Annotated in this window: 55 protein-coding genes and 2 tRNA genes; 12 read left to right on the plus strand and 45 right to left on the minus strand. The window is 36.9% G+C overall.

Going from position 1 to position 54,216, the window contains the following annotated elements; all coding sequences use genetic code 11:
- Nucleotides 1-158 precede the first annotated feature (158 nt).
- The 27 genes from cysS to K5Q12_RS06130 all read right to left on the minus strand — a co-directional run bounded on the left by cysS (nucleotide 159) and on the right by K5Q12_RS06130 (nucleotide 29,543).
- Nucleotides 159-1,568: a cysteine--tRNA ligase gene (gene cysS / locus K5Q12_RS06000; RefSeq protein WP_220742806.1), complete on the minus strand. Its 1,410-nt coding sequence runs from the start codon at nucleotides 1,566-1,568 to the stop codon at nucleotides 159-161.
- A gap of 127 nt (nucleotides 1,569-1,695) precedes the next feature.
- Nucleotides 1,696-2,913 (minus strand): phosphoglycerate kinase, encoded by a 1,218-nt coding sequence (locus tag K5Q12_RS06005; RefSeq protein WP_220742807.1) that lies wholly within the window; start codon nucleotides 2,911-2,913, stop codon nucleotides 1,696-1,698.
- 80 nt (nucleotides 2,914-2,993) lie between these two features.
- Nucleotides 2,994-3,827 carry a glycosyltransferase gene (locus tag K5Q12_RS06010; protein ID WP_220742808.1) on the minus strand — a complete coding sequence of 278 codons (834 nt, stop codon included), beginning with the start codon at nucleotides 3,825-3,827 and terminating at the stop codon, nucleotides 2,994-2,996.
- Nucleotides 3,824-5,254, minus strand: coding sequence for a glycosyltransferase (locus tag K5Q12_RS06015; protein WP_220742809.1), 1,431 nt, complete (start codon nucleotides 5,252-5,254; stop codon nucleotides 3,824-3,826). The genes K5Q12_RS06010 and K5Q12_RS06015 overlap by 4 nt, the downstream gene beginning before the upstream one ends.
- A 115-nt stretch (nucleotides 5,255-5,369) precedes the next feature.
- Entirely contained in the window at nucleotides 5,370-6,047 is a 678-nt protein-coding gene (locus tag K5Q12_RS06020) for a DUF4811 domain-containing protein (RefSeq protein WP_220742810.1), read from the minus strand.
- Nucleotide 6,048: 1 nt separating this feature from the next.
- Nucleotides 6,049-7,551, minus strand: coding sequence for an MDR family MFS transporter (locus tag K5Q12_RS06025; RefSeq protein ID WP_220742811.1), 1,503 nt, complete (start codon nucleotides 7,549-7,551; stop codon nucleotides 6,049-6,051).
- Nucleotides 7,552-7,684: 133 nt separating this feature from the next.
- Nucleotides 7,685-8,359 (minus strand): type I pantothenate kinase, encoded by a 675-nt coding sequence (locus K5Q12_RS06030; protein WP_220742812.1) that lies wholly within the window; start codon nucleotides 8,357-8,359, stop codon nucleotides 7,685-7,687.
- Nucleotides 8,356-10,722, minus strand: coding sequence for an RNA polymerase recycling motor HelD (gene helD / locus K5Q12_RS06035; RefSeq protein ID WP_220742813.1), 2,367 nt, complete (start codon nucleotides 10,720-10,722; stop codon nucleotides 8,356-8,358). The genes K5Q12_RS06030 and helD overlap by 4 nt, the downstream gene beginning before the upstream one ends.
- Nucleotides 10,723-10,854: 132 nt before the next feature.
- A tRNA-Glu gene (locus K5Q12_RS06040) sits at nucleotides 10,855-10,926 on the minus strand.
- 89 nt (nucleotides 10,927-11,015) lie between these two features.
- Nucleotides 11,016-12,257, minus strand: a complete 1,242-nt coding sequence (locus tag K5Q12_RS06045; RefSeq protein ID WP_220742814.1) for an NADH-dependent flavin oxidoreductase — start codon at nucleotides 12,255-12,257, stop codon at nucleotides 11,016-11,018.
- A gap of 57 nt (nucleotides 12,258-12,314) precedes the next feature.
- Nucleotides 12,315-12,920 (minus strand): LysM peptidoglycan-binding domain-containing protein, encoded by a 606-nt coding sequence (locus K5Q12_RS06050; protein ID WP_220742815.1) that lies wholly within the window; start codon nucleotides 12,918-12,920, stop codon nucleotides 12,315-12,317.
- A 155-nt stretch (nucleotides 12,921-13,075) separates the two neighbouring features.
- Complete coding sequence (locus K5Q12_RS06055) at nucleotides 13,076-14,581, minus strand: bifunctional metallophosphatase/5'-nucleotidase (protein ID WP_220742816.1); 1,506 nt, start codon at nucleotides 14,579-14,581, stop codon at nucleotides 13,076-13,078.
- A 39-nt stretch (nucleotides 14,582-14,620) separates the two neighbouring features.
- Nucleotides 14,621-15,430: a phosphonate ABC transporter, permease protein PhnE gene (gene phnE / locus K5Q12_RS06060; protein WP_220742817.1), complete on the minus strand. Its 810-nt coding sequence runs from the start codon at nucleotides 15,428-15,430 to the stop codon at nucleotides 14,621-14,623.
- 11 nt (nucleotides 15,431-15,441) lie between these two features.
- Complete coding sequence (phnE, locus tag K5Q12_RS06065; protein WP_220742818.1) at nucleotides 15,442-16,263, minus strand: phosphonate ABC transporter, permease protein PhnE; 822 nt, start codon at nucleotides 16,261-16,263, stop codon at nucleotides 15,442-15,444.
- Complete coding sequence (gene phnC / locus K5Q12_RS06070; RefSeq protein WP_220742819.1) at nucleotides 16,263-17,009, minus strand: phosphonate ABC transporter ATP-binding protein; 747 nt, start codon at nucleotides 17,007-17,009, stop codon at nucleotides 16,263-16,265. The genes phnE (K5Q12_RS06065) and phnC overlap by 1 nt, the downstream gene beginning before the upstream one ends.
- A gap of 120 nt (nucleotides 17,010-17,129) precedes the next feature.
- The gene (locus tag K5Q12_RS06075; RefSeq protein WP_220742820.1) at nucleotides 17,130-18,176 is read right to left on the minus strand and encodes a phosphate/phosphite/phosphonate ABC transporter substrate-binding protein; all 1,047 of its coding nucleotides are present in this window, start codon (nucleotides 18,174-18,176) and stop codon (nucleotides 17,130-17,132) included.
- Between the two features lie 306 nt (nucleotides 18,177-18,482).
- The gene (locus tag K5Q12_RS06080) at nucleotides 18,483-18,932 is read right to left on the minus strand and encodes a F0F1 ATP synthase subunit epsilon (RefSeq protein WP_220742821.1); all 450 of its coding nucleotides are present in this window, start codon (nucleotides 18,930-18,932) and stop codon (nucleotides 18,483-18,485) included.
- 14 nt (nucleotides 18,933-18,946) lie between these two features.
- On the minus strand, nucleotides 18,947-20,347 hold the full coding sequence (gene atpD / locus K5Q12_RS06085) for a F0F1 ATP synthase subunit beta (protein ID WP_220742822.1): 1,401 nt from the start codon (nucleotides 20,345-20,347) through the stop codon (nucleotides 18,947-18,949).
- A 117-nt stretch (nucleotides 20,348-20,464) separates the two neighbouring features.
- The gene (locus K5Q12_RS06090; protein WP_220742823.1) at nucleotides 20,465-21,373 is read right to left on the minus strand and encodes a F0F1 ATP synthase subunit gamma; all 909 of its coding nucleotides are present in this window, start codon (nucleotides 21,371-21,373) and stop codon (nucleotides 20,465-20,467) included.
- A gap of 15 nt (nucleotides 21,374-21,388) precedes the next feature.
- Nucleotides 21,389-22,903 carry a F0F1 ATP synthase subunit alpha gene (atpA, locus tag K5Q12_RS06095; protein WP_220742824.1) on the minus strand — a complete coding sequence of 505 codons (1,515 nt, stop codon included), beginning with the start codon at nucleotides 22,901-22,903 and terminating at the stop codon, nucleotides 21,389-21,391.
- A 12-nt stretch (nucleotides 22,904-22,915) separates the two neighbouring features.
- Nucleotides 22,916-23,458 (minus strand): ATP synthase F1 subunit delta, encoded by a 543-nt coding sequence (gene atpH, locus K5Q12_RS06100; protein WP_220742825.1) that lies wholly within the window; start codon nucleotides 23,456-23,458, stop codon nucleotides 22,916-22,918.
- Between the two features lie 11 nt (nucleotides 23,459-23,469).
- Nucleotides 23,470-23,979 (minus strand): F0F1 ATP synthase subunit B, encoded by a 510-nt coding sequence (atpF, locus tag K5Q12_RS06105; protein ID WP_220742826.1) that lies wholly within the window; start codon nucleotides 23,977-23,979, stop codon nucleotides 23,470-23,472.
- Nucleotides 23,980-24,005: 26 nt separating this feature from the next.
- A complete protein-coding gene (atpE, locus tag K5Q12_RS06110) occupies nucleotides 24,006-24,233 on the minus strand; it encodes a F0F1 ATP synthase subunit C (RefSeq protein ID WP_004902064.1) in 228 nt (75 codons plus the stop codon).
- A gap of 159 nt (nucleotides 24,234-24,392) precedes the next feature.
- Nucleotides 24,393-25,118: a F0F1 ATP synthase subunit A gene (atpB, locus tag K5Q12_RS06115; protein ID WP_220742827.1), complete on the minus strand. Its 726-nt coding sequence runs from the start codon at nucleotides 25,116-25,118 to the stop codon at nucleotides 24,393-24,395.
- Nucleotides 25,119-25,523: 405 nt separating this feature from the next.
- Nucleotides 25,524-26,801, minus strand: coding sequence for a uracil-xanthine permease family protein (locus K5Q12_RS06120; RefSeq protein WP_220742856.1), 1,278 nt, complete (start codon nucleotides 26,799-26,801; stop codon nucleotides 25,524-25,526).
- Nucleotides 26,802-27,314: 513 nt separating this feature from the next.
- Complete coding sequence (locus K5Q12_RS06125) at nucleotides 27,315-28,826, minus strand: peptide chain release factor 3 (RefSeq protein WP_220742828.1); 1,512 nt, start codon at nucleotides 28,824-28,826, stop codon at nucleotides 27,315-27,317.
- Nucleotides 28,827-28,916: 90 nt separating this feature from the next.
- A complete protein-coding gene (locus K5Q12_RS06130) occupies nucleotides 28,917-29,543 on the minus strand; it encodes a carbonic anhydrase family protein (RefSeq protein WP_220742857.1) in 627 nt (208 codons plus the stop codon).
- A gap of 134 nt (nucleotides 29,544-29,677) precedes the next feature.
- Between K5Q12_RS06130 and K5Q12_RS06135 the strand changes: the two genes are divergently transcribed.
- Complete coding sequence (locus tag K5Q12_RS06135) at nucleotides 29,678-30,331, plus strand: NAD(P)H-hydrate epimerase (protein WP_220742829.1); 654 nt, start codon at nucleotides 29,678-29,680, stop codon at nucleotides 30,329-30,331.
- 41 nt (nucleotides 30,332-30,372) lie between these two features.
- Here K5Q12_RS06135 and K5Q12_RS06140 read toward each other — a convergent pair whose 3' ends face one another.
- Complete coding sequence (locus K5Q12_RS06140) at nucleotides 30,373-31,221, minus strand: undecaprenyl-diphosphate phosphatase (protein ID WP_220742830.1); 849 nt, start codon at nucleotides 31,219-31,221, stop codon at nucleotides 30,373-30,375.
- 175 nt (nucleotides 31,222-31,396) lie between these two features.
- On the opposite strand from K5Q12_RS06140, the gene K5Q12_RS06145 reads away from it, so the two are divergent.
- Nucleotides 31,397-31,469, plus strand: a tRNA-Lys gene (locus K5Q12_RS06145).
- A gap of 83 nt (nucleotides 31,470-31,552) precedes the next feature.
- Here the strand turns inward: K5Q12_RS06145 and trhA are convergent.
- The 5 genes from trhA to K5Q12_RS06170 form a co-directional block, all read right to left on the minus strand.
- The gene (gene trhA, locus K5Q12_RS06150) at nucleotides 31,553-32,191 is read right to left on the minus strand and encodes a PAQR family membrane homeostasis protein TrhA (RefSeq protein WP_220742831.1); all 639 of its coding nucleotides are present in this window, start codon (nucleotides 32,189-32,191) and stop codon (nucleotides 31,553-31,555) included.
- An 80-nt stretch (nucleotides 32,192-32,271) separates the two neighbouring features.
- Entirely contained in the window at nucleotides 32,272-33,153 is an 882-nt protein-coding gene (locus tag K5Q12_RS06155; protein WP_220742832.1) for a DegV family protein, read from the minus strand.
- Between the two features lie 33 nt (nucleotides 33,154-33,186).
- The gene (locus K5Q12_RS06160; protein ID WP_220742833.1) at nucleotides 33,187-33,525 is read right to left on the minus strand and encodes a fluoride efflux transporter FluC; all 339 of its coding nucleotides are present in this window, start codon (nucleotides 33,523-33,525) and stop codon (nucleotides 33,187-33,189) included.
- Nucleotides 33,522-33,926: a fluoride efflux transporter FluC gene (locus K5Q12_RS06165; protein ID WP_220742834.1), complete on the minus strand. Its 405-nt coding sequence runs from the start codon at nucleotides 33,924-33,926 to the stop codon at nucleotides 33,522-33,524. The genes K5Q12_RS06160 and K5Q12_RS06165 overlap by 4 nt, the downstream gene beginning before the upstream one ends.
- Before the next feature lie 91 nt (nucleotides 33,927-34,017).
- Nucleotides 34,018-35,412, minus strand: a complete 1,395-nt coding sequence (locus K5Q12_RS06170) for a flavocytochrome c (RefSeq protein WP_220742835.1) — start codon at nucleotides 35,410-35,412, stop codon at nucleotides 34,018-34,020.
- 249 nt (nucleotides 35,413-35,661) lie between these two features.
- Here K5Q12_RS06170 and K5Q12_RS06175 point away from each other — a divergent pair, with 249 nt between their 5' ends.
- From K5Q12_RS06175 to K5Q12_RS06190, 4 genes are all read left to right on the plus strand, one after another.
- Nucleotides 35,662-36,072: a hypothetical protein gene (locus K5Q12_RS06175; protein ID WP_220742836.1), complete on the plus strand. Its 411-nt coding sequence runs from the start codon at nucleotides 35,662-35,664 to the stop codon at nucleotides 36,070-36,072.
- A gap of 327 nt (nucleotides 36,073-36,399) precedes the next feature.
- The gene (gene trpX, locus K5Q12_RS06180) at nucleotides 36,400-37,407 is read left to right on the plus strand and encodes a tryptophan ABC transporter substrate-binding protein (protein ID WP_220742837.1); all 1,008 of its coding nucleotides are present in this window, start codon (nucleotides 36,400-36,402) and stop codon (nucleotides 37,405-37,407) included.
- Entirely contained in the window at nucleotides 37,404-38,303 is a 900-nt protein-coding gene (locus tag K5Q12_RS06185) for an ABC transporter permease (protein WP_220742838.1), read from the plus strand. Before trpX ends, K5Q12_RS06185 begins: the two co-directional genes overlap by 4 nt.
- Nucleotides 38,296-39,051: an ABC transporter ATP-binding protein gene (locus K5Q12_RS06190; RefSeq protein WP_220742839.1), complete on the plus strand. Its 756-nt coding sequence runs from the start codon at nucleotides 38,296-38,298 to the stop codon at nucleotides 39,049-39,051. Before K5Q12_RS06185 ends, K5Q12_RS06190 begins: the two co-directional genes overlap by 8 nt.
- 31 nt (nucleotides 39,052-39,082) lie before the next feature.
- Here K5Q12_RS06190 and K5Q12_RS06195 read toward each other — a convergent pair whose 3' ends face one another.
- Nucleotides 39,083-40,420, minus strand: a complete 1,338-nt coding sequence (locus K5Q12_RS06195) for an amino acid permease (protein WP_220742840.1) — start codon at nucleotides 40,418-40,420, stop codon at nucleotides 39,083-39,085.
- A 212-nt stretch (nucleotides 40,421-40,632) separates the two neighbouring features.
- On the opposite strand from K5Q12_RS06195, the gene K5Q12_RS06200 reads away from it, so the two are divergent.
- The gene (locus K5Q12_RS06200) at nucleotides 40,633-41,550 is read left to right on the plus strand and encodes a lactate/malate family dehydrogenase (RefSeq protein WP_220742841.1); all 918 of its coding nucleotides are present in this window, start codon (nucleotides 40,633-40,635) and stop codon (nucleotides 41,548-41,550) included.
- 39 nt (nucleotides 41,551-41,589) lie between these two features.
- On the opposite strand, the gene K5Q12_RS06205 is transcribed toward K5Q12_RS06200, so the two are convergent.
- The 4 genes from K5Q12_RS06205 to K5Q12_RS06220 all read right to left on the minus strand — a co-directional run bounded on the left by K5Q12_RS06205 (nucleotide 41,590) and on the right by K5Q12_RS06220 (nucleotide 46,604).
- Nucleotides 41,590-42,813, minus strand: coding sequence for a NupC/NupG family nucleoside CNT transporter (locus tag K5Q12_RS06205; RefSeq protein ID WP_220742842.1), 1,224 nt, complete (start codon nucleotides 42,811-42,813; stop codon nucleotides 41,590-41,592).
- A 139-nt stretch (nucleotides 42,814-42,952) separates the two neighbouring features.
- A complete protein-coding gene (locus K5Q12_RS06210) occupies nucleotides 42,953-43,909 on the minus strand; it encodes an ABC transporter permease (RefSeq protein WP_220742843.1) in 957 nt (318 codons plus the stop codon).
- Between the two features lie 2 nt (nucleotides 43,910-43,911).
- Nucleotides 43,912-45,048, minus strand: coding sequence for an ABC transporter permease (locus K5Q12_RS06215; protein ID WP_220742844.1), 1,137 nt, complete (start codon nucleotides 45,046-45,048; stop codon nucleotides 43,912-43,914).
- Entirely contained in the window at nucleotides 45,048-46,604 is a 1,557-nt protein-coding gene (locus K5Q12_RS06220) for an ABC transporter ATP-binding protein (protein WP_220742845.1), read from the minus strand. The genes K5Q12_RS06215 and K5Q12_RS06220 overlap by 1 nt, the downstream gene beginning before the upstream one ends.
- 227 nt (nucleotides 46,605-46,831) lie before the next feature.
- Here K5Q12_RS06220 and K5Q12_RS06225 point away from each other — a divergent pair, with 227 nt between their 5' ends.
- Both K5Q12_RS06225 and K5Q12_RS06230 read left to right on the plus strand, forming a co-directional pair.
- Nucleotides 46,832-48,235, plus strand: coding sequence for a TrkH family potassium uptake protein (locus K5Q12_RS06225; protein WP_220742846.1), 1,404 nt, complete (start codon nucleotides 46,832-46,834; stop codon nucleotides 48,233-48,235).
- A gap of 19 nt (nucleotides 48,236-48,254) precedes the next feature.
- Nucleotides 48,255-48,920, plus strand: coding sequence for a potassium channel family protein (locus K5Q12_RS06230; protein WP_220742847.1), 666 nt, complete (start codon nucleotides 48,255-48,257; stop codon nucleotides 48,918-48,920).
- A gap of 129 nt (nucleotides 48,921-49,049) precedes the next feature.
- Here K5Q12_RS06230 and K5Q12_RS06235 read toward each other — a convergent pair whose 3' ends face one another.
- The 7 genes from K5Q12_RS06235 to K5Q12_RS06265 all read right to left on the minus strand — a co-directional run bounded on the left by K5Q12_RS06235 (nucleotide 49,050) and on the right by K5Q12_RS06265 (nucleotide 52,798).
- On the minus strand, nucleotides 49,050-49,316 hold the full coding sequence (locus tag K5Q12_RS06235) for an alpha/beta hydrolase (protein ID WP_220742848.1): 267 nt from the start codon (nucleotides 49,314-49,316) through the stop codon (nucleotides 49,050-49,052).
- On the minus strand, nucleotides 49,288-49,413 hold the full coding sequence (locus K5Q12_RS07275; protein ID WP_373306138.1) for a hypothetical protein: 126 nt from the start codon (nucleotides 49,411-49,413) through the stop codon (nucleotides 49,288-49,290). The genes K5Q12_RS06235 and K5Q12_RS07275 overlap by 29 nt, the downstream gene beginning before the upstream one ends.
- A gap of 71 nt (nucleotides 49,414-49,484) precedes the next feature.
- On the minus strand, nucleotides 49,485-49,787 hold the full coding sequence (locus tag K5Q12_RS06245) for a hypothetical protein (protein ID WP_220742849.1): 303 nt from the start codon (nucleotides 49,785-49,787) through the stop codon (nucleotides 49,485-49,487).
- Nucleotides 49,788-49,803: 16 nt separating this feature from the next.
- On the minus strand, nucleotides 49,804-50,175 hold the full coding sequence (locus tag K5Q12_RS06250) for an OsmC family protein (protein WP_246570514.1): 372 nt from the start codon (nucleotides 50,173-50,175) through the stop codon (nucleotides 49,804-49,806).
- 94 nt (nucleotides 50,176-50,269) lie between these two features.
- A complete protein-coding gene (locus tag K5Q12_RS06255; RefSeq protein WP_220742850.1) occupies nucleotides 50,270-50,803 on the minus strand; it encodes a PadR family transcriptional regulator in 534 nt (177 codons plus the stop codon).
- A 33-nt stretch (nucleotides 50,804-50,836) separates the two neighbouring features.
- Nucleotides 50,837-52,387 carry a DHA2 family efflux MFS transporter permease subunit gene (locus tag K5Q12_RS06260; protein ID WP_220742851.1) on the minus strand — a complete coding sequence of 517 codons (1,551 nt, stop codon included), beginning with the start codon at nucleotides 52,385-52,387 and terminating at the stop codon, nucleotides 50,837-50,839.
- Between the two features lie 108 nt (nucleotides 52,388-52,495).
- The gene (locus K5Q12_RS06265; protein WP_220742852.1) at nucleotides 52,496-52,798 is read right to left on the minus strand and encodes a kinase; all 303 of its coding nucleotides are present in this window, start codon (nucleotides 52,796-52,798) and stop codon (nucleotides 52,496-52,498) included.
- Nucleotides 52,799-52,898: 100 nt separating this feature from the next.
- Between K5Q12_RS06265 and K5Q12_RS06270 the strand changes: the two genes are divergently transcribed.
- From K5Q12_RS06270 to K5Q12_RS06280, 3 genes are all read left to right on the plus strand, one after another.
- Entirely contained in the window at nucleotides 52,899-53,285 is a 387-nt protein-coding gene (locus K5Q12_RS06270; RefSeq protein ID WP_220742853.1) for a GTP-binding protein, read from the plus strand.
- A gap of 1 nt (nucleotide 53,286) precedes the next feature.
- Entirely contained in the window at nucleotides 53,287-53,793 is a 507-nt protein-coding gene (locus K5Q12_RS06275; RefSeq protein WP_220742854.1) for a YbhB/YbcL family Raf kinase inhibitor-like protein, read from the plus strand.
- A gap of 129 nt (nucleotides 53,794-53,922) precedes the next feature.
- On the plus strand, nucleotides 53,923-54,156 hold the full coding sequence (locus K5Q12_RS06280) for a hypothetical protein (RefSeq protein WP_220742855.1): 234 nt from the start codon (nucleotides 53,923-53,925) through the stop codon (nucleotides 54,154-54,156).
- Nucleotides 54,157-54,216: the final 60 nt, after the last annotated feature.

Consider the following 54,216-nt stretch of genomic DNA (forward strand, 5'->3'; position numbering starts at 1 on the left):
GCAACTTTCTTCCCCTCAGTCAACACCTCTTCTTTACTTTTTTTACTTTCCTTTTACTTCCTTCTTTCTTTCCCTCTCACGTTCGCTTTTTATTCGCTATATATCCATATTCCTTTTTATCGTTCGCTTTTTAAAAAAGCAGCCTCTCGGCTGCTTGATTACTTATTATGCCAACGTTGGCCTTGTGGACTATCTTCAACAATAATTCCTAACTGATTCAACTCATTTCTTATATGATCAGCTAACTCAAAGTCATGATTTTTGCGAGCTTCTACTCTATCACTTAATAACTGTGTCTGCTGTGCAGTGAGTACCTGCTCTTCCAATAATTCTTTTACACCAAATATTGACATCAGCTTTGCCAGTTTATCTGCCAGTTTTTGCGCTGATTTTTTTGCAATATCATTATGATCAACATAATCATTGGCCAAACTAACCAACCCAAAAATGGCTGCTAAAGCATTTTGGGTATTAAAATCATCATCCATTGCAATCTCAAAATCTTGAACATATTTTTTCACTTGTAATTCTAACTTTTCATCAGTAAATTCTTTACCAGAATTCAAACTAAAATAAAGATTCCTATAGGCTGTTCGTATTCTATCAAGTTCGACTTGCGCTTGTTTTAGTGTATCGTCGTTATAGTTAATAGGATGTCGATATTGTGTTGTTGCCAGTAAGTACCTTATCGCCATTGGATCTGGATAAATGGTCAACAAATCATGTATTGTTGTGAAATTTCCTAACGATTTTGACATCTTGATATTGTTCACATTAACAAAACCATTATGCATCCAATAATTAACAAACTTTGCCCCTGTTCGCGCTTCGGATTGAGCAATTTCATTGGTATGATGTGGAAATGCTAAGTCAATTCCACCCCCATGAATATCAATGGTGTCTGCTAGATATTTTTGAGCCATAACAGAGCATTCAATATGCCATCCAGGTCTTCCCATCCCCCATGGTGACTGCCAGGAAATTTCTGTTGTATTCCGACTAGCTTTCCAAACAGCAAAATCAATAGGATCTTCTTTCCGTTTAAGCTCTACATCATCCAGTCGTCCTGCAGCATTTTTTTCCATTTCAGATAAATCTTGATGCGCTAAAATACCATAACCTTCAAACTTTTTAGCTCGAAAATATACATCCCCATCAGATTCATAAGCATACCCTTTATCTATGAGATCAGAAACAAATGTAATAATATCTGGAATCACCTCGGTCGCTCGCGATCTAATGGTTGCAGGTTTAATATTTAAAGGCAATGTATCGTCATTAAATGCTGTTGCATACTTATTTGCAATTTCGATTTCAGATACCCCTTCATCCTGAGCACGTTTGATGATTTTATCATCAACATCAGTGAAATTAGAAACATAACGTACATTGTACCCTTTATATTCAAGGTATCGTCTAACAACATCAAAAGCAACTGCTGATCTAGCATTACCGATGTGGATGTAATTGTACACGGTAGGACCACAGACATACATATTTATTTCTCCGGCCGTTATTGATTGAAAAACTTCTTTTTGGCGCGTCAAAGTGTTATAAATACGAATCATAACAAATTCCTCTTATATTCTTCTATCGTTAATTTTATTATACAGATTTCGACAAAAAGATGCTTTAGCATTAAAATTTCATTGAAAAATAAAAAAGCACTTCAAGAGAGAAGTACTTTTTACAGTATTACTTTTCAGAGATAGCAGCAATACCAGGCAATTCCTTACCTTCTAAGTATTCTAGCGAAGCACCCCCACCCGTTGAGATGTGCGATAGCTTGTCGGCAACACCTAATTGTTGTACAGCAGCGGTTGAATCCCCACCACCAACAATTGTTGTGCCACCATTTTCAGTAACAGTTACTAATTCTTCACCAATAGCCAAAGTCCCCTTAGCAAAGTTAGGCATTTCAAACACACCCATTGGACCATTCCAAACAACAGTCTTTGCATCGGCTAATGTGTCTTGTAGCAACTGAACTGACTTAGGTCCAATATCAAGACCCATATAACCATCAGGAATACCAGCTTCAGCATCAACAACTTCAGTTTTAGCATCATTTGAGAAAGCATCAGCTGCGATTGAATCGATTGGCAAAACTAGCTTATCACCAGCTTCAGCCATCAATTCTTTAGCCAGTTCAACTTTATCAGCTTCAAACAATGAGTTCCCAATCTTGTTACCTTTAGCTGCATCAAAAGTATACGCCATACCACCACCAACGATAACTTTATCAGCTTTGGCTAGTAGTGACTTAACAATTTCAATCTTATCAGAAACTTTAGCCCCACCAATGATAGCAACGAAAGGACGCACTGGATTAGCCACAGCATCACCCAAGAATTTGATTTCCTTTTCCATCAAGAATCCAGCGGCAGCCTTAGAAACATTAGCTGAAATACCTACGTTTGAAGCATGGGCACGATGTGCTGTCCCAAATGCATCGTTAATAAACAAATCATCACCCAATGAGGCCCAATACTTACCTAATTCAGGATTATTCTTTGATTCATTTTTAACTTCTTCGCCGTTTACAACATCTTCAAAACGAGTGTTTTCAACCATCAACACTTCACCATCTTGCAAAGCATTAACGGCAGCTTCTAATTCAGCACCTCGTGTTTGTGGTACAAACTTAACTTCTTTACCCAACAACTCACCTAAGCGTGTCGCAACTGGTGCCAATGATAATTCTTTCTTATCATCTTCTGACTTGATACGACCCAAGTGTGAGAATAAAATTGCACGTCCGTTATTTTCAAGAACATACTTGATAGTTGGCAAAGCTGCCACAATACGGTTATCGTTACCGATAACACCTGCCTTGATAGGCACGTTGAAGTCAACGCGCATCAATACTTTCTTACCTGAAAGTTCCAAATCTGAAACAGTCAATTTAGCCATGATAGCCTCCATTTTTTTAGTATTACATGTCCATTATAAAACAAAATTAGCTACTTGTGTGATGATATGTGAACTATTAATCAAATCATTGTTATATGATGTGTTTTATGATTTAAGCCACTCATTTCTAACAAATCATAATCTTTTGTTGTTACCCGAATTTCAACAAAGTATTTTTTAGATTGAGATAATAGCTGTTTAATGATTGGTTTAATCTCTCCATGCTCGTCAGTAATTCCATCAACAAAGGTAATGATAGTATTGTTGGGTAGCAACGTTAAAAGATTATTAATTCTTGTCAAATTAAACATATTATTAGTTACACGATGTAATACATCAGCTACATAGTGCTCAAAGGATTCATATTTATCATTGAATGCATAAACAAAATCACGTTGACTTTCATTGTAAAAGTCAGTTACCTTACGATCACCATACCCAAAATAATACTCAGTAACAAATAGCTTGTTATCATTAAAGTATTGCACAGCAAATAAATGACCATCACGTTGATAAATCGATTTATAGTCAATATCACCGCTACTAGTCAACCAAGTCACTGATTGAACAATTCTCGGAGAACCATTAAAACAACGAATTTTTGCAATTACGCGTCCAAAACTCACTACATATTTCGATCCATCTTTATCCATTATAAATTTGGCGTTGTTAGGCACAGGAAGATCAGTCCAAAAAATGCCTAAGTGCACTTTTAATTCACATAAATACTGTTGCGAATAAACATCGAATACTTTATTTAAAGGTAACCCTAATTTTTCCGCTAAAAAACTAGCATCTTCATGTGGTGTTGTCACCCAAAGTTCTTCACTTTGCCCAGACTTTACACGTGCGATTTGCCACGCAACATCGTATAACTGAGCATCAACTAATGACTTAATAATTTCTATTGTCATATTAAACCACCGATTAATTCTTGCCACTTATCAGCAATATATTTTTCTTCCAATGTTAATGGTATTTTTTGGTTTCCAATGGCCAATGTATCGTAACAATTATATATATGCATCATGGCCTGTGTTAATTGCGAAATATTTTCAGAATCGTTCATAGTAATCGGCACTAAAATCCCATTTTGACCCGAATCGATTAATGTTTGTGCCCCGTACTTATTGGCATAACTGATAATTGGCAGTCCATTTTCTATAGCTTCAACATAAGTCAAGCCAAACCCCTCCGAATATGATGCTGCGACAAAAGCGTGGTATTTTTGTAATACATTAGATATTTGACTATTGTGTCCTTTTAATGCCACGATATCATTAAGATTTCTATCAGCAATGACATTCTTAAGATTTATGAACTCATCACCGGTTCCATAAATGTCTAAAGTTGCTAGATAACCTGATTCTCTTAACTTATCAATAGCAAAAATAATATGCTTGATATTTTTTTCTTTATGCAAACGTGATGCTGTGACAAATTTCATGACACCGCCATCAAAATGTTGTATCGGCGCTATTTTCTTTATCCCCCCCACAGGAATGACAATAATTTTTTGATTCAACGTCTCTTCATTCATGGCTAGCTGGTGAATTATATCATGCTTCTGTAATGCGGTTGAAACGACAATACAATCAATGTCTTCCACATGATTGAAAAGATACTGATAATGATTGTTCCATACATTATAGGTCCCTAATTGACCCACAAAATGTTCAGCATGAATGATAATAATGATTTTAAAATCATAGCTAGACTTTAACGACAAAAGCACTTCTTCATTTTCGTCACCTCGATCAATAAAGTATTGATTATTTTGAAAGTGATGTTCTAATTCTTGATAAAAAAAGCGCAACAGTTCTTCAAATGTGGCAAAATAATAATTTTTCCCACGGAAATTATCTAAATGAATATCTACCATTTTTTGACCTAATGGTGTGTTTTTATTTTGCCATTGCATACATCTCTTTGCACTAGTTAATATAACTCGGCTTGTATGACTAATTTTCTGATTCCCCTGCGTATCATATGACTCGTGTTTGTATACCCTTGCAGAGTAATTACCGCTGGTTTGTTGCATAATCACTCTGGTTGTACCGTTAGTGTCCAACAGTTTTTGTTCATTAAATGTACTCACCACAAGATTGCCTTTTTCTAAGTATTCATCCGGATCGTCACTTAAAAAATAGTTATACAAGCCAATCACTTCTTTCTCAGCAATTTTCCATTTTGACATATATTGATGCATGTTAGGTAGAAAAGCGGTGAAAACATATTTAAAAGACAAATTGCGCTGCTTAAAATATCGTGCTCGGTTAAATTGCGCATGTTCTACACCGCTATTACTATTCCCTAACGCTTTGTTAATAAAAAAATGCATCCTAAACTCCTACCATATTTTGAATACTTGAAGAACTGATTTATTTTTATCATCATAGCATAAAAGCGACAACACTTTAAAAATACGTGTTGTCGCTTTTATTAACCAAATATTATTATTGAATGTTTAATATTTTTTTAACTTGTTGAACCTGCAGTGTTGCCGCCTTGTCAGGATCAGTTTTCGCTAAAGCTGCTAATTGTTGTTGCTGTACTGCAACAACAGCTTTTTCGTCATCATTTTTTGGTGCTAATTTACTTGGTAACGATTTGGCTTGCTTAGTTGTCATAGCTACCCAGGTATCAGGCACTTGATATATCACATGTTTACTTTTTAGTTCACGATTATTATCTGCAATACCAAAGATTAGACGATACAAATCTGATTTGTAAACATAACGTGTTGTTTCTACCACACGATAAGCTTTGTTTCCCGAAATATTTTCACGCTCTGATGTTGTATTTAGATCCGGCTTGGAAATCGTTACATTTTTATCAGTATTGACTTGCTTATAGATATACGCATTTTCTTTACCTGATGTACCTACAGTTTGATAAAGTAATAAACCAAAACTTTGTTGTTCTGATCCAGCTGAAAAAATCTGTGTCTTTTGTGTTGTTGTTTCTGTTTCCATTCCATAATGATCATGCATGTTAGCTACAATAGCAACAACACTGGCAATCAAACTCGCAAACATCAACACCGTAACCAAATATCTTAAAGGAGAGGATTTAATCATCATATTACCGAAAAAAGCAAATGCAGCAAATAATGCCATAATTAGAATAATCATATTATGCTTCCTCCTTATTAGACAAGGTAATCTTACCACTATGCAATGTAAATGCCACAACAAGTGCTACAAGAGAAAATCCTGCAGCCAGTATGAATGAGGCATGAAAACCATTTAACGTTGCATCTAATGCCTTTTTACCAAATTCTAGTGGGTCCTGTCCTCTAAGTGCCGACTTTGGCATATTATCTTTAGTCACAGACTGCATTACAGAAGCAAGTACAGCTGTTCCCAAAGAAGAAGCAATTTGTCTCATAGTGTTGTTGGCCGCAGTTCCTTGCGCAGCAGTTTTAGGAGACAAGGCACCCATAGCCGATGCTGTTAAGGGCATCATTGTCATTGCAATCCCAAACATACGCAAAGTGTATAACGATGTAATATAAAATGTTGGTGTCGTAGCTGTTAAGTAAAATAACGGCACCGTACCAATCATCAACACAGCAAAACCAGTAATAGCTAATCGTTTAGCGCCATGTTTATCATAAAAGGCACCTGCAATTGGTGATACGATTCCCATCATTAAAGCACCAGGTAGTAAAGTTAATCCCGAATCCAACGGTGTTAATCCACGAATATTTTGCATATAGATTGGCAAAACCATTTCAACACCAATCATAGACATCATAGCTAATGATACTAATATAGTTGTAATTGTAAATTGTTTTGACTTAAATACAGACATATCCAGAAAAGGATTTTCCATTTTAGATTGATGCCACATGAACTCGATAACAATCAAGAATCCAATGACTAACGGGATAATAACTTTCGAACTGCCCCAGCCATTTGAAGCAACCATGGCAAAACCATATAATACTAAACCAAATCCAAATGTTGATTCAATCAAAGACCGAATGTTTAACGTTACTTTTTGGGTTGGCAGCACATCATGAAAAATAAATATTGAAGCAATCATAATAATAATCACAACAGGTAACACAACACCAAATATTGAACGCCACGAATTTTGTAAAGTGAATCCTAGAATGGTGTGATCTTTTTCTAAAATCCATCCTGACATTGTAGGGCCAATAGCTGGTGCCATACCTATAACTAACCCACCTAACCCCATCGCTTTTCCACGAGATTTAGCATCGAATAACGAGAGTGATACTACCTGCATCAATGGCATCAACACGCCAACTGCCATCGCCTGTAGCACACGTGCCACCATTAATAACCAAAATGCACTTGTAGGTGTCATAAACGCTACTAAAGTCCCGACTGTAAACAGTGCCATTGCCGACAAATATAGAGTTTTTGTAGGAATTCTAGTTGTTAAAAATGCGGAAACAGGCACCATAATTCCATTAGCCATTAAGAAGATAGTGGTTAACCATTGAACTGTGGAAGCATTAACATCAAATGCCTTCATTAAGGAAGGTAACGCTGTCCCCAAAGCTGTCTGCATTAACATTACAGAAAAGACACCGACCAGTAAAACCATCATCATCGCCATGCGATTGATTGGCTTACCATGGGTGTCACGTATTTCATCACTCATGTTTTTTATCCCTCTTTAATTTTTATATTTAAAATAATAATACTTAAACATAGTCGTATATTTTGTTGTTTGACCATGCTCATTATCTTACCTCTAACCAAAAATGTTGTCAACAAAGTTGACAACATTTTTATTAAACATATTCAATTTTTTCAACTTGATGATTCTCATTTAAATAAACAATAGCATCAGCATTACTTTTTGACGGTGAAATGTACTTATCTAAGTTAACCTGGTTTGTATTTTCCCAAACCGCCATAACTAGTTTAGTAAACTCCTTAACTGGCATGTGAGCGTATTGATGACGCCACGAATTAGGATCATGTTTAGCTTTTTCTGTCAATTCTAATGTCCTAGTCAAGTACCATCGCTTAATGTTTTCAATTGTTGCATCGAGATAAATTTTAAAATCAATAATCGATAATTGCAGCGCAACAACACCTTCAATAATTAGAATATCTGGTTTATTTACTATCCGTGTCACATTATGATCAATGTCTGCAATTTTTTGATCATAATGCGGTATCCGAACTAACTGATTTCCAGATTTGAATTGTGCAATCAGTTTAGTTAAAGCATCTAAATCATAGGTTTCAGGAAATCCTTTTCTATCAAATAGTTGATGCTCTTGTAAGAACTGATTGGAAAATAAAAAATCATCTGTACTAACCACAGCAACATTGATTTTCAGTTTTTCTGCGAGCTCGTTAGCAAATGTACTTTTACCTACAGCTACTGATCCTGCAATAGCAACAGTCATAAACTCACCATGATATCTAGACTCTATTGCTTTTACTAAACCATTCATTCATTCACCCTATATAACGAGTTTGGTACATCATCAATCAAATTCGATAAACTATTTTCAGCTAGTAATGTCAAACTATGCATTGCACGACTTGCCACAGTATAAAGTAATCGTCTGTCTGACTCATCGCCATAATATTGATTATCTGCGTGCCAAATAATCACAGCGTCAAATTCCAACCCTTTGGCTAAATATGAAGGGACGATAATTGCCCCTTGTGCTAGACGTTGATTTTCAGATTGAATCAGTGTCACAGCGGTTCCTTTTAAAGCTTCTGATAAGTATTGTGCTTCTGATCGCGTTTTGGTAATAATGGCAGTGGTCTCTTGTTGTCTCTTATGAATGTCCAACTGGCGACGAAGTTGATTCAACATGGCCTCTTGATTATCAAGGATATAGATCTCAGGTTTTTGACCATCTCTATTGAACGCATCAATTGTTTGACCATCTTTTAAGATAAACTTTGTAAAATCAGTGATTTGCTGAGTTGATCGATACGTTTGCGTTAATTTAACATGGTCTACTTTATCTTTATCAAATAATGATGCGAAATCACGTTCTAAATTATTCGCGTTATCTTTTGTAAAAATAGCCTGATTAAGATCCCCCAACACTGTAAACTTAGCTTTTGGGAAACTAAACTTCAGAAAAGCTAGCTGAAAAGGAGTATAATCTTGAATTTCGTCAATAAATAAGAAACGAATATCACGTTCCCCTGTCTTCCCTGAAATTAAATCGTATAAATACAAATAGAGTGTTGTATCAGCCAAAGACAGCTGTTTATTCTTTAATGAAAGTATGACATCTTCAACATGTTGATGCCAATCATTGATTGCTATATCAAACAATGATAAATCGAAGTAAAGGTGGGCTTGTCTCAAAAAATCCACAAACTGTGCACTAATGTTTAAAAAACTGTTTCGTCTAATTTGCCGAGCTATAGGTCGCAAGGCTCGTGTCACAATTTGCCGTGATAAGAATTGACGCTCTGCTTTTTCGCTACCAAATTCTTTTGCTTTTGGTCCTTCACCTAACTGAGCTTGTCTAGTACGCGATGCAGCATCGTTTTCTTGGTCATCCCCAATACGGACCTTCCCCGCTCCAACTAGTTCGTCATACTCCTGTTTGGATAAGTTCTCTATTTCCAATTCAACCCAGTCTTTACGCATTTCAGTTCCAATACGAGAACTCAAAACACGCATCAAAGTATCTCGTGTTGCATCCAACCGCTGACTCAATTTATAGTTCTCATTATACTGATAGTAAATATCGGTTATACGCTCTTTTGTAATGAGCGGTTCTCCGCGAAATTTCAACGATCGTATTTTAATGTCAGACCTGTTCAAGTGATTTGCATAATTAGTTACAGCATTGAACATGGCTAAACTACCTTTTGCCATGTTTATTTTTGAATCTGTCTGATTATGTTCAAATCTTTCCTGTAACGTTTCCACACTAATCTTAGGCAATCTACGTGAGGCATATTGATAAAATGTCATTTGCACCATGTTTTGCTCACCTAACTCTGGCAACACCTGATTAATATAATCGTTAAATAATTGGTTAGGACTAAATAATACAACTTGTCCCGAAGTTAATTTGCCTCGATAACGATATAACAAATAGGCGACACGTTGTAGCACTGCTGCTGTCTTCCCTGACCCTGCCGCTCCTTGTACAAATAACAAATCTGCCGAAGTATTTCGTATGATTTTATTTTGTTCTTTTTGAATAGTTGTCACAATTGACTTCATTTTAGTTGATGATTCACCAGATAGAGCATTCATCAACATGGCATCACCAATGGCTTCCTCTGTGTCAAAAAGCGTGACAATGATACCGTCTTCAATCTGAAACTGCCGCTTTAGGGTGACATGTGCACTTTGTGGTCCATCAGGTGTTAAATAGGTCACATCTCCAATGCCGCCATCATAATAAATTGAAGCAACAGGTGCTCGCCAATCATAAACTAAAAATTTATTTTCATCATCACTAAAAGAACCTAATCCTATATATATTGCCTCTGCTTCACCACTATCAGTGACTGATTCACTGAAGTCAATGCGAGCAAAATATGGTTTTTTTATTTGATTGTTAAGTGTCACGTAACGACGTTCTGCACGTGTCTTAGAGTTCTCTCGTTCTGATAGCATTTGCTGTTGCTGGCGAATAGAAGCAGCTGTTTCAACAATGCCCGAGTAGGTATCCGTTTTTAAACGCACATCCCCCCAACTTTGAGATACACTATCGATATTTTTGTTGGTACGTTTAATCTCGTCTTCAGTCGTTTTTAGTGACTTTTTCATAGCCTTTAGCGTTTTATCAAGATATTGCGTTTCTTCAACTTTAATTTGATTATTCAAAATGCATCTCACTCTCTTAAAATTAAGTGTTTTAATTATACGCTTAATTCGCCTATAATACAAAAAAACAGCCTTACTTTTATAAGGCTGTTTTTGAATATAAAAAGCCGCAACCGAAGTTGCGACTTGATATAGCTCGTGAGAGAATCGAACTCTCGATTCCGCCGTGAAAGGGCAGCGTCTTAGCCACTTGACCAACGAGCCATGGTCAGTGATGTCTGATCTGTATCAGACAACTATATTAGTATATCAACTATTGGTATTATCGTCAACACTTTTTCAAATTAATTTTATTAATTATCTTTTTTTCGTTTTAAAGTCATTAATTTTTTAGGATCGATCTGCTTAGGTTCTGAAATCAATTGGTGCTTATAATACAACCAAGGATGTTTATCGTCGAACTCTGCATCAGTAGTTACTGGGAATCCATTTCTAAAACGTGTTAATAGCCAATCCTTAAGTGGTTTGGGAATACACAACAATTCAAAATCAGCTGGTGCCATAGCATATCGAATACTTTTTTCATCATCATCGATAACTTTTTGAACCCAATTAGGATCAATAATAAGTTGTCTACCTAATGCGGCAAAAGTTGCCCCATAATCCAATATCGACTCTACTTGGTCTGGTTTTTTCAACAATCCAGCTACCATTATGGGATAGTTTTCAGGTAAAACTTTTTTATACTTTTCAATTATGGCAGTTTTATCTTGTTTGTTACGAAAAGAAGATTGAAAGGCATCTTTTAGAGATAAGTGAATATAATCTACTGGTAATTTACTTAACTTTTTTGCAAAATTAAGTGAATCTTCTAAGCTAATGCCCGGTGTTATAGACTCCTCTGGAGATTGTCGATAGCCCAATAAAAATGGTTTACCAGCATACTTCTCAATGATCTGTGCTATTTTAGCTGTTAACGCCAAACCAAAGCGCGCACGCTTGTCGTTAGTTCCTCCCCAAACATCTTCTCTCTGATTACTATCAGGCGAGAAGAATTGTTGAACTAAATATTGGTTTGCACCATGAATTTCAACTCCATCAAAACCCGCTAATATCGCACGCTTGGTTGCACGAGCAAAATCATCAATTAGGTCAGCAACTTCTTGATGTGTCAAATCACGTGGAACCTCATGGTCTCCCTTTGGGTATGGCACAGCTGATGCCGAAACTGGTTGTTGTCCTCTCAAAATTTCTGATGTTGTTTCCCTACCAGCAGCATATAGTTGAAGTATTGATTTGGCACCGCCTGACTGAATAGCCGATGATAACCGTCGTAAACTATCAATCTTATCATCTTCCGCAGCAGAAATAGCCCCTTCCCACCCTCGAGCTAGTTTGTTAACATAAGCAGCTTCGGTAATGACCATACCGACACCTTTGCTTCTTAATACATAGTAACGCAGCTCATCTTCTGTTACACTACCGTCTTCAAAAGAAGCGCGCAATGTTGTAGGTGCCATTACTACTCTATTTTTCACTTTAAAATTTTTACGTTCAAAATAATAGTCTTCTAAAAAATCATAATTTATCTGCATAAATTCATTATACAAAAAAAGAACCTGTTTAACAGGCTCTTTTTCATGATTATTGAATTAATACCAACCAGTAGCTTGTGAATGAGCCCACGCATTTTCTGCAGTACCATAACGAGCAGAGATGTATGACTTCATGGCATTCAATTGATCATTATAGTCTGATGAGTTTCCACCATACATTGCACGTGCTTCTGGTGATAATTGACCAATACCATAATATTGTCCGTTTGTTGCACTTGTGTTTCCACCAGATTCACGAGCAATCAATGCATCTAATGCTGAAGATGATGATACTTGTGGTGATACAGTTTGTTGCACAGGTGCTGCAGTATATTGTTGCACCGGAGCTTGTGCTTGTACTTGTGTGGCAGCAACTGGTGCTTGTGCCGCAACAGATGGTGTATCTTGTGCTACTTTATCAGCTAAACTCAAATGTTGTCCTACAACAATCAAGTTAACATCTGAGATGTTGTTATTTGCTGCAATCTTTTCAACTGAAGTGTTAAATTCTACTGATAGCTTATTTAGAGTATCACCTGACTTAACAACATAGTCTGTTGGTAAGTTTTGTGTATTTGTATCTGCACTTGCATTTGATGCTCCGAATGCCATTGCTCCGGCAACACCAGCAGCAATTGTGATTGATTTTGTGAAACTAAACATGTATGTTTTACCTCTTTTAATTTGAACAATTTACGTTCTGTTTTATGTCTTACGTTATGTGAATTATTCTATGCGCAAAATATAATAGGTAAACATCGTAAGCGTTTCAGTTATGTTACGTAGTATTATTTAATATACTTATTACACGTTTTTGTTTAGTAAATAACCTTTAACTGTAGTTCTGGCGTTTTTGGTAACTGATTTTGTGTTTTAAAATAGTTAATCAACATATCTTGAACAGTTTGATCACCACTATATATAGTATCTGCCTCAGCATATGCTTGATAATCTCCGCCACCTACAGCACGATAACTATTCATAGCCACTGAAAAACTGTCTGTATCCTCTATCTTATTTCCTTTATACAACAAGTTCGTAATACGATTACCAACCGGTCGTGTAACATCAATCGTATAAGACAACCCATAAACTAAATCATAGTTATAGTGCTCTACTTTAGGTACTAACCATTCGTCATTAATCATTAACTCACCTTTAGATAGTTTAAAATATTCAGCAGTATGCTCTAAACTTTCTTTTAACTGTTTGCCAAATATCTTTTTTATGACCAAAGTATTATCAAAAGGATAGTTTTGTAAGATGTGTCGTAGCGTTAATTTTTGTGGAAAAGTCGAGTCATTATTATTTAAACTAACTAACGCTAAATCTGCTTTCGAAGCCTCTAATTCGACATGGGCAATTAACTGAAGAATATCATTGCCATATTGGGCTAAATGCAGTGGTGATTGAATTGGGACTGCATTGATTAAATGTGCAATTGGTTGATCTAACCATTTATGAACTTTATTCTCTAATGGTGATAACACTTCTAAAATCTTTTTGTGAGAAACACTACCAGCTTGCTTTGTTGTTGCACTTATCTCCCATTGACCGTTATTTTTTTTACCAATGATTTCTGCAAACATTTTTCCTTGATTAGGCATTTGCAACGTGAGCACATTATTAATTACCTGTGGCATGACATTCCCATGTTGATGTCCGGTCAATAGAATGTCTAAATCTAGCGTTTCTGTTAATTCATAGGCAATATTTTCTTTTGTTGTACTCAATAATTCTCCTGTATTTAAATCTCTCTCATAACCACCATGGTATACACCTACTACTATATCCACAGACTCTCGCAATTTGTCAACCACAGTTTTGGCTTTTTTTAGTGGCGACTCAATCTTCACACCACTAAGATGCTCAGGATTTTCCCAAACATTAATATAATCAGTTACTAATCCGATAATTCCTAATTTAGTGCCATTGGGTAGTTCTTTAATTTGAGCGGGGTAACGTGATACACCATTTAAATCAGTAACATTTTCAGCAACAACTACTGCATCTAAATTATGTAAGTGTTTTTCTAATTCTTGGTAACCATAATTAAAATCATGGTTACCAAGTGTCACAAAATCATATCCAGCTATATTCATTGCGGTTGCAACAGCATCTAAGTCATCATGTTGTTGTAAATATTGCAACATAGGTGACCCCTGAAACATATCACCCCCATCAATTACAATTGTATTTTCATCTTTATGATAGTTCGCTGCTACATTTGCTAAACCAAGTGATTGACTATCAGAACTAATGTAGTCGGTTGGCATCAAATAACCATGAACATCAGAAGTATAGTATATTTTAAAATCAGTCATTTTCTCTCCTAAAAAAGGACGACAAAGTCGCCCTTAAATCTAACCACGTAAAATTTTATGTCTTAATTTATCAGACAAAATTTCCACTACAAAAACTAATACGAATAACCCAATCAAAATTGCGCCAACCTGATGCCAATGATAAGCACTCAAAGCAAAAATCATTGGTGCCCCAATACCGCCAGCGCCAACCAAACCTAATATTGTCGCTTCACGCAGATTCATATCAAAACGATAAACTAAAATTGAAATGAAATCAGGTCCTAATTGTGGCAATACGCCATAGCGTATTTTTTGGAATAAGGTCGATCCAAAAGCATCAAGTGATTCTAAAATACCTTCATCCAAATCCTCTATCGTTTCAATAAACAGTTTAGAAATCATTCCTATTGAAACAATTGCCAATGTCATCACGCCAGCAAAAGGTCCAGGTCCCGTAACGCGAATAAACATTAATCCATAAACCAGTGATGGCACCGTTCTAATCGCCATGATTATAAAACGTGTCACAACAACTACTGGCTTAGGTACAATATTAGTAGCGGATATGAATGATAAAGGTACGGCAATAATTGCACCAACAAGTGTTCCTAAGAAGGCAATTGCGATAGTCTGTAATATCAAATACATGACTCCGCTATCTCCCAACCCAAATAGCAGACTTGTGTCAGGAGTAAATATACCTGTTAAAATGTTCCGACCAATTTCAAAACCCTTTGACGTCATATGTGCACCACCAAGTGCTGGGGTTGATGAAAATAGCAGAATAAGTAAAATAATGACAGTAATACCATACTGCAAGCCACGATGTGGTTCTTTGCTGAGAACAGCCTCTAATTTCTTATTCACGTGTTCTCTCCTTAACTTAAGTACTTACGCAACTGTTGACTAACTGTTTCTATAATAATAACAGCAATAAAAATTGCTAATAAAATCATGCCTACACTTTGGAACTCACGCCAACCAATTTTTTCATTCAAAATCATACCAATACCACCGGCTCCCACGTACCCTAAAATGGCAGCATATCTAACATTTCCCTCAAAAGCAAATAATGATGTTGAGAGGTATGTTGGTAAAATTTGTGGCAAAATAGTCGTCACAAACGCACGTGAGGGATTAGCCCCAGTTGCCACTAATGCTTCATAGGCACCCATATTGACAGTTTCAATGTATTCAAATAGTTGCTTGCCTACAAACGAAAAACTGAACAAGAAAATAGCAATTGTCCCAGCAAAAGTACCTAAGCCAAAAATATAGGTTGCAATCAAAGCTGATACTAGCGTTGGAATTGTACGAACAACTGTCAAAATAAATCGAATAGTTAAATTAATGACACGATTATTAGTCACATTATTAGCTGCCAAAATTGCAAATGGCAATGCCACTAATGCACCAAAGAAAGATCCTATAAATGACATTTGTATCGTCATTAACAACGGTTGCCAAATTTTTGGGAAATAAGACCAGTTAGGTGGAAACATACTGCCAAATAATTTCCAGAAACCGGTAAAATTAGTGAATAAGGTTACAACACTAAAACCTGTCACCCAAACAGAAATGGTAATAGCAATCAGAAATAACATAATAATTAAAGGTAAGCGTGTAAACTTTTGGCTCACTTTTTTACCATTGGTTAAAGTATAACTTTCAGCCTCAAATAATTTATCATACCAACTCATTACTTAGCCTCTTCTTTACTATAAATCAAATCTAAAATATCACTAGTAATTTCTGATGCAGGACCATCATATACAACTGCCCCTGCGCGGATTCCAATAATACGCTTTGAATATTCTAAAGCTAAGTCAACGTGGTGAATGTTAATTAACACCGTTTGACCCAATTCTTCATTAATTCTTTTGAAATCATCCATCACTTCATGCGCAGTGACAGGATCCAGAGCTGCAACTGGCTCATCAGCTAACAAGACGCTAGGGTTTTGTGTTAACGTACGTGCTAACGAAACACGTTGCTGTTGCCCGCCTGATAGCTGATCCGTACGGACAAATGCTTTATCTAACATAGAAACACGATCCAATGCTTCTAAAGCGCGAACTTTTTCTTCCTTTGAAAACAAACCAAATAGTACTCGAACAAATGGCATGTCAGGAACTAAAGAACTCATGACGTTTTTAATTACTGAGATTCTAGGGACTAAATTATAAGACTGGAAAATCATACCAACTTTTCGACGATAATGACGTAATTCTTGCCCTTTTAGCTTTGAAATTTCAATACCATCAACAGTTAATTTACCCTCAGTAATATCATTTAAACGATTAATTGTGCGAATAAATGTTGACTTACCCGCCCCAGACATACCAATAATACCGATGAATTCACCATCTTGAATTTCAAGGTTAATATCTTTTAAACCTTTTACACCGTTTGGATAAGTTTTTGAAACGTGTTCAAATTTAATCATGATTGCCATCCTAATTTTATATGTATTGGCCTAATGGCCTTAACGCAAGAAAAGCGGCGCTTGTATGCGCTGCTTTTCTGGTATATTTAGTAAATTATCTGTCACATTGTACGTAACAAATTATTTTTGAGAATTCTTTAACACTTTTTGTGCAGCACGTTCACCATCATAATTAGATGATTTTGCGGTTTCATATCCCTCATGAGAATATATGGCAATAACTTGCTTACCTTCTTTTGTTTTTGCCAAATTGATAAATGCTTTTGAAAGTGCTTTTTCAAATTCCGGTGTCATCACCTTTGACTTCTTTGAAACTGAAATTGTATCATTGTAGATTTCTTGTGATACACCAATAACATTTGTTTCTTCCCAGATTGATTTAGGTTGTTGGTAATCTGTTGTCCAAAGTGTTGTAAAGTCGCGACGAGCATCCCCATACGTTGGCATGATGTCGATTTGACCAGAAGCTAGGCGAGCCATTCCTGATCCATATGAATCAACCGTAACGGTATTTTTTAAATCGGCTACGGTTTTCTTATAGTTTTTATTCAACCATAATGATGGATAAATATAACCTGCTGATGACGTTGTCGATGACAATCCCCATTTCGCTGAATTCAAATCATCCCAAGTCAACTTTTGTCCTGAATTAACCTTCTTAGCTAATTCTTGTCCTTTTGCTGATGGTCCTGCAATAAAGATTGAACGATACTTTGATGATTGTTGACTTGTTTGCTCTGTTGGCTTACCATCATTCCACTTAGCAGCATCTGAGAAGTTCTTGTTAAGACCAGCACGTGTGGCTGTCAACAAAGGCTTAACACCATCTTCGTACATCACATATGTTCCACCAGGAATAAACCCAATGTCTGCAGTACCAGATGTCAATGCTTCACCAGCAGCTTCATAACTAGTTCCTACTTTAATATCAACGTTGTCAACCGTGTAACCTTCTTTTTTCAGCTGATCTTTTAATAGCCCTTTCAAAGGAGCGGTTGCAGTGACAATTTTATCAGGTTGCTTCGATGGTACAAAATATACTTTTAAGTCTTTGATAGTCTTGTCTGAAGTTGATTTTGAACCACTATGCGTCAATCCAAAATATGCTGCAATAGCTATAATAACAACAATAACGATACCCGCGAGTGTTTTCGCATTCTTGCTCATGGTACTTTTCTCCTGTGTGCCAACTGGCATTTAATCTACAACAATGATACACTATCTATTCTAGAAGCATTGAGTAAAATTTGTTCTGCATGTCTGTAAAGATAATGTATTTTTCCCAATTACTAATATATCAAAAAAAAGAGCACCCTCACTAATACAAAAATTATAAACTACTCATTTTAAAAAGAAACGTCCGGCACTTTACGAACAATACCACATAAATTAATAGATAAAACGAACATTAAAACATTCAAGACTACTTTTAAATGCTCAAAAAAAACCGAATGTATAGCATTCGGTTTTTTATTATTTTCCTTGACGGATTGCAGCAACATGAATTCTATTCACTGCTCTCATCAGAGCAACGCGTGCGCGTTTGAGTTCATCATCATTATTATCATTTTGAGCATGAGCAATGCGTGCTTCTGCGCGTTCTTTCGCACTTTCTGCACGTGTTACATCAATATTACCAGATGTTTCTGCACTATCAGCAACAATGGTCAATAAATCATTAGAAAACTCAGCAATACCGCCGTTAACAGCCAAAATTTCATGTTGGCCATCTTTTTTTACTAGTAATTCATTAATTGTTAAAGCAGCCAAGACTGGGACATGATTGCGCATAATACCAATTTGTCCGCCTTGTGTATTAACAACGGCTAACTCAATATTCGATGCATTATAAATTTCACCCACAGGCGTTACAATTTGTATAGTAATGCCTGTTGTGTTTGTTGTAGATGTTTCATCTGCCATTAGTCAATACCCCCTTATTGGGCCATTGTTTTGGCTTTTTCAACAACTTGTTCAATCGCACCTACATTTCGGAAAGCATCTTCTGGCAAATCATCATACTTACCATCAAGGATTTCCTTAAATGAACGTACAGTTTCAGCAACCGGTACATATTCACCGTTAATACCAGTAAATGTTTCGGCAACAGAGAATGGTTGTGACAAGAAGAATTGAATACGACGTGCACGGTTAACAGTCGTCTTTTCTTCGTCTGAAAGTTCATCCATTCCCAAAATTGAGATGATATCTTGCAATTCACGATAACGTTGCAATGTACGTTGTACTTCTGTGGCCACTTCATAATGTTCTTGACCAACAACTTGTGGGTCTAGAGCAGAAGAAGTTGATGCTAGTGGATCAACAGCTGGATAGATACCTTGTTGTGTCAAAGCACGTTCCAGGTTAGTAGTAGCATCCAAATGAGCAAACGTTGTTGCTGGCGCAGGGTCAGTATAATCATCGGCTGGCACATAAACCGCCTGAATTGATGTAACAGAACCCTTTTTGGTTGATGTAATACGTTCTTGTAATTGTCCCATTTCAGTTGCCAAAGTTGGCTGATAACCAACGGCAGATGGAATACGACCCAACAACGCAGAAACTTCTGAACCAGCTTGTGTGAAACGGAAAATGTTATCAATAAACAATAACACATCTTTTCCTTCGTTATCACGGAAGTTTTCAGCCATTGTCAAACCTGTTAGCGCAACACGCATACGTGCGCCAGGGGGTTCGTTCATTTGTCCGTAAACCATGGCAGTTTGTTTCAAAACGCCTGATTCTTCCATTTCATGGTACATGTCATTACCTTCACGGGTACGTTCACCAACACCTGTGAAAACTGAAATACCATTATGTCCTTGTGCAATATTGTGAATTAATTCTTGAATAAGAACCGTTTTTCCAACACCGGCACCACCAAACAAACCAATCTTTCCACCTCTGACATAAGGGGCTAACAAATCAATAACTTTGATACCTGTTTCCAATATCTCTGTTGAATTAGCAAGTTCATCATACTGAGGTGCTTCACGATGAATAGAACTCCGTGGTATATCGGCAGTAATTTCGCCATTGTTATCCACGGGTTCTCCCAAAACGTTGAAAACACGACCCAGTGTCGCCTCACCGACAGGCACTTCGATTGGTGCACCTGTATCAACGACTGACATATTGCGTTGAAGTCCGTCGGTAGAATCCATAGCAATTGTACGTACAACACCGTCACCTAATGCAAGTGACACTTCAACTGTCAATGTTTGACCGTTGCCTTTATCGATTTTAAGTGCGTTGTTGATATCAGGTACTGTCGCACCTGCTTCAAACGCAACATCGACGACCGGACCAATCACTTGTACGACTTTTCCAGTACTCATTGTCGTTTTCCTTTCAATTTAAAGCGTACAAAAACGTATACTCGTTAGGGTACACATTATTGTCTGTAATCATTGCTTAACAGCAATTTTATTTGTTATATGATAGTTGGCTACTAATTATCCTAACGCAGCCATACCACCTGTAATTTCTGTAATTTCCGTCGTAATTGCAGCTTGACGTGCACGGTTGAACTGTAATTCCAAACGTCCAATAAGATCTTTGGCATTATCAGTCGCAGCTTTCATCGCTGTCGATGAAGCTGCATGTTCAGCTGTTTTCGCATCAAGCACTGCTTCATACACTAAACTTTGCGCAAACTGAGGCAACACAACATTTAATACAGCTGTTGTGTCTGGTTCTATTTCATAAGCACTTTGCACGTTTAATTCGGCCTTTTGAGCCTCAGTACCACCCATATGTTCCAATGTATCACCTGTCAAAGGTAGCAATTGAACATCACGATATTCACTCGTTAGACGATTAACAAAGTGATTGTATACAACATGAAGTGCATCAAACACTTCAGATTCATACAAACTTGTTACCGTTTGCACAACTGAACGTATTTCGTTAAATGATGGTACATCTGAAACACCACGGTGTTCCAAAATAACTTCAAATCCGCGCTTTTTATAGAAATCAGCCCCATTGCCACCTACTGCCAAAATAACAGTATTTGTAGGATTCAAATTCAAACGTTCCAGTAATACGTTAGTTTGCTTAATAACGTTTGCGTTATATGAACCAACTAAACCACGATCTGATGTCACAACTAAGATTCCTGTCTTACGAATATCTCGTTGTGCAATCAAAGGAATATGTTTGGCGTCAGCATTATCAAATAAATGCGCAGAAACGAGATGTTCAACAACTGCTTCAAGACGAGCAGCATACGCTTGATAGCCTACACTATATTTTTGAATCTGACTTAATTTAGCCGTTGATACCATTTGCATGGCACTGGTAATTTGACGCGTCTTTTTAGTGGATGATATACGACGCTGAATATCTTGCAAAGAAGCCATTTCAGCGTCCTCCTATTATTCAGCTTCTGAACCAGCAAATCCGGCCTTAAAGGCTTCGATTGCTGAGTTCATAGCAGATTCTTCAGGCAAATTCTTTGTTTCAACAATTGTGTTAAACAAATCCGCTGCGTTAGCATCAACATAAGCAATTAGTTCGTCTTGGAAACGTTGAATATCTTCAATTGCAATGTCATCAATATAACCATGTGTTAATGCGTATAGCACAACAACTTGATGTTGAACTGGCATTGGCTGATGAAGTGGTTGCTTCAAAATTTCAACTGTACGACGTCCTCTAGCTAATTTTGCTTGAGTAGCCGCATCTAAGTCTGAGCCAAATTGCGCGAAACTTTCTAATTCACGGAACGATGCCAAGTCTAAACGTAATGTTCCAGCAACCTTTTTCATTGCTTTAATTTGGGCATCACCACCAACACGTGAAACAGAAGTTCCAGCATCAATGGCTGGTCGAACGCCAGCATAGAATTGATCAGCATCTAAGAAGACTTGCCCATCTGTTATTGAAATAACGTTCGTTGGGATATACGCTGAAACGTCTCCTGCTTGTGTTTCGATAAATGGCAAGGCAGTCATTGACCCACCGCCCAATTCATCACTCAACTTAGCAGCTCGTTCTAGCAAACGTGAATGTAGATAGAAAACATCACCAGGGTATGCTTCACGTCCTGGTGGACGACGAAGAATCAATGACAGCTCACGATAAGCTGTAGCTTGTTTTGACAAATCATCATACACAATCAACACGTGTTGACCGTTGTACATAAATTCTTCACCCATTGCCGCTCCGACATAAGGTGCCAAATACAACATTGGCGCTGGTTCCGAAGGTCCAGCATTAACAACGATTGTGTAATCCATTGCGCCCATTTGACGTAATGTTTCAACTTGAGTACGGACCGTTGAATCCTTTTGACCAATAGCAACATAGATAACAATCATGTTTTGATCTTTTTGATTCAAAATTGTATCAATGGCCAAAGACGTCTTTCCAGTCTTACGATCACCAATAATTAATTCACGCTGTCCACGTCCAATTGGAACAAGCGCATCGATTGCCTTAATACCTGTTTGTAACGGTTCGAAAACTGATTTACGTTGCATAACACCAGGTGCTTTAACTTCGACAGGACGGAACTTATTCGTTTGAATATCTCCCAAACCATCGATTGGTTGTCCCAATGCATTTACTACACGTCCAATTAATTGTTCGCCGACTGGCACTTCCATAATGCGGCCGGTACGCTTTACTGTATCACCTTCACGAATGTCATCAAAACCACCCAAAATGATGATTCCAACTTCGCTTGATTCGAGGTTTTGGGCCATACCGAATGTGCCGTTAGCAAATTCGAGTAGTTCACCAGCCATAGCATTTGCTAAACCGGTTGCACGAGCCACACCATCACCAATATAAGTGACAGTTCCCACTTCTTCTACAGTTAGCGCTGTGTCGAACTTTTCGAGCTGTTGCTTGATTAAAGCAGAAATTTCTTCAGCTTGAATAGCCATTATTTTCCCTCACTAACCTAATAATTGTGCCTTCATTTTGGCAATTTTCGTTTGTAAACTTCCATCAATTAAAGTAGATTGTGACTTTAGAATCACACCACCAATAATTTTTTCATCTACAACATTAGTTAAATTAACATGCTTTGCACCAGTTTTATCAGCAAAAAGCTGTGCTAATCTTCCTAAACGTGTCTCATCTAAAGATACTGCAGTTGTTGCAATAACATCAACAATACCATTGACCTCATTATATTGATTATCAAATGCTTCAACAATTTTAACTAAAATATTCAAGCGGTTATTGTGTATCAATAACTTGACCAAATTCTGAACAGATTCAGTTGCATCAGCCGTTAATGTGTTTATTAGCGCATGACGTATATTCTGGTCAATATCATTTGAGGTAGCAAACATAACAAAACTAGGATTTTCTTTAAAAACTATTTTTAAAGCTTCTAAATCTGACTTCGTTTCTTCTATATTATCTTGCTCATGAGATAGTTCAAAAATTGCTTTGGCGTATTGGTCAGCGATATCTTTAAGATTTTTTGCCATCCCAATACTCCTTATTTAGTTTCTAAATCTGAAATGTAAGCATCAATTAATGCTTGTTGATCATTTAACGATAATTCCTTTTGCATCAACTTTGAAGCAATCGCTACTGATAGCGCTGCAACGTCGTCTTTTGCATGAGTAATTGCGTCTTCCTTGAGCTTTTGAGCATCAGCTTGTGCTTGTTGGTTGATTGTTGTTGCACGTTCAGATGCAGCAGTAACCAACGCATCACTTTGCTTTTGTGCACTCGCTTTTGCATCAGCAACAACTTTAGTTGCTTGTTGACGCGTATCAGCAAGTTCACTTTGCCTCTGTGCAGCTAATTTTTCTGCCTCTTGACGTGCATTTTCTGCACCATCAATGTCATCAGAAATCTTTTCTGCACGTTCATCAAGAACTTTTGTCAATGGCCCATAAGCCACTTTCTTCAAAATAACCATCAACACGAGGAATGAAATGATAATAAACAGCATATTACCTAGAGGTAATTTATTTGCTGCTAAGGTTGTTAAACCAAACATGATTTTCCTCCACTATCTATTTATGATTACTTGCCCATCAACATAAAGGCGAAGACAATTGACAAAATTGGCATAACTTCGACTAACGCGACACCCAAGAACATACGTGACAACAAACGGCTTTCTAGTTCGGGTTGGCGACTCATTCCCGCCAAGAATTGTGAAATCAAGACACCGTTTCCAATACCACCACCAACAGCGGCTCCAGCGGCTGCAAGACCCGCTGCGATTACACCCAAATTGTGCAAATCCATGAGATTACTCCTTATTATTTAGTGTCAAATAGCATTGTATTTGACATACTTGAATTTTGATTGGATGAAACGCTCCCGCGTTTTAGCAAAATGACTTGTGTCATAAATGGCGGTTTTATTTTCCACTTTTGGCACAAATCTCATTTACTAAGTCACTCCTTATTCATTGCCCGATAACTGAGCAATAAATACACCTGTCAGAATTACGAATACGTAAGCCTGAATACCACCGATGAAGAGTGAAAAGCCTTGCCAGACCATTTCAATCGGCAATGCTAGCACTGTCCAGAAACCATTTAAATGTCCTGGCCATGCTAAACTATTAGCCACGAGTGTCAGTAACATTTCACCAGCGAAGATGTTACCAAACAAACGCAGTGATAACGTTAAGAAGTTAGCTAACTGCTCAATGATATTAAGCGGTAACATCCAAGAATATGGTGTAAATAACATATTTTTAAGGTATCCCTTAAAGCCAAGTTGTTGTACACCCATTCCATGTGCAACCATCAAAGACATGATAGCCAACGTCATCGTCACGATTGGGTTAGCTGTTGGTGACTTAATATAAGTCACACCATCAGCACCCTGCAATTGAAGCAACAAGCCCATTTCGTTTGATACAACGATGAAGAAAAACAACGTAAATGCATACAAACCAAATTGTCGTGCTTGCTTCTTTGGCAATTGTCCACCCACTATGCCGTTTGTAAAATCAAGTAAATATTCAATAACATTTTGTCGTTTACCTGGTCGTAAAGTTGGCTTACGCGTGAGAACAATCGATACAATCACAACGATTGCCATAGCCAGCAACGTTGAAAGTATCGTGCCCCAATCAAATGTGAGACCTAGAAACTCAAACGGTGCCGTAGGGTCATCCATGCGCCTTCTCCTTTCTCATATAAATTTGGCGAAATGGTCGTAAACGGCTATTCGTCATAACATATAAACCTATAATACGCTTTTCAAAATGAAATACAACTGTTTTGTATCACTTTTTCACAAAGAAATGACCATACGTTTTGTTAAACGTTGGTAAAATGCTTTTTAGCACCTAATTATTAAAAATTACAATTCAAAAATTCAACATAAATACAGTAAAAATCCTTTACAATCGGCATATTTTAAAATATTTAATGTTATGAACTGCTATTTCATTAAGTGTTAAAATCTAATTTTATGTTCTGTCCAATTGTTCACAGTATTCAGTTTTTTAGATAAATTCATATCAGGAAGTAGACATCTTGTGATTTTAAAAACAAAAAACGCACGACATCTATCGTGCGTTCACTGTGCATCACTTGCAGCCACTTTCGGCAAAACAAGATTCAGAATAATACCTAATACTGTCGCAATCGCAACGCCGGAAAAATCTACTTGACTACTTAATTGTAAATGAAAATTTCCAATACCGATAACCAAAACTGGCGCAGCAATCATAAGATTACGTTTCTTACTATAATCTACTTTATTATCAACAATCACTTGTAACCCAGCTGCAGCGATCACACCATACAACATAAAACCAACACCACCAGTGACAGCCCCAGGAATCGTAGCAATTAGCGCCGATAATTTGCCAACAAAGCTGAAAATGATAGCAAAAAATGCGGCACCTCCAATAACCCAAACAGAGTATACTCGACTGAGTTGCATGACCCCAATATTTTCCCCGTATGATGTTACAGCTGGCCCTCCAATCAATCCTGCAACAACAGAAGCTGTTCCATCACCAGTTAATGTTCTCTTTAAACCCGGATTAATGAAAAAATCATGTCCAGTTATTTTTGACAAGACCATAAGATGACCTAAGTGTTCCGACAAAGTCACAAGAGCTAATGGTGCCATACTTAATACAGCTGCTGGATAAAACTTAAACCCCTCTTTTCCTATGAATGTTTCATAGTTTGGCATTTGCAACCAATGCGCAGAAGATACAGGTGATAAATCAACTAGACCAAAAACCAACGCCACAACATATCCAAAAATGATCCCTAATAATACAGGTAATAACCCTAGAAATCCCTTCAGAAACATATTAAATGCAATTGTAGCTAAAAGCGTGATCAAAGCAACAACGAAAATTTTCCAATCATATTTACCATTTATTGTTGTCGCTGATGTGGCTGCTGCACCTGCCAAACTCAAACCAATAACCATAATGATTGGTCCAACAACTTCTGGTGGGAAAATACGATCTAACCATCCAGTACCAACAAAAGAGACAATCAATGCCACAACTAAATAAACTAACCCAACAGAAATAATACCTTGCGCAACAGCAGGATAACCCACTGTTTTCATCAATGATGCCATTGGAATAATGAAAGCAAAACTAGATCCCATGTAGGCAGGCACTTTACCTCGTGTAATTAATAAATGTAATAAAGTCCCTATACCGGAGGTAAACAAAGCAACCCCTGGATTTAACCCAACAAGCAACGGTACTAATACTGTTGCCCCAAACATTGAGAACAAGTGCTGTAAAGATAATCCCAGCCACGTCAAAAATGGTGGCTTATCATATAAATCATAAATTGCTTGATTGTTTGTCTTGGATGCCATCGTCTTGTTGCGTAAAACAAAGTTCACGCTCCCTCCTATTTTCCTTCTCTGATATTCTTAAAATCAACGTCTTAATTATAAACTAAAAAACCTGACATAAACGAAAAGTATGTCAGGTTTTTTAATCTATGGAATTTTAAATTGCGCTGCAAACGCCTCATTGACTCGAACATATTTACTATTGTCTTATGCCTTGCCAAATACTTGTCTTTACGACTAACCAGATGTTAATGATGCCCAAGCAGCTCTACTTGCCTGCTCTTACGTAAACTCATGTGTAAATCAAGTATTCTTATGACACTGATTAACTGCGAAAATCAATTGCGAATGTTATCCTTATTCTGAATCTGAATCTGAATTAAATACGTTAATCAGTATCTATAAGACAGTAGCCCATGATATGTCGATATCATTCATATTATTTTGCGTCATTCATGGCCTCCTCTTATTTGTTAAGCCAATTATAGCATGATTTGTAAACGCTTACAACACTATATAAAAAAATGTAATCGCCTACATTTTTTCTTCTAAGATAACGTCTGGATACTTATCATGGAACCAGTTCATTGCAAACTTGTTTTCAAACAGAAATACTGGCTGATCATAGCGATCCTTGACTAATAGATTACGACTTGAAGCCATTTTTTCATCAAGCTGATTTGGCGCTATCCAACGAGCAACTTTTGATCCAATAGATTCAAATTGTATTTCAACGTTGTACTCATTTTCCATTCTAAATTGGAAAACTTCAAATTGCAGCTGACCAACCGCACCAATAATATAATCACTGCCTTGCCAAGATTTATACAACTGGATGGTTCCTTCCTGTACCAGTTGTTCAATCCCTTTATGGTATGATTTTTGTTTCATAACGTCTTTAGCAATCACACGATTGAACAATTCTGGTGTAAAAGTTGGTAAATCTGGGAACTGAATTGTCTTTTTCCCTGAAAAAATTGTATCCCCAATTTGAAAATTACCAGTATCATAGACACCAATAATGTCTCCGGGTACAGCTGTTTGGACATTTTCGCGCTCTTCAGCCATAAATTGAGTAACATTAGACAATTTCAATTTTTTACTATTCCGCTGTAAAGTAACGTCCATGCCACGATTAAATTCACCAGAAACAATTCTCACGAACGCTATTCTATCACGATGTCGTGGATCCATATTCGCTTGGATTTTAAACACAAATCCTGAGAACTGGTTGCTTTCAGGTTCTTGGGGATCACCCAATACTGTCACCACTGGCTCTGGTGCGGGTGCGTACGTTAAATATTCACGTAAGAATTCAGTGACACCAAAATTCACTAACGCTGATCCAAAAAATACAGGTGTTAGTTTACCATGAGCAATGGCCTCTTGATCAAATTCATTGCCAGCATCGCGTAATAATTCAATTTCATCCATTGCTTCTTCAACAATCTCAGGATGCGCCGTAGCATTTTTGAATTGGACCATATTATCACGTTGCAAATCATAAATTCCTTGCAATATTTGTCCTGAGCCAACTGGCCAGTTCATAGGATATGCTTGAATCCCCAAAATAGACTCTAATTCATCTACCAAATCTAATGCATGTCTAGCATCTCGGTCAATCTTATTAAAGAACGTGAATACTGGTATACCTCGTTGCGCCACAATTTCGAACAACTTCTTAGTCTGTGGCTCAATCCCTTTAGCAGCATCAACTACCATTACAACTGAATCAACAGCCATCAATGTTCGATAGGTGTCTTCAGAAAAGTCTTCGTGTCCTGGTGTGTCCAGTATGTTAATACGCTTACCATCGTAGTCAAACTGTAGCACAGAAGAAGTTACTGAAATACCTCGTTGCTGTTCAATTGCCATCCAGTCTGAAGAAGCTAATTTGTTAGAGCCACGCCCTTTGACAGTCCCTGCTTCACGAATGACACCACCATGAAGTAATAATTGTTCAGTGAGTGTTGTTTTACCAGCATCCGGATGTGAAATAATAGCAAATGTTCGACGATTTTTTAATTGTTCTTGAAAGTTTTCCATAAAGATTAGTTTACCCGATATAACGGTAATCTACAATATAAAAAAGCTAACCTCAATATGATTAGCTTTTTTTATGATGCGACTAGTGAGTTATTTTTCACCTATTACATCAACTACACGATCCGCAATATCTTGTACTTCTCGATAATTGTTAGGATATTTTTTATGTAATAACGCAAGTTCTGTCATACTTATATGAATTGGTTCTTGTAAGACAATCCATGTCACGTTTTGACCCAAGGGAGGAGTTGTTAAAGATCCTACATAGCGATAATAAGATCTGTTATCTGGTAACAACTCATTTAAACGTTCTGTGGGTATAGACCCTTCGTAGAGATCTTCTATTGTGCTATGATTATTTGCTAATGTTGATACATCTGCAAAAGCTGCAACAACTAATACTCGATCTTCTTTCAGGAATACAAAATGTGACTCAGCATCATGCCTGTGTCCATCAATTAAATGTTCAGCGCCTTCGTGAAAATGAATTCGTTCTAATTGCCAAATTTCGTCATTTATCACTAGCGTTCCATTAGCTAAAAACTGTTCTCCAACCACTCTATCATCATAAGTCGTCGTTCCCTTAAAAGTAATTGATAAGTCGTTATTGCTGTCAATATGCACCACGTATTGTTGCTTGATATCAATTGGTGATTGTAATGGCGTTTCTCCATCCTCATGCCATGATTCTTGCTGACTGTAATCTAAATGTTGCATCATCATACCTCGTAAGATTTCTTTCTATTTTATCAAAAAATGAGTAAAGTATACCCACAGAAAAAATAAGCAACCGCTAAGTTACTTATACTGTATAATTAAGGGTAAAGATTGAGAAAGAAAAGTGGTCTGTCATGCAACTTGTAACTGCTGCTGAAATGCAAAAAATTGATAATTATACAATTGAAACTATTGGCATATCTCAGAATGTTTTGATTGAGCGTGCTGCCCTGTCCGTTATTGATGTTATTGGTGCTGGACATTATAATCTAGAACATATTTTAGTATTAGCTGGACTGGGAAACAATGGTGCAGACGGCACTGCCATAGCTCGTCTCTTATATACTCAAGGTTTTAACGTTTCATTACAATTTGTTGGGAACTTATCAAAAGCAAAAGATAGTGTCCAAAAACAGCTAAACATTATTGAAAATTACGGTCTGGTTCGCGCAGAAAAAAGTGATTTTAATGAAGCGACCCTCATTATAGATGCTATTTTTGGTGTGGGATTAAATAATACTTTGCCAGAGGGACTTCAAAAAATGATTAAAGCAGCCAATCACATTGAAAAGACTGTTATAGCAGTTGATGTACCAACTGGTATTGATGCAACAACCGGCGAAGTGCGAGGCGCTGCCCTAAAAGCACATACAACCGTAACATTTGGCTACAACAAGGTAGGCTTAACACAGGGAACTGGTAGCCATCTTGCTGGTACTGTTATTGTGAAAGATATTGGTTTGTGCTTACCACCTGATATCATTTTTTCCAATGAATCGACAAAATAAAAAAGCTATTGCCAATATAGGAATAGCTTTTTTATTTTGGCTTACATGTTAATGAGTCCTGTTACACCTAAAATTAAGAAAATAATACCTACAGCAATACGATACCAGCCAAAAGGCTTGAAATCATTGTTTTGTATATATCTCATCATCACTTTAATGGCAAACAATGCAACAACCCATGAAACAACAAAACCAATAAGCATTACAACTAGCTGTGCACCAGTGAAAGATCCACCCTTTGCCAAGAAAGATCCGACTTTAAGAATTGTAACACCAAACATAACAGGAATAGATAAGAAGAAAGAAAACTCAGCTGCCACAAAACGTGAAGCACCCAAAATAATAGCACCTAATATAGTCGCACCTGAACGTGATGTACCTGGAACAAGTGACAGAAGTTGAAAGAAACCAATATACAATGCCATTTGAAATGTAATCTTGTTAACATCCGTCACACGTGGCGCAATATTTTTCTGACGATTTTCAATTACAATAAACACAATACCATAAATAATTAATGTTGCGGAAACTACCCAAGGATTTAGCAAGTGTGCATCCATAAAATCATTCAGTAGAAAACCAAAGATAACAGCTGGTAAAACACCGACAATGACTTTAATCCACAAACGCCATGTTTGAAATTGTTCACGTGATGTCTTTCTTGATGAAAATGGATTTAATTTATGGAAGTAAAGTTGTATCACGGCAAAAATTGCGCCTAATTGAATAGCATAATCAAATACAGCCGTGAAACTTTTTGTCCAGACGCTGCCACTCGGAATATTCATTAACGCTTCTGCTAAAATAATGTGCCCTGTTGATGATACTGGCAAAAATTCTGTTATTCCTTCGACAATACCAATAATAATGGACTTTATAAAATCAAACATATGCCTTATGTCGTGTTCAAAACACGTTCCCTTCTAGTTAAACTTTCTTTATTCTATACTATATTGTATGGGTTTACTACAGAACATCTATTTCGTATAAATTATTTTAAAGTATTGCTTTTAAATAATCTACATGATACTATATTATATGTTGTTTCAATACAAATACTACTATGGACAGTTAGCTCAGTTGGTAGAGCAACGGACTCTTAATCCGTGGGTCCAGGGTTCGAGCCCCTGACTGTCCACTTTCACTAATCGTTAACTTATCAAATAAGTTAACGATTTTTTGCATATAAAAAAACTCGAACACAATAAATGTTCAAGTTTTTTATAAACTAATATAAATACTAGCAAACATAAGGCCTGCTCCGCCTAAAACAAACACATGCCAATAAACATGACCCATCGGTATTTTGGGTATTAAGTAAAAAACGGTTCCCGCTGAATACGTAAGGCCTCCTGCCAAGAGTAGCCAGAAAGCTGTATGAGACAAGACACCCCATAAGACGGGCATCGCCAAAATAATCAACCATCCCATAACAAGATAAATTGTCACAGCAACCCATGGCCATCGACCCACAAAAAATAGATCGTAAACAAAGCCTGCAATTGTCATAGCCAATATGGCTCCCCATATTGCCCAACCAATCCATCCTTTTAATAATAACCACGTATAAGGCGTGTAGCTGCCTAGAATTACCAAATAAATACCAGCGTGGTCAAAAAATTGAAAAATTTTGGCAGCTGGTGTGAAAATCAGCGAATGAAACAGCGTTGAAGCAAGAAGAAAGAAACCTACTGTACCAACATAGATTGCAATCGCTGTCACTTCAAAGGCTGTCACTGGCTGACGTAGAATATGAATAATCAAGGCAATACTAGCTAGTACAGCTAAAAAAAATCCCAGACCATGAGTCACAGCATTTAATATTTCGTAAACAATATGATAACGTTTTGATCGTTGCATTTGGTTTGTCTCCGTGTTTAGATGGTATACCCATTATACCATTTTGACAACAAGCTCAATTACTTGAAATGACAGCTATTTTATACCAACGTCTCCCAATCTCGTGACCATAAAAGTCCCATGGCACCATCACCAGTGTGTACGCCAATATAAGCACCAATTTTACCGCGTTCAAAAATCACCGTTGGATATTCCGCTTGTAAATCTTTAAGCCATTTGTCACCCAACTTGGCATTATTACCATCAATCACAAAGGCACGTACTGGATATTCGACTTGAGATAAATATTGATTTAATGCTGATTTAATTTCTTTTAGGGCACCACTCATTTTACGAGCTTTCGCCACTGCACCAATTTTACCTTCCCCCTGAATGTCCATGGATAAGATAGGTTTAATATTGAGCAGGCCACCCACTAGTGCTGCACCACGTGATAGACGTCCTGTTCTTTGTAAATGAGAAATATCATTAACTACAAACCGCACATCAAAAGTATCTCTTAGCGTAGCCAGTGATTGCCAAATTTGATCAAGTGATTTACCACTTTCACTCATTTTTGCAGCCATAACTGCCTGAATCCCTGAACCGATAACAGCAAATTTCGAATCCCATACTCTGACATCCGCCATACCTTCATAATTGGATGCAACGGCCTGGGCCGTTTGGTAAGCCCCAGATATACCTGACGAAATAGGTACAATAAGTGCTGCATCATAACCAGCAATTTTAGCATTATTTAGCGCTTCTTCCCAGTCGCCAGGCGCTGGTTGAGAAGTCGAAGCAACAATACCGTTTTCTTTCATCATTTTCACAAGCTGCCCAAGATCTTGAATATCCACAGACTCTTTATACACTTCATCCCCAAAAATAATAGGATCATTAACTTGAAAAATGTGATAGCGATTGCGTAAAGTCGTTGGAATGGTTGATGCCGAATCACTTATCACTGCTATTTTTGTCATTCGTTGTCTCCGTTGATTTCTATAGTAATTTGGTTATAGTAGATTCCCGAATTGCATGCCAATCCAGAAAAATAAAAAACCACTTAAAATTTGAACTAATAAATAAATGCTCTGTTTAATCAAATGATACTCTGAGCTTTGTGTCATCATCGTACTAAATGTCGTAAAACTACCAATTAACCCTATGCTAAACACACCATTCATTGCATGTAACTGATGCAAAGCCAAGAGCATCCCCATTAAAAAAGAACCACAAACATTAATCAACCAGACTGCTGTCAGATATTGGTTGTTAAATTTCCAGTAACTGATGATGGCATATCTTACTAGGGTTGCTATAGCTGATAGCACAAAAACACTGACTATAATCATTTCGCATACCTATTCCTATACAAGTAACGTCCCAAATTGTGTCCGCACTTAACCACTAATATCCCACCAATAATTGTAACCATAAGATATGGAAACGCATTCATTGGTCTACATAATTGTATCTCGTAAAATTCAAGCATCATGGTACTGAAAGTTGTGAAACCACCAATAACGCCGGTTCCTAAAAATGATTTCAACAGTATGGTTCTTTGACTGGTATAAGGTAGAAATGTACCCAAAAAAGCTAATAAAAATGCCCCTGTTAAATTAATCCCCACCGTTGTTATCGGCCAGTGCCCAACAACAGGCATTAATCCCAAAGTAAATCGTAAACTTCCACCAATACCACCACCTAGCATCACCAGATATAATTCGATTATTTTGTTTCTCTCACTTTGCATAAGTATTATTTTAGCAATTTTAATATTTATTAGCAAAATTATCAATCGAATTCGTATAAAAAACAGCTTGCCAGACCAAGCTGTTTTTACCTCATAATTTTAAAATAAATTTTGCAACCTGTTTTCCTGACTGACGGCCAAAAACAACTGTTTCCGCTAATGAGTTTCCCCCGATTCGATTATCACCGTGAAGTCCACCGGTCACTTCTCCGGCAGCATATAGGCCTTTTATAGGTGCATTATCTTTATTTAGCACCTCGGTTTTAGAATTAATGCTAATCCCTCCCATGGTGTAGTGAATTGCCGGCTTAATATGAATAGCATAGTATGGGGCTTGCGTGATGCCTCGCGGCATACCTGTTTGACGTCCAAAGGCAGTATCTAATCCTTGTTTTTGATAATCATTCCAGTCTGTTATTGTTCTAGATAATGACTCAGCATTGAGGTTTGCTTCTTTTGCAAGACCAGAAATTGTACTAGCTTCAGTGACTAACCCGACTGCGTGGTAAAAGTTGATAGCTGGGAAAGCATCTCTAATCGATTGGTCAAAAATCAATGTTGCACCATCTTCATCCAGTGCATCTATCGCTGCCGTCACTTGATCTCTTGTCGTCATCTCATTGACAAAACGGCACCCTTTCTGATCAACTAGTATTGCACCCTCTCCTCTAACGCCTTCACCAATCAAATAAACATGATCCGTATCTTGTTGAACTGTCGGATGAACCTGAATCTTTGCCATGTCAACTAATTTTGCGCCTACTTCAGTTGCCAACATCATGCCATCACCAGTTGCTCCTGGATGGTTAGTCGTTTTAAGATGAACAAGTTCAGGCCTATATTCTTGTAACATCGACTTATTTTGTGAAAACCCTCCAGTTGCAATTAAAATTGCTTTAGTCGAAATTTCAAATGACATTTCCTTATTTGTGGTCAGCTTGATCCCAGTTACGCTATGATTATCTGTAATTAGAGAAACAACACGTGTGTCATTAAACAATGGAATATTTTTCTCCAATAGTTGTTTTTGCAGTCCTCTTACTAAATAACTACCCACAGCTGATTTATCACCAGGTCGATGTGCGCGTCGTTCTGACATCCCACCTGTTGAAGTGATATCTGTTAATTTAATTTGATGTTTATCTAGCCAATTAATCGCTGATTCTACATGCGTGACAAAATAACTTAATAAAGCCTTATTATTGGTACCACCGCCACCGTTCAAAGTATCTTCATAAAAAGATTCTTGAGAATCGACAATCCCATGTTCTAATTGGACAGATGTTTCTACGGCATTCATGCCAGATGATGCACGGTTTGAATTGCCACCCAGCACGCTCTGCTTTTCAACAATTGCTACGTCTAAGCCTAATTCTTGAGCTTGAATAGCTGCTGTCATGCCTGCAATACCAGAGCCAATCACAACAAAATCATAAGCTGATTTTATATCATCAATATTATTGGTAGGAAATATAAATTTAGACATGCGGCTCCACTCCTTTTTATGTTACAATTCCATGACAAAAAACCAATAAGGTTGCATTGTTTCCTTTTTTAACTTATATATTATTTCACAAATTATAACATAATTTATATTCATTAATTTATTTTTGGGGGTCATTGTTTACAACCACCAGACAAATTCCTCAATCCAAATGATTCAATTATTTCTGGAAGTACGACAACCACTACGCCTACTAAGCCTGTTCTTAAATTTGCTAATGTGCCTACTAACTTGCCCTTTAACACGGTTAGTCTTGGTACTAGTCAGGGTGGCTATGTTACCGCAACGCGCCAAGATCCCAACTGGGGAATGGACATTTATGACAATCGAAATAATGGTAAAGGCGGTAACTGGTCTGTTAGCGCCAATCTTGTTTCTGATAAGATGACAGGCAATAATGGTCACACATTGACTACACCAATTATTTTTAAAGACGCCAATTCAACATCGAGTGTTTTAAGTACAAAAGCACCCGTAACTATTTTTTCTAACTACTCTATCTCTTCTAATTCTAATTATATTAGACATGTTCAATTTAATGACCCTAATACAGGTCTGCTTATTCGTGCACTTACTTCGGAGATTTATACTAATGAAAATTATTCAGGAATTATTAACTTCACGTTGAATAATGTACCTTAATACAAAATTCTCTCTTTTTAAATTATATGAAAATTAGCCTATTGACAACTCATCAAATTCTTAGTATTCTTATCTTACAGTCAACTTGGAGAAAAGTTATGCAAAATACACTATTACAATTGAATAATGCCTGGTGGCGTCGGTAATCAGCTTTTCATTTTGATGGATAAAGCTGATGTTTAAAACATTTGTTTTATCCATACCGACGTATTTTGTCTAGCACCTCAGTCTGTATGGAAATAAGCCATGCAGACTTTTCTTTTGACCTTGGAGAGCACTGTATGGCTGTCTAAGGTCAATTTTTTTGAAAAACGGGAGAATTTTATTATGAATAAACGCCTTTTAGCAGTTATTGCAGTTATTGTTGCTTTCTTATGTGTCGCATTTTTCCTCACCAGTAAACCAACTAATAGTCAGGAAAACAAGAAAAACTATGTACCAACTGTTGGTATTCTACAGCTAGTGACTCACCCTGCATTAGATGAAATACATCGGGGAATTATTTCCGGATTAAAGTCACAGGGATATTCTGGTGATAAAATCAAGATAGATTACCAAAATGCACAAGCTAATCAAGCTAATCTCAAAACAATGTCACAAAAATTTGCGAATGAAAACGCCGATTTAACTATTGGTATTGCAACACCAGCAGCATTATCGTTAGCAAAAACAGCATCTGGTAATTCACCCGTTATCTTAGCAGGCATTACTGACCCAGCAGGATCTGGTTTAGTCAAAACAACACAACGCCCTGGTAACAACGTAACAGGTACTTCTGGCGATTCTCCACTTGAACAACATCTTTCAGTTATCAAAAAAGTGGTCCCAAATGCTAAAAAGTTAGGCATTATTTACACAACTTCAGACCACGGTGGTGAGTATAATGCCAAAAACATGGAAAAAATTGCCCAAGCAGCTGGTTACGATGTTAAGATGTTTACAATTTCTTCGACTAACGATATGCAACAAGTTGCTGAAACAATGGCTAATCAAGTTGACGTTGTTTATGCCCCTCAAGACAACGGTGTTGCCAGCTCTATGAAAACACTAGTTAATGTGACAAATAGTAATAAGATTCCTGTCATTCCTGCTGTGGATACTATGGTTAAAGATGGTGGATTAGCCACAGTTTCAGTTAGTCAATACGACTTGGGTTATCAAGCCGGTGTTATGGCTGCTAAAGTATTAAAAGGTAAAGATACCGCAACATATCCGGTAAAAACAATTACTGAAGGTAAGATGGTTGTCAATTTAAAACAAGCAAAGCTACTAGGTATTCCATTACCTGATAGTATCATTGCCGAAGCAAAAGCCAAGGGAGAAGTCTTCAAATGAGTATAATTGTATCAAGTATTGGTCAAGGACTTTTATGGGCAGTTTTAGGCGTCGCGCTGTTTCTAACATTTAGAATTCTAAATTTCCCAGATATGACAGTTGAAGGTTCGTTTCCATTAGGTGCAGCTACTGCTGTTAGTCTAATAGCACACGGATTCAATCCTTACTTAGCAACCCTCATCGCTTTTGTTATTGGAACAATTGCAGGATTAGCCACAGGATTACTCTACACCAAAGGACGTATTCCTATCTTATTAGCTGGAATTTTAGTCATGACTGCTTCATTGTCAATTAACTTACGTATTATGGGATCCGCAAATATCTCACTGTTAAATCAAAAGTCTGTTTTTTCAGCTCATATACTACAACATTTGCCAAAATATTTTGACTCTGTCTTTGTTGGTTTGATAATTATCACACTTATCACACTAGCGCTTATCTTTTTCTTACAAACTGATCTAGGTCAAGCATTTATTGCAACAGGCGATAACGCAACTATGGCACAGTCAATTGGTATTAAAACTGACCGTATGACAATTATGGGTCTTATGTTATCAAATGGCTTAATTGCTTTTGGTGGTGCTATTATAGCTCAAAATAATGGTTATGCTGACATCAACATGGGTATTGGTATTATTGTTATCGCATTAGCATCGATTATTATAGGCGAAGTTATTTTTGGTGATTTATCCCTCAATGAACGCCTCGTTGCTGTTATAGTAGGCTCAATCTTGTATCGTCTTGTCCTTCTTGCTGTGCTACAGCTTGGCTTTTCAACCAATGATTTAAATCTCATTTCAGCTGTTGTTCTAGCCATTGCTATGATGTTGCCAAGATTACGACATGCCCTTAAACTCGATTCATTGATTAAAAAAGGAGTTAGCACCCATGAGTAATCCGGTTTTTTCTCTCAAAAATATCGTTGTCACTGTTGGTGATGGTGTCAAGATATTAGATAACTTAAATCTTGACATTTACGATGGCGATTTCATCACAATACTTGGCACAAATGGTGCTGGAAAATCAACACTATTTAACACTATTGCAGGCAACCTAAAAATTACATTGGGTCAACTGGAACATCATGGTAAAAACATTACTAACTCTAGTGCGGTGTCTCGAACAAACTATATTGCCCGTGTCTTTCAAGATCCAAAAATGGGTACTGCCCCGCGTATGACTGTTGCTGAAAATCTATTACTTTCTGAAAAACGTGGCAAAAAACGATCACTAAGAAACCGTGGTTTAACTAAGGAAAAGTTAGCTGATTACGCAAAAATTACTAAAGTGATGGGTAATAATCTCAATACAAGATTACAGACTGCTACTGGTAATTTGTCTGGCGGACAACGTCAAGCTTTAAGCTTTTTAATGGCAACACGCGTCAAGCCTGAGCTATTACTGTTGGATGAGCATACTGCGGCACTTGATCCTAAAACATCAGAACATCTTATGATCGCTACTAACGAACAGGTTACACAAAATAACTTAACAGCTATGATGATCACTCATAACTTAGCAGATGCTTTAAAATATGGTAATCGTTTGATTATTCTAAATGCTGGTAAAGTTGTCTTGGATGTTAACGGAACAGCAAAATCCGCACTTACTGAAGGAGATATTTTGAAATACTTCATTGCTTAAAAAAACGTTTCGCAAATATGCGAAACGTTTTTTAAGCTTTTCTAAATTTGACTATACTAATCATAAAGAGTACCACAAACCATATAATAGCTAAAATCGTGGTAATTCTTGTTGATGATGAAAATAGCAGTATAGCAAAAATAGCTAACATGAATAAAATAGTCAAGTAATTTGAAATTGGTGAAAAAGGCATTTTAAAGTGTTTTTCACTTGTTTGATAATCTTTGGAGCGACGGTATTTAATATGCGTCAACATTAATGACATGTAAATTACAATAAACGTCGCTGATGCAGTTGAAGTCACAAGGCTAAACGCATCTTTTGGAAATACATAATTTAGAATAATTGTAGAAGCCACCAAACAAGCTGATAATGCTATACCATGCATGGGAATGTGGCGCTTGTTTAACTTCGCAAAATAACTATCTTTAGGTGATAAAGAAAAAATCATTCGCCCTGTCGTAAAGAGTGCACTATTTAATGATGACGCAGCCGCAGTTAAGATGACGAAATTAATAATCCCTGCCGCTGATGAAATGCCTATACCAGAAAATACTTGCACGAATGGTGACATATTAGCGCTATAGTCTGTCCAAGGCTGAATAACCATAATCGCTAACAATGCCCCTACATAAAAAATCAAAATTCTAAGAATAATTGAGTTAATCGATTTTGGAATTGTATAAATTGGATCTTGTGTTTCAGAAGCTGCCATTCCCACAAACTCAACACCTAAAAACGCAAAAAATGCCATTTGGAAAGCTGACAGTAACTGGCTTTTATTGGCAACAATCAAACCATGTTCCCATAAGGTTGAAAGATGGGTTATGCCAACCTCAGTCTTAACATGTAAAACAAGCATCAATATACCAGTAATTATCATAGCAACTATAGCGATAATCTTAATTAACGCAAACCAAAATTCAGCTTCACCGAATGCTTTAACAGCGATAATATTCATAGAATACAAAACTAGTAAGAATAACGCCTCCCAAACCCACACTGGTACCGATGGCAGCCAAAACTGCATATACTTACCAATTGCTGTCAACTCTGCCATGGCAATGATAATCCAACCCAACCAATATGTCCATCCCATTACGAACCCAGCACGGTTACCTAGATAAGTTTTAATGAAACCAATGAAATTCGTTTGATCATGATTCGATAATAATAGTTCGCCCAGTGCACGCATCATTGCAAAAATAAATAATCCAGTAATGATGTAAACAAGCAAAATGGCTGGACCAGCCTTCTGTATTGAATCTCCTGCACCTAAGAACAGTCCTGTCCCAATTGTTCCGCCCAGTGCAATCATATTAATATGTCGACCTGATAAGGTTCGCGCTAACTTTTGATCTTGTTTCATAATTTTTCTCCTCGAATGACGTACAAGTTCTATCATAGGCTATCACTAACTCGATATACAAATAGTCTTTTTCATTATGAGATGAAATTGATTCATGTCCTTATGCTGTTTCACGTGAAACAATTCATTTTTAAAATAAAAAGCGTTTTCTCTCTAAAAATGTGTATAATTTAATTGTAAACACATTTTTAACTAATAAGGGGTTTTTCGATATGAGGAAATTAGGTGTTGTTGGTATTGGACATGTTGGGTCAACAGTTGCACAAATTATCGTTAGTCAAGGATTAGCAGACGAACTTATTTTGGTCGACAAAAATGAAAACAAATTAGCCGCTGAAGTGCTAGATTTGCAAGATGCCGCAAGTTTACTAGCTCATCATGTCACTGTCAGAGCTGGTTCTATAGCTGATTTAGCTGATGTAGAGGTCGTTGTTTCTGCTTTGGGACATATTGAACTGATTGAACCAGGTGGAGACCGTTTTACTGAATTACGTGCGAATACACCTGAAGTTCAACAAGTTGGGTCAGATTTAAAAGCAGCCGGATTCAATGGTGTTCTGATTGTAATTTCAAATCCAGTTGATGTGATTACCGGTATTTATCAAAAAGCAACTGGATTACCTACGAATCAAGTTTTTGGCACGGGAACTTACTTAGATACTGCCAGACTGAAGCGTACATTAGGTGCAGCATTAAACATCGATCCTCATAGTGTTCAGGGTTATATGCTTGGCGAACATGGTGATTCACAATTTGCTGCTTGGTCCACCGTTAAGGTGTTAGGTCAAACAGCTGAAGATTTGGTCACTAATTACGGTCTTGATTTAGACAAAGTTGCTAATGATGCACGTGTAGGGGGCTTCACAGTTTTTGATGGTAAAAAATATACAAATTTTGCTATTGCCCATGCAGCAGTTTCTCTCGCTCAATTAGTCATCTCAGATGCTCACAACCAAGCCATTGTTTCTCATTATGATCCAAATTTTGATGGCTATATCTCTACCCCAGCTATTATTGGACGAGACGGTGTTGTGGGCAATTTTGATCTGACATTGACAGCTAACGAATCAGAATTACTAAAAAAATCAGCTGAGACAATTGCCGAAAAAACAGCTCAACAGCTCAAATAAAAAAGGATGCAGTTTTCGCATCCTTTTTTTATGTTTATTTTACCAAACAAATAATCCAGCCATTGCAGCAGAAACTAATGATACTAAAATCCCTGATAATAGCATATATGGTACTCGTGAACTAATGTAATCATTTTTTTCTTTATCAACCAAGCCTTTAAACGCACCGATAATCATTCCCAGTGTGCCAAAGTTAGCAAAACTAGTTAAAAATACAGTTAATACGATACGAGCATGTTCGTTAGCAAATAATCCTTTGCTACCCATAATGGACTTTGATACTTTGCCCATAACTACGAATTCATTGGTCACTAACTTAGTCCCCATATACTGGGCAATTTGAAATGCATCATGACTATTAAATCCTAGCAACCAAGCAAACGGAAACATCACTACGCCAAAAATGTTTTCTAATGTCAACCAATGTATCCCCGTCAGACTAAATAGTTGGTTAATTAAGGCAGCTAAGGAAACGAAGGCAATAACTGTAGCAGTAATAATCAAGATTAACTTTCCCGCACCTAAAATGGAGTCTCCCAAAAATGAGAAGAATGGTTCTTTTTTACCATTTAAGCCACTAACATTCACGATAACATCATCTTCTGTAGAAACTTTTGTCGGGTTCAAGATAGCCGTAATGACAATCGCGCCTAAAATATTTAACGGTATAGCTGTCAAAACATATTTACCCGGCACCATTTGTGTATACGCACCAATAATAGCCGATGTCACGCAACTCATAGACATCATAGCCAACGTTAGATTTCTTCGTGCACTCATATGATCCAACTGTGCTTTTGAAACAGCTAACACTTCAGTATTACCCAAAAACATCATCTCTATTGAGAAAAAAGCTTCAAATTTTGGTTGCCCTGTTATAAAAGCTAATCCTTTTCCTATCCACCGAATCAACCATGGTAGCACACCAATATAAGTCAGAATATCAAACAACGGCACTACTAACAATATTGGTAACAATGCTGTCGTCACGAAATTTGGGCCACCATTGTTGGCTGTTAACCAGTCTGGCAAAGCAAAAGCTATACCTTTTGACGCAACTGATACTAGCCAGTTAAAGCCATCAGAAGCCCCTTGAACAGCTATTTGGCCTGCTTTGAATTGTGTAAAAAACCATGCCAGTAGCACTTCTAATCCTAGAACTATCAGTACTGATCGCCATTGCACGTTTTTTTTGTCATTAGAAAATAAGTATGCAATACCAATAAAGATAGGGATACTTAAAATATTAATGATGATTAACATATATTACCTCATTTTTTAAATAAGTTTGTAGTAGTTTTGTATTATTCCTATTATAGCAATGATAACCTAATTTTGTAAGCGTTTTCTAACGATTGAAAAATAAAAACCTCTTGACTCTGATACCAAGAGGTTTATGCCATTAAGCAGCTTTTATATAATTAACGCCATCAGCTTTTGGCGCCCTTGTTTTTCCGAAGAAGAAGACAAGAACAATAATCGTCAAAACATAAGGTGCAATTTGCAACCAAATCGGTGGCACTGTCTTCAATAGTGGCAATTGTGCACCCACCACTGCTAAGGATTGTGATAATCCAAAGAATAACGAAGCACCTAATGCTCCGATAGGATTCCAACGACCAAAAATCATTGCTGCCATTGCCATGAATCCTTGTCCAACAATTGTACTAGCAGAATAATTTAGAGAGATAGATTGTGCAACAACAGCACCTCCAACACCTCCAAGTAATCCTGATATCATAACACCAGAATAGCGTAGTCTTGAAACATTAAGTCCAAGTGTATCAGCAGCTTGAGGATTTTCACCTACTGAACGCAGTCTTAGTCCGAACTTAGTCTTGAAAATAATGTACCAAGATAACACAGCTACAAATATAGCTAACCAAGCCGGCCCAGATGTTTTAGCAAAAAATAATTGCCCCAATACAGGAATACTTGCTAGACCAGGAATAGATGCATAACCAAAATCATGTGAAATCGGTACTGTCTGCCCCTTTCCATACAATACTTTGATTAAAAATACCCCTAATGCTGGTGCCATTAAATTAATCACTGTTCCAGAAATAATGTGATCAGCTCGTAAAGTCACTGTGGCAACGGCATGTAGTAGAGAGAATATCAATCCAATCAACGCTCCTGCCAATAGCCCAAACCATGGCGTTGCTGATCCTAGTGTATTAGAAAAAGTTAAATTAAACACAATCGATGCAAATGCACCCATTCCCATAATACCTTCAAGACCCACGTTTACCACACCAGCTCGTTCAGAAAAAGTACCTCCAATAGACGTAAAAATTAAAGGCGCTGAGTAAACCAGTGTGCTAGAAATTACAAGTGATAACATAGCCATCAAAGACATATTTATTCACCGCCTTTCTGATTTTTATCTTCTAATTGTGATGCTTTAAGTTCTTTTTTTGCTGCAGCATTTGTTGCTGCTTTGTCATCCATCGCTTTAATGCGCACCTGGATAAGTTTAATTAGGTAGCTAGCTCCCACAAAGAAAATAATAGATGCTGTGACAATATCAACTAATTCAAATGGTACACCAGATGACATTGGCATACCTAAGCCACCAATTTTCAAAACTGAAAAAATTGCGGCAGCAGCAAGGATACCAAGGTATGAACTACTACCCAGTAGTGCGACAGCCATGCCATCAAATCCAATTGAAGGTGATCCGTTTTGAGTAAAGAAATTCAAATAATTACCTAACCCTTCAATAGTTCCAGCTAGTCCAGCCAATCCACCTGAAATGGCCATCGCAATTACAGCATTACGCTTTGCAGACATCCCGGCATACTTAGCAGCATCCGAATTTAAACCAACAGCACGGATTTCAAAACCCAGTGTTGTTCTAGTCATGACAAACCAAACAACAACAATCATAATTAATGAAATAAATATTCCTGAAGAAATACTTGAACCTTGTGTCAATTCAGTAAGCCACTTCATTTGCAGTGAAGCATTCGCACCAACTTGTTTAGTCGTCTCTGCAGAAACTTTAATCCCTTTTGACATTGTATTTTGTAAGATGTTATTCCCCAAAAATAAGAGAATGTAATTCATCATAATAGTTACAATCACTTCACTCGCACCAAATTGCGCTCGTAGCCATCCAGGTATCGCACCTGCAAGGGCTCCCAAACCTGTGCCTAAAATAATCGCACTAGGTATCATGAAGTAGACGGGCATACTAGGAAAAGTTAACGCATACCAGATTGATCCAACCCAACCAGCTAATGCTTGCCCTGACAGACCAATGTTGAAGAAACCGGCTGTTTGAGCCACAGTGAAGCCTAATGCCGTCAAAATAAGTGGTGTCATTTGTGTGAGCACACTGCCAATGTCTTGCATTGAGCCAAACGCCGATCCAAGCAAAGCAACATATCCTAATATTGGATTGTACCCAAACACTAGCATAATAACTGCACCTATAATCAATCCAAATATAACTGAAAATAGCGCAACTGAGAACGAATTTTTTTGTGTTGTCATTAGGCGTCCACCTCTTGTTTAAGTGCTGATTTGGCGTCAGATAAACTCATTCCTGTCATCAATAAGCCTAACTCTTGTTTATTTGTATCTTTTGCATCTACAATCCCAACAATTTTCCCGGCATTGATTACTGCAATACGATCAGAAAGGTTAAGTATTTCATCTAATTCAAAACTTACAACCAAAACTGCTTTTCCAGCATCCCTTTGGTCTATAAGCCGTTGATGAATATACTCAATAGCACCAACATCTAATCCTCTTGTTGGTTGTGAAGCAATAATTAATTCGTTTTCACGATTTAACTCACGGGCAATAACAGCCTTTTGCTGGTTACCACCTGACATTGAACCAGCTGTTACTTGTATGCCAGCTGCACGCACATCAAACTCTGTGACAAGTTTTTGAGCTAAGTTATCCATTTCATCTTTTTTTAGAATACCATTTTTGGAAAGTGGGGCCTTATAGTATGTTTGAAGGGACAAATTTTCTGACAATGTCATATCAACTTCCATACCAAATCTCAGACGATCTTCAGGGATATGACCAACACCAGACTCAGTTATTTGTCTAGGTTTTTTGTTAGTAATATCTTTCCCTTGTAAAACAATCGATCCGGCTTGCACTTTTGTTAACCCCGTAATGCCTTGAATCAACTCGGTTTGCCCATTACCATCAATACCAGCAATCCCAACAATTTCACCTGATTTAACATCGAGTGAAAAGTCTTTAACAGCAGCTACACCACGTGCATCATGAACTTCAATATTGTTTAAGTTTAAAACGGTTTCCCCTGTCTTAACGTCGGACTTTACTGTTTTAAAACTCACCTCTCGACCAACCATCATATCAGCTAACTCTTGTGAAGATACACCAGCCACTGGAAAAGTCTCAATAGACTTACCGGCACGTATCACCGTAACAGTATCAGCTGCAGCACGTATTTCATCAAGTTTATGAGTAATTAAGACAATTGATTTGCCTTCCTTGGCTAAGTTATGCAAAATTGTAATTAATTCTCCAATTTCCTGAGGTGTCAGAACTGCTGTGGGTTCGTCAAAAATTAATATATCGGCGCCACGATATAGTGTTTTTAATATCTCCACACGTTGTTGCTGACCGACTGATATATCAGAGATTTTCGCATAAGGGTCAACTTGTAAGCCATATTTCTCAGATAATTCCTGAATTTTTTTTGCCGCTGTTTTAGTATCTAACGACAGCCCTTTAGTGATTTCTGAACCCAACATGATATTTTCAGTTACTGTGAAAGCATCAATAAGCATGAAATGTTGATGTACCATCCCGATACCCAAGGCATCTGATTTTGATGGTGAATCCACTGTCACAGTTTTTCCGTTAATCAAGATTTCTCCTGATGTTGGCTGAAGCAATCCCGTCAAAATATTCATTAGGGTTGATTTCCCAGCACCGTTCTCACCAAGTAACGCGTGAATTTCACCTTGTTGGACTTGTAAATTAATGTCATCATTGGCCGCAAAATCGCCGAATTTCTTAACGATATGTCGCATTTCAATGACTGGTGTTGATTCGGTCATTTATTTTCTCAGAGCATACCCAGTAAAGTACTACGTATGTTTTCACTTTCTGATAATATTTTAAAAAAATCCACGGACAAGTGCTGTTCGTAGGATTTTCTTCAAGCAATATTATACCATGATTATTTGTACAAAATTATTTCAATTAATTTACCTCGTGCGATTTTTAGATTAATAGGAATGTGATTTTAACGTTAGTACCATAGTAATTAGGCTATAATAGAGATATGTCACGAAAAATAGAACTCCCTACTTCTGCGGAGATGAAAAAATTCCATAATCGTTCACGTCGATATACTTTTTGGTCTCATATTTCTATGCCACAACGTTTAACTTTAGGATTTTTATCTGTTATTACTGTTGGTGCTATTTTTTTAATACTACCAATTAGTCACCATGGTAATATGAGCCATTCCTTTATGGATGCAATGTTTACTGCTACGTCAGCAGCATCTGTAACTGGGCTAACAGTCGTAGATACAGCAACTCACTGGACAACTTTTGGCCAACTGATTATTATGTGTCTCATTGAAGTTGGTGCACTCGGATTCATGTCTTTTTCGGTCCTATTATTTACAGCTACTCGTAAACAAATGGATCTGCGCAACAAAATGATGGTTCAAGAAGTTTATAGCCTTGAAAGTTTGTATGACACACGCGTTGTCTTTGGCTATGTTATTAAATTATCGATTATTATACAGCTTGTAGGTGCTTGTCTGCTCGCCCCATTTTTTATGCATGACTTTGGCATTAAACGTGGTGCTTTTTATGCTATTTTTCATGCCATCTCCGCATTTGGAAACGCAGGATTTAGCATATTACCTAAAAATGATGTCTCCATTGCAAATCAGCCGTGGATTTTATTGATATTCGCAGCATTAATTATCGCTGGTTCACTAGGTTTTTTGGTTTGGAGAGATCTACTGCTTTATCATCACAGACGTCGACTATCACTCCACTCCAAACTCGCTTTGGTTATGACTGGGGCCTTAATTATTGGCGGTTGGTTATTATTTGAATTGACAGAAAAAAATTTGGCTGTAGAAACCCAATTGTCAACCTTTGATCGATTAGCAAATACATTATTCATGTCTATTTCATATCGTACAGCCGGTTTTTCACAATTCAGCTTTAACGATATGTCACCCGCAACTATACTGTTAACGATGATGCTAATGTATGTTGGTGGTACTCCCGGATCAACCGCTGGCGGAATTAAAACAACTACTTTAGGTGTTTTACTATTAAAAACCCACGCGGCTCTGCGGGGCAAAAAAGATGTTACCTTTGCTCGGCGTCGATTAACAAACGAAAATATTACCCGTTCACTACTACTAGTTTTTGTCTCTATCGTTTTTTTGGCTATATTGGCCTTTCTATTAATGCTGACGCAAAGTCCAGATTCAAAATTTGGTCTAGAATACGTCATTTTTGAAGTCATCAGTGCTTTTGCCACTGCAGGATTAACACTAGGTTTGACACCTCATTTGACAGATTTCGGTCAATTAGTCATTATGTTAACTATGTTTATTGGTCGAGTAGGTGTCTACACTGTCATGTTCTCAGTTCTTAATGTTCATGGAGAGCATGCACCATATCAATACCCAGAAGAATCTGTTATCATCGGTTAGATTAAGAAAGGAACAATTTATGCGACAAACATATGCCATTATTGGTCTTGGTAGGTTCGGTGGAGCGCTATTAAAAACTTTAGTTGCTAACGGTCAAGATGTGCTTGGTATAGACATCAGTGAGGAAAATGTTAATGAGTATCGCGACATTGCAACACAAGTTGTTATTGCTGATGCACAAGAAGACGATGTTTTACGCAAACTTGACATTGCCAGTTTTGATCATGTTATTGTAGCTATTGGTCATAATATGCAAGCAAGTATATTAGCAACCATTAATGCCAAAGACTTAGGGGCTAAAAATGTCATTGCCAAAGCAGAAAATCACACACACTTACGCGTGCTAACTAAAATTGGAGCCGATTTTGTTGTTCAACCCGAACGAGAAATGGGTGAACGTCTGGCCAGAAAACTTCTGGCTCCGAATATGTTGAACTTTATTGAATTATCTGATGACTACTCCATGGCAGAAGTACAAATTGTTAACTCAGAGTTTTCAGGAAAAACATTATCTGAGCTTAATATTCGCAAAAAATTTGGTTTAAATGTCATTGCTGTTCGACACGATGGTGAAGTTGTAGTTGCGCCGGAAGCAGGTTATCAAATACATCATAATGACATTTTGTCGGTCGTTGGACCTAAAGATATGGTTGATGATTTTGACCAAATGACAAATCATGTTTAATAAAAAAACACCCTAATATTAGGGTGTTTTTTATTGACTAATAAATGTTGCTATTTGAGAGGCAACAAATGGATTATCACGTACCTGACTATGTTGTGATTGTTCTCCGCCCACTAATACACTATATGCTTAGTTGTGCTTAATAAAGTATTTAAAAGATTGCGAACTAAAATTAGTCACAACACCATCAGACCCGTCACCTTCATCTCCCATCACGTTCATAATTTTAGTCTGTATATCCATATTGTTTTTGTTTTGTTCAAAATAATGGTAGTTATCGTCTTGCATCTTTGGCTTTGATGTGCGACCATCAAGTTCGTTTTTTGCAAATGCGGTTCGATTAAATTTACCATCTATCATCCCAGAATTAAATGGGGCTGCAATAGCAATTATCAATTTTCGGATATTGTTTATTGTCAGGATGATGTGACAGCATTGTTGTAGCAGCTACAGTTGCTCCCATTGAATGCCCAACTAACGACACTTTTTTCATACCACTGCCACGTAATTGCTTTAAAAATTTTGCTAGAACATCAGATTCCTGACGTGCAGAATTTCCCTATTTTAAAAATCAAACTGGTAAATTGCCCCGTATCCACTATTAGACTTAACAAGATTCAACTCGTAGCTCCCAGATTTTGAGATATTAATGGTTTCTCTTTTTGTAATATGTGTTTTATCTTGGATAGATTTAGCTAAAACATTAGTCGCATTTGCACTGCTACCATAGCCATGTAACAGTATAATTGTTTGGTTCGATGGCTCATGATAATTTTTTATACGACTAACCATATAATAGCCACCAACCAAACAAAGCATAAGAATTAACACTGTAGTAACTAATATTTTCCCTTGTCTACTCGTCATCCATGTTCCTCATATATTAATCAAACTGTTTTACCAATATGACTTTGAAATTATTATTACCAGATAAAAGTTTATCTACTGGACAACGTCGTTGCGCAATTTCTAATATATCTTCCGCCTCTACATGACTAACATGTGGTATCAAAACATTCGCTTGCACGTTGAACTGAAAGCCTTCATTATCACGTAACATCTCGACAACAACACGCACTACACTTTGATGTGATAATTTCCGACGCTTTTCTTCTACTTCTATGGTTGCATTAAGACACGTTGCCAAAGAGGCCGCTAATAATTGCTCAGGATTAGTTCCTGGAGTCTCACTTATTGGACTACTTGTTGTAATGGTTAAATCATCGTTATCAATAGTCTTAACTAGTCCTTCAATACCAAACGAATTTACTACTTATGTACGATATAACACATTTTCTGCCATGAAATTCTCCTATATGCCATACTAATCAAATTCAATTATAACAAATCTACATACTTTTAGTCAGTATTTTTTCTTTAGCTGATTTCAAAACAGTTAACGCTGCAGTATACGTAGCAATCCCGTAATCAAAGGTTATTTGCTGTGTTGATGTCATTCCGTCACTGAGCCACTCTGCTAAACGTTCTTGTAACGATTCCAACTGCAATGTTTTCCTAAATATTTCTTCATCTAAAAATTTAATCACTTCTTCATCAGGTAAATAAGCGCTGAAATATAAGCGCATGAGTAAGTCAGACTTAAATATTTCATCAGACGTTGGTTCAATCAAAGCCTCATCAAAACTTTTACTTCCTAATTCTGTAATTTGGTAAATGTTCTTATTTGGTTTATCAGTCTGCACAATTGTCTGTTTCACAACTAGTCCCTCAGACTCTAATTTTTTTAACGTTGGATAAATCATCCCAAACGTCGCATCAAAAAAGTGATTTAGTCTTGTCTGTAAAATATCATTGATCTCGTATCCTGTATGAGGTCCTGACTTTAAAATACCAAGAATGACCTCTTTACCTTTCATTACCAATGATTACACCTCCGATACCATACTTTTTTACCATTATACACCACCTCGTTTCAAACGTTTTTCTTTCAAAAATAAACTAATTACTGCACTTATAAGAATAAATATGACACTGTAACGATACAACTTTTCAAAGGCAAAGCGTAATTGATTCTTCGTCAGATTTTCTATATCTTCAACTGCGTTTTTAAATTCAGGTGGTAAGTGGGTAGTATTTGTGTCTTCGAACTTTGTTTTGGTCATTGAATGATTTATTTTGTCCAGTGTTTGTAATTTTTCTCGGTTAGATAGATGCGTTTGATTAATACGTCTTGAAGCATAATCTATTGAGTTAGTTTTAGCTTGCGCTAAACCACTATACAAACCAGTTATAAATATCGCTACAGCAAGCATAGACCCGACCTGTCTCAATACTCCGGTTACACTCTGAGATGCTGTCAATGATGCCCCTTCTAATTGACCAGCTGAAATGACTAGAATAGGTCCTGTGATCAAACCATACCCAATACCAACCAGAACACCTGCAATCATCGTATGCTGGTTGTCTTTTAATGCACCAAATCCTAACCACCCATACCCTGCAGCAATTAATATAAATCCCACACCTAATAATAAAGGCGCGGATATTTTTGATTTTATGAAGCCGGATATGGGTGCAAAAATAAAAATAGCAAATGATATTGGTGCAATCAATAACGAAGCATGTAACGTTGTCATTCCGCCAACATTCGTAAAATAATTCGGTAATATAACCATAATAGCAACTAAAAATACATTACTTAACACAATAATGATAGCAGCTAAAGAAAACATTTTATCGGCAAATAGTTTCAGTGGCACCATTGGATTTTGGCTTTTCTTCTCGATGCAAATAAACAATATAAAACTTAAAACGCTAACAGTTAAACAAAGAATGGTTTCCCAACTTGTCCACCCCCATAAGCGTCCATTAATCAAACCAATAGATAAATTACCTAATGTCATCATGCTAGATATTGCACCGCCAATATCAATTTTTTGAACCTGTCGATTTTCGTTTTTAAAAGGAAAAAAGCAGGCGCTAAATATAAGCATGCTAATTACCAATGGTAAATTAATCACAAAAATCCAACGCCATCCAAGTAACTGCGTAATGACGCCACCAATAGTTGGTCCAAGTGCCGCGGCTAAACCTTGTGTTATCCCTAAAATACTAATCACTTTTGTTCGATTTTCACCAGTTACTAAACGAATGGCTAATGTCATGGCTAATGGAAATATTAGTGCAGCACCACAACTTTGGATCGCTCTGCCTACTAGCAACGTTGTCAAATTACTAGATACAGCCGAAATAGCAGATCCGATACCAAACATAGCTGTTCCTAACATAAATCCTCTAAACATACCAAACATTTCTGCTAAACGAGTTAACGGTATCGTTAGTGAGGCGAACAAAATCAAATAGATACTTAATGTCCATGACAATTGATCTAGCCCAGTGTTTAGATATTGTCCAATGCTTGGTAAACTAACATTCATAATTGTTGTATCTAACATACAAACAAAAATCCCCAATACGAATACACTTATTAAAATCGTTTTTTTCATAACCATTCCCCTTTTATATTAACATAATTTATATTAACTTAATTAATATAAATGTCAAGTTTAGGCACAAAAAAACCGCTACTGTGTGAGCGGTTTTTCATTAAGTGATTATAAATTATTATCTTCATCGATTTGATTGATTTTATCAAAAACCCGAAAAAGATTTTCCATTTCTGTTAATTTATATTTTTTTGAATTGCGATCGTACACGATTTCAGATTGTACAGGTTCTCCTACTTGCAAATCATGTAAAAAATCGCGTATTTCTGATATATCGCGCTGTACAGTCTTACGCCCTATAAAAAACATATCTTCGATTTCCTCAATCGATAACGCTCGACGACTAATTAATGCAGAATACAATCTTAAAATGCGTTGCTTATCATTAAAAACAGTTTTGTGTGCTGACATATTTTCCCTCGGTGAAATACTCTAAATTAATTGTACCAAATAAAACAGATGTTCGTTACAATAGAAATATAATTACTTTAACTATGAAAGGTCATCTATCATGTCATTTTTCAATTTTCTAAAAACGAAAAAGCCTGCTAAAGTATCTCACAATGGTAAAACAATGTCTTCAGAGGCTCCTATTTGGGAAACCACGGTCGATCCAGATGTTTTCTTTAATAGTTACCAGAAAGCAATTCATTCACCTAACACAAACGATAGCCAAACAGCTATCGAACTTAGCAGTAACCTATCTGATTTACAAATAGCCTTTATTGACCGCTTTGCCAAAACATTATTAACAAAGTTAAAAAAAGAAAAAAACAAAGACAAACGAGCAGAGCAAGCAATTGAAGCAATCAACAAAGTTCGAGTTTATAATAAACAGATGACTGTTGACGTTCGAGCACACCTAGCCCAAACTAAGAAAAAACTGATTGGAGACTAACATGAAATTGACAGTTAAATTAGAAGATGGTTTTATACCAGATAAATACGCTAAATATGCCTCTCAAGAATATCGCACAAGTAATATGCCTACTGTCAATTTCCCTATTACAATCTCTGAAATTCCAACTGGTACAAAGTCATTAACCGTCAGTTTGATTGATTATGATGCAGTTCCTGTTACTGGTTTTCCTTGGATACATTGGCTAGCAGCTAACCTACCCGTAGATAGTATTCCAGAAAACTTGAGCGAGACAGGCCTCGGTGTCTCCGGTATGAATTCAACTTGGCACAATGTTCAAAAAGGTGGAGAACTACCTAATCCAAAAATTAATCAAGCCTACATCGGACCTATGCCCCCTGATAAAACGCATGATTACACATTAACTATCTTTGCATTAGATACCGTATTAGACCTTCAAAATGGATTCTTTTTGAACGAATTAAGAACCAAAAGTAAAAATCATATATTGGCTATGGAAATCTTAGAATTACCAGCACGTGCTTAACACCTATTTTAGGTGTTTTTTATACAGTTTTTTTACTTTATCCAGTATTTAAATGTATATTTATTACATTTAAATACATATGAGATTAATATTTATAACATAGTCTAACTAATCAGGAGGTGCCTAAAGATGCCTGAAAACAAATTAAATGTAGCCATAGTTGGCGCTACTGGATATGGTGGTCTTGAACTACTTCGTTTATTATATAACCATCCAAATGTTAACGTCTCATCCATTCATCACACCTCCGAGTCTCAAGATGATATCAACCAATTGTTTCCTCATTTGAAAAAAATGTATAAAATAACATTTTCGCCTTTTAATCCCAACAATATTATGCAAACAGCAGTGCTCTTATACTAAAAAAATGGACTATTTTTATTCAGTCCGTAAAATGAAAGTATAGGAGTATTTTTATGTCAA

It is taken from the genome of Leuconostoc palmae, assembly GCF_019656075.1.
Lineage (GTDB): Bacteria > Bacillota > Bacilli > Lactobacillales > Lactobacillaceae > Leuconostoc > Leuconostoc palmae.

Bases quoted from the DNA above. Each gene is read 5' to 3' on its own strand.
- K5Q12_RS06080 (WP_220742821.1), bottom strand. From the start codon at position 18,932: ATGGCAGATGAAACATCTACAACAAACACAACAGGCATTACTATACAA.
- K5Q12_RS06165 (WP_220742834.1), bottom strand. From the start codon at position 33,926: ATGCAAAGTGAGAGAAACAAAATAATCGAATTATATCTGGTGATGCTA.
- K5Q12_RS06280 (WP_220742855.1), top strand. From the start codon at position 53,923: ATGCCTGAAAACAAATTAAATGTAGCCATAGTTGGCGCTACTGGATAT.
- K5Q12_RS06230 (WP_220742847.1), top strand. From the start codon at position 48,255: ATGCGACAAACATATGCCATTATTGGTCTTGGTAGGTTCGGTGGAGCG.
- K5Q12_RS06210 (WP_220742843.1), bottom strand. From the start codon at position 43,909: ATGTCTTTGATGGCTATGTTATCACTTGTAATTTCTAGCACACTGGTT.
- K5Q12_RS06090 (WP_220742823.1), bottom strand. From the start codon at position 21,373: ATGGCTTCTTTGCAAGATATTCAGCGTCGTATATCATCCACTAAAAAG.
- K5Q12_RS06200 (WP_220742841.1), top strand. From the start codon at position 40,633: ATGAGGAAATTAGGTGTTGTTGGTATTGGACATGTTGGGTCAACAGTT.
- atpD (WP_220742822.1), bottom strand. From the start codon at position 20,347: ATGAGTACTGGAAAAGTCGTACAAGTGATTGGTCCGGTCGTCGATGTT.
- K5Q12_RS06185 (WP_220742838.1), top strand. From the start codon at position 37,404: ATGAGTATAATTGTATCAAGTATTGGTCAAGGACTTTTATGGGCAGTT.
- trhA (WP_220742831.1), bottom strand. From the start codon at position 32,191: ATGCAACGATCAAAACGTTATCATATTGTTTACGAAATATTAAATGCT.
- K5Q12_RS06055 (WP_220742816.1), bottom strand. From the start codon at position 14,581: ATGACTGATTTTAAAATATACTATACTTCTGATGTTCATGGTTATTTG.
- cysS (WP_220742806.1), bottom strand. From the start codon at position 1,568: ATGATTCGTATTTATAACACTTTGACGCGCCAAAAAGAAGTTTTTCAA.
- atpH (WP_220742825.1), bottom strand. From the start codon at position 23,458: ATGGCAAAAAATCTTAAAGATATCGCTGACCAATACGCCAAAGCAATT.
- phnE (WP_220742818.1), bottom strand. From the start codon at position 16,263: ATGAGTTGGTATGATAAATTATTTGAGGCTGAAAGTTATACTTTAACC.
- K5Q12_RS06075 (WP_220742820.1), bottom strand. From the start codon at position 18,176: ATGAGCAAGAATGCGAAAACACTCGCGGGTATCGTTATTGTTGTTATT.
- atpA (WP_220742824.1), bottom strand. From the start codon at position 22,903: ATGGCTATTCAAGCTGAAGAAATTTCTGCTTTAATCAAGCAACAGCTC.
- K5Q12_RS06270 (WP_220742853.1), top strand. From the start codon at position 52,899: ATGTCATTTTTCAATTTTCTAAAAACGAAAAAGCCTGCTAAAGTATCT.
- K5Q12_RS06010 (WP_220742808.1), bottom strand. From the start codon at position 3,827: ATGACAATAGAAATTATTAAGTCATTAGTTGATGCTCAGTTATACGAT.
- atpE (WP_004902064.1), bottom strand. From the start codon at position 24,233: ATGGATTTGCACAATTTGGGTGTAATCGCAGCGGGTCTTGCAGCCGCT.
- K5Q12_RS06190 (WP_220742839.1), top strand. From the start codon at position 38,296: ATGAGTAATCCGGTTTTTTCTCTCAAAAATATCGTTGTCACTGTTGGT.
- K5Q12_RS06195 (WP_220742840.1), bottom strand. From the start codon at position 40,420: ATGAAACAAGATCAAAAGTTAGCGCGAACCTTATCAGGTCGACATATT.
- K5Q12_RS06265 (WP_220742852.1), bottom strand. From the start codon at position 52,798: ATGTCAGCACACAAAACTGTTTTTAATGATAAGCAACGCATTTTAAGA.
- K5Q12_RS06125 (WP_220742828.1), bottom strand. From the start codon at position 28,826: ATGGAAAACTTTCAAGAACAATTAAAAAATCGTCGAACATTTGCTATT.
- K5Q12_RS06260 (WP_220742851.1), bottom strand. From the start codon at position 52,387: ATGAAAAAAACGATTTTAATAAGTGTATTCGTATTGGGGATTTTTGTT.
- K5Q12_RS06030 (WP_220742812.1), bottom strand. From the start codon at position 8,359: ATGAATGGTTTAGTAAAAGCAATAGAGTCTAGATATCATGGTGAGTTT.
- K5Q12_RS06275 (WP_220742854.1), top strand. From the start codon at position 53,287: ATGAAATTGACAGTTAAATTAGAAGATGGTTTTATACCAGATAAATAC.
- K5Q12_RS07275 (WP_373306138.1), bottom strand. From the start codon at position 49,413: ATGAAAAAAGTGTCGTTAGTTGGGCATTCAATGGGAGCAACTGTAGCT.
- K5Q12_RS06025 (WP_220742811.1), bottom strand. From the start codon at position 7,551: ATGAGTGATGAAATACGTGACACCCATGGTAAGCCAATCAATCGCATG.
- trpX (WP_220742837.1), top strand. From the start codon at position 36,400: ATGAATAAACGCCTTTTAGCAGTTATTGCAGTTATTGTTGCTTTCTTA.
- K5Q12_RS06205 (WP_220742842.1), bottom strand. From the start codon at position 42,813: ATGTTAATCATCATTAATATTTTAAGTATCCCTATCTTTATTGGTATT.
- K5Q12_RS06050 (WP_220742815.1), bottom strand. From the start codon at position 12,920: ATGTTTAGTTTCACAAAATCAATCACAATTGCTGCTGGTGTTGCCGGA.
- K5Q12_RS06120 (WP_220742856.1), bottom strand. From the start codon at position 26,801: ATGGCATCCAAGACAAACAATCAAGCAATTTATGATTTATATGATAAG.
- K5Q12_RS06155 (WP_220742832.1), bottom strand. From the start codon at position 33,153: ATGACAAAAATAGCAGTGATAAGTGATTCGGCATCAACCATTCCAACG.
- K5Q12_RS06225 (WP_220742846.1), top strand. From the start codon at position 46,832: ATGTCACGAAAAATAGAACTCCCTACTTCTGCGGAGATGAAAAAATTC.
- K5Q12_RS06015 (WP_220742809.1), bottom strand. From the start codon at position 5,254: ATGCATTTTTTTATTAACAAAGCGTTAGGGAATAGTAATAGCGGTGTA.
- K5Q12_RS06045 (WP_220742814.1), bottom strand. From the start codon at position 12,257: ATGCAGATAAATTATGATTTTTTAGAAGACTATTATTTTGAACGTAAA.
- K5Q12_RS06245 (WP_220742849.1), bottom strand. From the start codon at position 49,787: ATGACGAGTAGACAAGGGAAAATATTAGTTACTACAGTGTTAATTCTT.
- K5Q12_RS06215 (WP_220742844.1), bottom strand. From the start codon at position 45,048: ATGACAACACAAAAAAATTCGTTCTCAGTTGCGCTATTTTCAGTTATA.
- K5Q12_RS06005 (WP_220742807.1), bottom strand. From the start codon at position 2,913: ATGGCTAAATTGACTGTTTCAGATTTGGAACTTTCAGGTAAGAAAGTA.
- K5Q12_RS06020 (WP_220742810.1), bottom strand. From the start codon at position 6,047: ATGATTATTCTAATTATGGCATTATTTGCTGCATTTGCTTTTTTCGGT.
- phnC (WP_220742819.1), bottom strand. From the start codon at position 17,009: ATGATTAAATTTGAACACGTTTCAAAAACTTATCCAAACGGTGTAAAA.
- atpB (WP_220742827.1), bottom strand. From the start codon at position 25,118: ATGGATGACCCTACGGCACCGTTTGAGTTTCTAGGTCTCACATTTGAT.
- K5Q12_RS06170 (WP_220742835.1), bottom strand. From the start codon at position 35,412: ATGTCTAAATTTATATTTCCTACCAATAATATTGATGATATAAAATCA.
- K5Q12_RS06135 (WP_220742829.1), top strand. From the start codon at position 29,678: ATGCAACTTGTAACTGCTGCTGAAATGCAAAAAATTGATAATTATACA.
- atpF (WP_220742826.1), bottom strand. From the start codon at position 23,979: ATGTTTGGTTTAACAACCTTAGCAGCAAATAAATTACCTCTAGGTAAT.
- K5Q12_RS06160 (WP_220742833.1), bottom strand. From the start codon at position 33,525: ATGATTATAGTCAGTGTTTTTGTGCTATCAGCTATAGCAACCCTAGTA.
- K5Q12_RS06140 (WP_220742830.1), bottom strand. From the start codon at position 31,221: ATGTTTGATTTTATAAAGTCCATTATTATTGGTATTGTCGAAGGAATA.
- K5Q12_RS06220 (WP_220742845.1), bottom strand. From the start codon at position 46,604: ATGACCGAATCAACACCAGTCATTGAAATGCGACATATCGTTAAGAAA.
- K5Q12_RS06130 (WP_220742857.1), bottom strand. From the start codon at position 29,543: ATGCAACATTTAGATTACAGTCAGCAAGAATCATGGCATGAGGATGGA.